54 protein-coding genes and 1 pseudogene (1 of these 55 running past the window's edge) are annotated in these 56,783 nt (G+C 60.7%); 40 read left to right on the forward strand and 15 right to left on the reverse strand.

The features are described from left to right. Positions 1-406: biotin/lipoyl-containing protein (locus tag HMPREF2781_RS00985; RefSeq protein WP_305764402.1), on the reverse strand; the 406-nt coding region annotated here is incomplete at its 3' end. 148 nt (positions 407-554) lie between these two features. Between HMPREF2781_RS00985 and HMPREF2781_RS00990 the strand changes: the two genes are divergently transcribed. Beyond that, a complete protein-coding gene (locus tag HMPREF2781_RS00990) occupies positions 555-962 on the forward strand; it encodes a hypothetical protein (protein WP_010190593.1) in 408 nt (135 codons plus the stop codon). Positions 963-982: 20 nt separating this feature from the next. Here HMPREF2781_RS00990 and HMPREF2781_RS00995 read toward each other — a convergent pair whose 3' ends face one another. Further along, on the reverse strand, positions 983-1,525 hold the full coding sequence (locus HMPREF2781_RS00995) for an isochorismatase family protein (RefSeq protein WP_070643641.1): 543 nt from the start codon (positions 1,523-1,525) through the stop codon (positions 983-985). A 28-nt stretch (positions 1,526-1,553) separates the two neighbouring features. On the opposite strand from HMPREF2781_RS00995, the gene HMPREF2781_RS01000 reads away from it, so the two are divergent. Continuing rightward, positions 1,554-2,828, forward strand: a complete 1,275-nt coding sequence (locus HMPREF2781_RS01000) for a glutaminase (protein WP_070643643.1) — start codon at positions 1,554-1,556, stop codon at positions 2,826-2,828. Positions 2,829-2,875: 47 nt separating this feature from the next. Here HMPREF2781_RS01000 and HMPREF2781_RS01005 read toward each other — a convergent pair whose 3' ends face one another. Then, positions 2,876-4,375: a leucyl aminopeptidase gene (locus tag HMPREF2781_RS01005; RefSeq protein ID WP_070643646.1), complete on the reverse strand. Its 1,500-nt coding sequence runs from the start codon at positions 4,373-4,375 to the stop codon at positions 2,876-2,878. Between the two features lie 165 nt (positions 4,376-4,540). Here HMPREF2781_RS01005 and HMPREF2781_RS01010 point away from each other — a divergent pair, with 165 nt between their 5' ends. After that, positions 4,541-5,644 (forward strand): branched-chain amino acid aminotransferase, encoded by a 1,104-nt coding sequence (locus HMPREF2781_RS01010; protein ID WP_070643649.1) that lies wholly within the window; start codon positions 4,541-4,543, stop codon positions 5,642-5,644. A 9-nt stretch (positions 5,645-5,653) separates the two neighbouring features. Here the strand turns inward: HMPREF2781_RS01010 and HMPREF2781_RS01015 are convergent, their stop codons facing one another. Beyond that, complete coding sequence (locus tag HMPREF2781_RS01015; protein WP_070643652.1) at positions 5,654-6,571, reverse strand: nicotinate-nucleotide--dimethylbenzimidazole phosphoribosyltransferase; 918 nt, start codon at positions 6,569-6,571, stop codon at positions 5,654-5,656. 12 nt (positions 6,572-6,583) lie between these two features. Next, the gene (locus HMPREF2781_RS01020) at positions 6,584-7,276 is read right to left on the reverse strand and encodes a DUF3043 domain-containing protein (protein ID WP_070643655.1); all 693 of its coding nucleotides are present in this window, start codon (positions 7,274-7,276) and stop codon (positions 6,584-6,586) included. Positions 7,277-7,456: 180 nt separating this feature from the next. Between HMPREF2781_RS01020 and HMPREF2781_RS01025 the strand changes: the two genes are divergently transcribed. Next, positions 7,457-7,801 (forward strand): HesB/IscA family protein, encoded by a 345-nt coding sequence (locus HMPREF2781_RS01025; RefSeq protein ID WP_010190580.1) that lies wholly within the window; start codon positions 7,457-7,459, stop codon positions 7,799-7,801. Between the two features lie 67 nt (positions 7,802-7,868). On the opposite strand, the gene asnB is transcribed toward HMPREF2781_RS01025, so the two are convergent. Continuing rightward, positions 7,869-9,791: an asparagine synthase (glutamine-hydrolyzing) gene (gene asnB, locus HMPREF2781_RS01030; protein ID WP_070643658.1), complete on the reverse strand. Its 1,923-nt coding sequence runs from the start codon at positions 9,789-9,791 to the stop codon at positions 7,869-7,871. 354 nt (positions 9,792-10,145) lie between these two features. Between asnB and HMPREF2781_RS01035 the strand changes: the two genes are divergently transcribed. The 12 genes and pseudogenes from HMPREF2781_RS01035 to HMPREF2781_RS12600 all read left to right on the forward strand — a co-directional run. Beyond that, the gene (locus tag HMPREF2781_RS01035) at positions 10,146-11,225 is read left to right on the forward strand and encodes an aa3-type cytochrome oxidase subunit II (protein WP_070445204.1); all 1,080 of its coding nucleotides are present in this window, start codon (positions 10,146-10,148) and stop codon (positions 11,223-11,225) included. Positions 11,226-11,244: 19 nt separating this feature from the next. Continuing rightward, positions 11,245-11,676 (forward strand): aa3-type cytochrome oxidase subunit IV, encoded by a 432-nt coding sequence (locus HMPREF2781_RS01040; RefSeq protein WP_070445207.1) that lies wholly within the window; start codon positions 11,245-11,247, stop codon positions 11,674-11,676. A gap of 585 nt (positions 11,677-12,261) precedes the next feature. Beyond that, positions 12,262-12,846 (forward strand): aa3-type cytochrome oxidase subunit III, encoded by a 585-nt coding sequence (locus HMPREF2781_RS01045; protein WP_010190575.1) that lies wholly within the window; start codon positions 12,262-12,264, stop codon positions 12,844-12,846. 67 nt (positions 12,847-12,913) lie between these two features. After that, a complete protein-coding gene (locus HMPREF2781_RS01050) occupies positions 12,914-13,801 on the forward strand; it encodes a cytochrome bc1 complex diheme cytochrome c subunit (RefSeq protein WP_070643661.1) in 888 nt (295 codons plus the stop codon). Further along, a complete protein-coding gene (locus HMPREF2781_RS01055; RefSeq protein ID WP_070445210.1) occupies positions 13,798-15,018 on the forward strand; it encodes a cytochrome bc1 complex Rieske iron-sulfur subunit in 1,221 nt (406 codons plus the stop codon). The genes HMPREF2781_RS01050 and HMPREF2781_RS01055 overlap by 4 nt, the downstream gene beginning before the upstream one ends. Continuing rightward, a complete protein-coding gene (locus HMPREF2781_RS01060; protein ID WP_070445213.1) occupies positions 15,018-16,640 on the forward strand; it encodes a cytochrome bc1 complex cytochrome b subunit in 1,623 nt (540 codons plus the stop codon). Before HMPREF2781_RS01055 ends, HMPREF2781_RS01060 begins: the two co-directional genes overlap by 1 nt. Positions 16,641-17,892: 1,252 nt before the next feature. Beyond that, a complete protein-coding gene (locus HMPREF2781_RS01065; protein WP_070445698.1) occupies positions 17,893-18,528 on the forward strand; it encodes a C40 family peptidase in 636 nt (211 codons plus the stop codon). Between the two features lie 158 nt (positions 18,529-18,686). Beyond that, positions 18,687-19,760, forward strand: a complete 1,074-nt coding sequence (locus HMPREF2781_RS01070; protein ID WP_070643663.1) for a C40 family peptidase — start codon at positions 18,687-18,689, stop codon at positions 19,758-19,760. Positions 19,761-19,763: 3 nt separating this feature from the next. Beyond that, positions 19,764-20,927, forward strand: coding sequence for a glycosyltransferase family 4 protein (locus tag HMPREF2781_RS01075; RefSeq protein WP_070643666.1), 1,164 nt, complete (start codon positions 19,764-19,766; stop codon positions 20,925-20,927). Continuing rightward, complete coding sequence (locus tag HMPREF2781_RS01080) at positions 20,920-21,876, forward strand: ROK family protein (protein WP_070643669.1); 957 nt, start codon at positions 20,920-20,922, stop codon at positions 21,874-21,876. The genes HMPREF2781_RS01075 and HMPREF2781_RS01080 overlap by 8 nt, the downstream gene beginning before the upstream one ends. A gap of 66 nt (positions 21,877-21,942) precedes the next feature. Then, positions 21,943-22,689 carry a lysophospholipid acyltransferase family protein gene (locus tag HMPREF2781_RS01085; RefSeq protein ID WP_070643671.1) on the forward strand — a complete coding sequence of 249 codons (747 nt, stop codon included), beginning with the start codon at positions 21,943-21,945 and terminating at the stop codon, positions 22,687-22,689. A 54-nt stretch (positions 22,690-22,743) separates the two neighbouring features. Continuing rightward, positions 22,744-22,932, forward strand: a pseudogene (locus tag HMPREF2781_RS12600) (hypothetical protein); the annotation flags it as partial. Between the two features lie 256 nt (positions 22,933-23,188). Here the strand turns inward: HMPREF2781_RS12600 and HMPREF2781_RS12100 are convergent. Beyond that, the gene (locus HMPREF2781_RS12100) at positions 23,189-24,451 is read right to left on the reverse strand and encodes a glycosyltransferase family 87 protein (RefSeq protein ID WP_246821745.1); all 1,263 of its coding nucleotides are present in this window, start codon (positions 24,449-24,451) and stop codon (positions 23,189-23,191) included. Positions 24,452-24,512: 61 nt separating this feature from the next. Between HMPREF2781_RS12100 and HMPREF2781_RS01105 the strand changes: the two genes are divergently transcribed. Then, entirely contained in the window at positions 24,513-25,019 is a 507-nt protein-coding gene (locus HMPREF2781_RS01105) for a polyadenylate-specific 3'-exoribonuclease AS (protein WP_070445233.1), read from the forward strand. Positions 25,020-25,092: 73 nt separating this feature from the next. Next, on the forward strand, positions 25,093-26,481 hold the full coding sequence (locus HMPREF2781_RS01110; RefSeq protein WP_070445234.1) for a class II 3-deoxy-7-phosphoheptulonate synthase: 1,389 nt from the start codon (positions 25,093-25,095) through the stop codon (positions 26,479-26,481). A 12-nt stretch (positions 26,482-26,493) separates the two neighbouring features. Here the strand turns inward: HMPREF2781_RS01110 and HMPREF2781_RS01115 are convergent, their stop codons facing one another. Next, positions 26,494-27,744, reverse strand: coding sequence for a protein kinase domain-containing protein (locus HMPREF2781_RS01115; RefSeq protein WP_070445237.1), 1,251 nt, complete (start codon positions 27,742-27,744; stop codon positions 26,494-26,496). 50 nt (positions 27,745-27,794) lie between these two features. On the opposite strand from HMPREF2781_RS01115, the gene HMPREF2781_RS01120 reads away from it, so the two are divergent. Next, on the forward strand, positions 27,795-28,193 hold the full coding sequence (locus HMPREF2781_RS01120) for an Rv2175c family DNA-binding protein (RefSeq protein WP_070445241.1): 399 nt from the start codon (positions 27,795-27,797) through the stop codon (positions 28,191-28,193). Here the strand turns inward: HMPREF2781_RS01120 and HMPREF2781_RS01125 are convergent. Genes HMPREF2781_RS01125 through HMPREF2781_RS01135 form a run of 3 tightly spaced genes read right to left on the reverse strand, consistent with a single transcriptional unit; the run spans position 28,162 to position 31,409 of the window. After that, the gene (locus HMPREF2781_RS01125; protein WP_070643677.1) at positions 28,162-29,700 is read right to left on the reverse strand and encodes an alpha-(1->6)-mannopyranosyltransferase A; all 1,539 of its coding nucleotides are present in this window, start codon (positions 29,698-29,700) and stop codon (positions 28,162-28,164) included. The genes HMPREF2781_RS01120 and HMPREF2781_RS01125 overlap by 32 nt on opposite strands. Position 29,701: 1 nt before the next feature. Continuing rightward, positions 29,702-30,793 (reverse strand): polyprenyl synthetase family protein, encoded by a 1,092-nt coding sequence (locus HMPREF2781_RS01130; RefSeq protein WP_070445246.1) that lies wholly within the window; start codon positions 30,791-30,793, stop codon positions 29,702-29,704. A gap of 43 nt (positions 30,794-30,836) precedes the next feature. After that, positions 30,837-31,409: a GNAT family N-acetyltransferase gene (locus tag HMPREF2781_RS01135; protein ID WP_070643680.1), complete on the reverse strand. Its 573-nt coding sequence runs from the start codon at positions 31,407-31,409 to the stop codon at positions 30,837-30,839. A gap of 263 nt (positions 31,410-31,672) precedes the next feature. Between HMPREF2781_RS01135 and HMPREF2781_RS01140 the strand changes: the two genes are divergently transcribed. Both HMPREF2781_RS01140 and HMPREF2781_RS01145 read left to right on the forward strand, forming a co-directional pair. Beyond that, complete coding sequence (locus tag HMPREF2781_RS01140) at positions 31,673-32,116, forward strand: SAV_6107 family HEPN domain-containing protein (RefSeq protein WP_070643682.1); 444 nt, start codon at positions 31,673-31,675, stop codon at positions 32,114-32,116. Positions 32,117-32,268: 152 nt separating this feature from the next. Continuing rightward, complete coding sequence (locus tag HMPREF2781_RS01145; protein WP_070643685.1) at positions 32,269-32,676, forward strand: DUF3040 domain-containing protein; 408 nt, start codon at positions 32,269-32,271, stop codon at positions 32,674-32,676. 111 nt (positions 32,677-32,787) lie between these two features. Here HMPREF2781_RS01145 and HMPREF2781_RS01150 read toward each other — a convergent pair whose 3' ends face one another. Genes HMPREF2781_RS01150 through HMPREF2781_RS01160 form a run of 3 tightly spaced genes read right to left on the reverse strand, consistent with a single transcriptional unit; the run spans position 32,788 to position 35,260 of the window. Continuing rightward, positions 32,788-33,390 carry a TetR/AcrR family transcriptional regulator gene (locus HMPREF2781_RS01150; RefSeq protein ID WP_070445258.1) on the reverse strand — a complete coding sequence of 201 codons (603 nt, stop codon included), beginning with the start codon at positions 33,388-33,390 and terminating at the stop codon, positions 32,788-32,790. Positions 33,391-33,425: 35 nt separating this feature from the next. Continuing rightward, positions 33,426-34,115, reverse strand: coding sequence for an ABC transporter ATP-binding protein (locus HMPREF2781_RS01155; protein WP_070643688.1), 690 nt, complete (start codon positions 34,113-34,115; stop codon positions 33,426-33,428). Next, on the reverse strand, positions 34,112-35,260 hold the full coding sequence (locus tag HMPREF2781_RS01160; protein ID WP_070643691.1) for an ABC transporter permease: 1,149 nt from the start codon (positions 35,258-35,260) through the stop codon (positions 34,112-34,114). The genes HMPREF2781_RS01155 and HMPREF2781_RS01160 overlap by 4 nt, the downstream gene beginning before the upstream one ends. A gap of 523 nt (positions 35,261-35,783) precedes the next feature. Between HMPREF2781_RS01160 and mraZ the strand changes: the two genes are divergently transcribed. From mraZ to HMPREF2781_RS12480, 19 genes are all read left to right on the forward strand, one after another. Further along, positions 35,784-36,218 (forward strand): division/cell wall cluster transcriptional repressor MraZ, encoded by a 435-nt coding sequence (mraZ, locus tag HMPREF2781_RS01165; RefSeq protein WP_010190539.1) that lies wholly within the window; start codon positions 35,784-35,786, stop codon positions 36,216-36,218. Between the two features lie 173 nt (positions 36,219-36,391). Then, positions 36,392-37,435 carry a 16S rRNA (cytosine(1402)-N(4))-methyltransferase RsmH gene (rsmH, locus tag HMPREF2781_RS01170; RefSeq protein WP_070445266.1) on the forward strand — a complete coding sequence of 348 codons (1,044 nt, stop codon included), beginning with the start codon at positions 36,392-36,394 and terminating at the stop codon, positions 37,433-37,435. Beyond that, positions 37,432-38,268: a cell division protein FtsL gene (locus HMPREF2781_RS01175; RefSeq protein WP_070445269.1), complete on the forward strand. Its 837-nt coding sequence runs from the start codon at positions 37,432-37,434 to the stop codon at positions 38,266-38,268. Before rsmH ends, HMPREF2781_RS01175 begins: the two co-directional genes overlap by 4 nt. Positions 38,269-38,596: 328 nt before the next feature. Further along, complete coding sequence (locus HMPREF2781_RS01180; protein ID WP_070445273.1) at positions 38,597-40,465, forward strand: peptidoglycan D,D-transpeptidase FtsI family protein; 1,869 nt, start codon at positions 38,597-38,599, stop codon at positions 40,463-40,465. A 67-nt stretch (positions 40,466-40,532) separates the two neighbouring features. Then, positions 40,533-42,086, forward strand: a complete 1,554-nt coding sequence (locus tag HMPREF2781_RS01185) for a UDP-N-acetylmuramoyl-L-alanyl-D-glutamate--2,6-diaminopimelate ligase (protein ID WP_070445276.1) — start codon at positions 40,533-40,535, stop codon at positions 42,084-42,086. After that, positions 42,083-43,618: a UDP-N-acetylmuramoyl-tripeptide--D-alanyl-D-alanine ligase gene (gene murF / locus HMPREF2781_RS01190; protein ID WP_070643693.1), complete on the forward strand. Its 1,536-nt coding sequence runs from the start codon at positions 42,083-42,085 to the stop codon at positions 43,616-43,618. Before HMPREF2781_RS01185 ends, murF begins: the two co-directional genes overlap by 4 nt. A gap of 23 nt (positions 43,619-43,641) precedes the next feature. Further along, positions 43,642-44,754 carry a phospho-N-acetylmuramoyl-pentapeptide-transferase gene (gene mraY / locus HMPREF2781_RS01195; RefSeq protein ID WP_070445282.1) on the forward strand — a complete coding sequence of 371 codons (1,113 nt, stop codon included), beginning with the start codon at positions 43,642-43,644 and terminating at the stop codon, positions 44,752-44,754. Beyond that, positions 44,751-46,142, forward strand: coding sequence for a UDP-N-acetylmuramoyl-L-alanine--D-glutamate ligase (gene murD / locus HMPREF2781_RS01200; protein ID WP_070643696.1), 1,392 nt, complete (start codon positions 44,751-44,753; stop codon positions 46,140-46,142). The genes mraY and murD overlap by 4 nt, the downstream gene beginning before the upstream one ends. A 14-nt stretch (positions 46,143-46,156) precedes the next feature. Then, positions 46,157-47,638 carry an FtsW/RodA/SpoVE family cell cycle protein gene (locus HMPREF2781_RS01205; RefSeq protein WP_070445288.1) on the forward strand — a complete coding sequence of 494 codons (1,482 nt, stop codon included), beginning with the start codon at positions 46,157-46,159 and terminating at the stop codon, positions 47,636-47,638. Positions 47,639-47,667: 29 nt separating this feature from the next. Next, complete coding sequence (gene murG / locus HMPREF2781_RS01210) at positions 47,668-48,753, forward strand: undecaprenyldiphospho-muramoylpentapeptide beta-N-acetylglucosaminyltransferase (protein WP_070445291.1); 1,086 nt, start codon at positions 47,668-47,670, stop codon at positions 48,751-48,753. Positions 48,754-48,791: 38 nt separating this feature from the next. Further along, a complete protein-coding gene (gene murC / locus HMPREF2781_RS01215) occupies positions 48,792-50,282 on the forward strand; it encodes a UDP-N-acetylmuramate--L-alanine ligase (protein WP_070445293.1) in 1,491 nt (496 codons plus the stop codon). Then, positions 50,275-50,934 (forward strand): cell division protein FtsQ/DivIB, encoded by a 660-nt coding sequence (locus tag HMPREF2781_RS01220; RefSeq protein ID WP_083276441.1) that lies wholly within the window; start codon positions 50,275-50,277, stop codon positions 50,932-50,934. Before murC ends, HMPREF2781_RS01220 begins: the two co-directional genes overlap by 8 nt. A 206-nt stretch (positions 50,935-51,140) precedes the next feature. Next, entirely contained in the window at positions 51,141-52,481 is a 1,341-nt protein-coding gene (gene ftsZ, locus HMPREF2781_RS01225) for a cell division protein FtsZ (RefSeq protein WP_070643699.1), read from the forward strand. Positions 52,482-52,505: 24 nt separating this feature from the next. Then, positions 52,506-53,246 carry a peptidoglycan editing factor PgeF gene (gene pgeF, locus HMPREF2781_RS01230; protein WP_070643702.1) on the forward strand — a complete coding sequence of 247 codons (741 nt, stop codon included), beginning with the start codon at positions 52,506-52,508 and terminating at the stop codon, positions 53,244-53,246. Continuing rightward, on the forward strand, positions 53,246-53,956 hold the full coding sequence (locus HMPREF2781_RS01235) for a YggS family pyridoxal phosphate-dependent enzyme (RefSeq protein WP_070643704.1): 711 nt from the start codon (positions 53,246-53,248) through the stop codon (positions 53,954-53,956). The genes pgeF and HMPREF2781_RS01235 overlap by 1 nt, the downstream gene beginning before the upstream one ends. A 67-nt stretch (positions 53,957-54,023) precedes the next feature. After that, a complete protein-coding gene (locus HMPREF2781_RS01240) occupies positions 54,024-54,446 on the forward strand; it encodes a cell division protein SepF (protein WP_012715146.1) in 423 nt (140 codons plus the stop codon). Between the two features lie 228 nt (positions 54,447-54,674). Further along, positions 54,675-54,986 carry a YggT family protein gene (locus HMPREF2781_RS01245; protein ID WP_070643706.1) on the forward strand — a complete coding sequence of 104 codons (312 nt, stop codon included), beginning with the start codon at positions 54,675-54,677 and terminating at the stop codon, positions 54,984-54,986. A 168-nt stretch (positions 54,987-55,154) separates the two neighbouring features. Beyond that, a complete protein-coding gene (locus tag HMPREF2781_RS01250) occupies positions 55,155-56,285 on the forward strand; it encodes a DivIVA domain-containing protein (protein WP_070643709.1) in 1,131 nt (376 codons plus the stop codon). Between the two features lie 123 nt (positions 56,286-56,408). After that, the gene (locus HMPREF2781_RS12480) at positions 56,409-56,579 is read left to right on the forward strand and encodes a hypothetical protein (RefSeq protein WP_167595650.1); all 171 of its coding nucleotides are present in this window, start codon (positions 56,409-56,411) and stop codon (positions 56,577-56,579) included. Positions 56,580-56,695: 116 nt separating this feature from the next. Here the strand turns inward: HMPREF2781_RS12480 and HMPREF2781_RS01255 are convergent, their stop codons facing one another. Then, a protein-coding gene (locus HMPREF2781_RS01255; RefSeq protein WP_070643711.1) for an HNH endonuclease signature motif containing protein crosses the window boundary here: on the reverse strand, positions 56,696-56,783 show its final stretch. Its footprint extends 986 nt past the window's final position; only the last 88 of its 1,074 coding nucleotides appear in the window; its start codon lies off the right edge, out of view — the gene reads right to left on this strand; it ends in the stop codon at positions 56,696-56,698.

A 56,783-nucleotide genomic window follows, 5' to 3' on the forward strand; every position in this document is an offset into this window, starting at 1 on the left:
TGATGGTGCCTTCGGTGACGGACTCACCAAGCTCCGGCATCTCCACGTCGGTAGCGTCACCAGAAGCGGCCGGGGCCTCAGACTCAGCGTCCTCAGCAGGCTTGTCCGGGGTCTCAGCAGCCTTCTCGGAGGAATCCTCGGACTCCTCAGCAGCCGGTGCGGACTCGCCCTCATCACCGATGATGGCGATGACCTCGCCCACGTCTACGGTGTCATCTTCCTCAGCCTTGATTTCGAGGATGGTGCCGGCGACCGGGGAGGGGATTTCCGTGTCGACCTTGTCGGTGGAGACCTCGAGCAATGGCTCGTCGACCTCGACGGTGTCACCGACGGACTTCAGCCACTGGGTAATCGTGCCTTCGGTTACAGATTCGCCCAGTTCGGGCATCACAACAGAGTGTGCCATAAGTGTTAAGACTCCTCGAAAGTTGGAATTAGTGAAACGCTAGTGATTGATTCTACAGCGTGTTTATAAAAGCTGCGCATGGGTGGGGTGAATTGGGGCATCCTCCGCACGAAGAAGCTGAAGGTGGCCTCCGGTAGGCTAAAGAGCCATGTTCAACCCCTTCCGCCGCAATAGCTCTAAGTCCCAACTGCGCCCGCCCCGCGCACCGGGGGAGACCATTCGCGCAGAAGACGCTCAGGAGCTCCAAGCTTGGGCGCAGGGACGCGCTTATATTGAGGCATTTGTGGAGCCGGAGACCGTGGTCAACGAGATGTCGGTCGTCGTGGTTGATGAAAGCGGCGCCTTCATCCGCCGCCGCATTGGTGGGCCCAAAGGGATTGACGCGGTGGCCAAGCTTCTGCGCTGCGATGTTTATGACGTCGAAGAGACTGGCTATCCCCAGCGCATGCGCGAGCGCATCGAGCGAGAGCGTATTCTGCGCAAGCGGGAGGAGCAGCGCGAGCGCCGCGAACGCTTTGAGCAGCGCCAGCAGCAGAACCAACAGGGCGATAGCTAAACAGCCACAACGCCTGTTGCCTATTCGCTAACGATGGTGGCGCCTGCCTTGGCCAGTTCCTCCAGGGCGGCAGCGCCGCGGGTCTCGTCGACGGGCGCGCAGTAGTCCGCCAGAACTCGCACGGTGAAGCCTTCCTTAAGGGCGTCGGCAGCCGTCGCGCGCACGCAGTGGTCGGTGGCAATGCCAACGATGTCCACGGCGGTGACATTGTGCTCGCGCAGCCACTCTGCCAGGGGAACACCGTCGGCCGCGCCCTCGAAGCCCGAGTAGGCGGCGGTGTACTCACCCTTCTTGAAGTAGGCCTGGGCGGGTGCGATGGCCTCGTGCATGGCGGCGCCGAAAGAATCAGCTACGCAGTGCGTGGGCCAGGTATCGACGAAGTCGGGATTCTCAGAGAAGTGGGTGCCTGGATCGATATGCCAATCCTGTGTGGCTACGACAGTTTCATAAGAGGCTTGGAGAGCGCCAATGCGCTCAGCAACTTCGTTGCCGCGTTCGGTGCCGAGGGCTCCGCCGGGGCAAAAATCATGTTGGACATCGACAATGATGAGTGCAGGTGTCATACGGGGCAATTCTATACCCTGGGAAGCGATGAAGACACCGATTCCTTTTTATCTACAGAAAATCCTCGATGGCGTTCACGATCACGATTCCGGGGAAGTCGCGGACTATATCCCGGAACTGGCCAGCGCAAACCCAGACCAGTTGGGCGTTGCGCTGTGCTCTGTTACAGGCCACCTGTATAGCGCTGGTGACGCAGAAAACCGCTTCACCATCCAATCCATCTCCAAACCCTTCGTCTACGCCCTCGCTTTGAGTGAGCTGGGCTTAGACGCGGTGCGTGACGTCGTCGGCCTCGAGCCTTCTGGGCAGGCTTTCAACGAGCTTTCCCTCGCCAAAGATCACCGCCCAGTAAACCCGATGATTAACGCCGGTGCCATTGTGGTCAACCAGCTCATCAACGGAGTGGACTCCAGCGTGGAGGACCGCGTGGAAAAGATTCGTTCCTTCATTTCACAGCTGGCGGGGCGCGAGGTGGATGTCGACAAGCGCCTGTGTGACTCCGAACTTGAGCATGCCGAGCGTAACCTCTCCCTCGCACACATGCTGCGCTCCTATGGCATCATTCAGGACGATGCCCACGATGCCGTGCTGTCCTATACCTCGCAGTGCGCGCTGTCGGTCGATGCGCGCGACCTTGCCGTCATGACCGCGACCTTGGCCAATGGTGGGCGCCAGCCGGTAACAGGAGAGAAGATTCTAGACGCCGATGTCTGCCGCATGACCCTGGCGGTGATGAGCTCTTGCGGCATGTACGACGGCGCTGGGCGCTGGATGGCGGAGGTGGGAATCCCCGCGAAGTCCGGCGTATCCGGCGGGCTCATTGGTACGCTGCCGGGGCAGAGCGGCGTGGCGACGTTCTCGCCGCGCCTTGATGAACAGGGCAATAGCGTGCGCGGCACCGCAATCTTCCGCGAGCTCTCCTCGGACATGGGCCTGCACCTGATGTCCACAGAGAACCGCTTCGGTGTGCACCCAGTACGCAGCGTTGATGAAGATGATGAGACGGCGATCATTCGACTGCAGGGTCATATCAACTTCACCGCCACGGAAGCCATCCTCCACGAGCTGGAGGAGCGCCAGTTCTCCGGCAAGCGCTTGGCCTTGGACTTCTCCCAGGTCTCTGGGCTGCACAAGGTGGGCCGGCGCATGCTCAAGGAAGGCCTGCGCCGCCTGCGTGAGGAAGGCAACGAGGTCGCGCTTGTCGACGATGACGGGCTCGTCACCGACCGCGCCATGTCAGATGGCACCGTCCTCCCGTTGGCGGACAAGGAGGACTACGTCATCGCCGGCGAAGAAGTGTGAGCGGCCTCAAGCCGCTCACACGGGAGCCGAGTTGAAGACGCTCTGATCTAGGCTTCTGCGATCTCGCGTAGCGCTGCCACCACGGTGCGCACCGGCACACCGGTAGCGCGCTTCGGGGTGTAGCCGCGCGGGGCGGAACCATTCCAGGACGGGCCGGCGATATCGATGTGGGCCCACTCGATGCCCTCGCCCACGAATTGCTTGAGGTAGGTGCCGGCGAATTCCATGCCGCCCTCACGCTTAGCGTTGATGTTGCGGATGTCTGCGGCCTGGGACTTGATCTCCTCGTCGTGCTCTTCCAGCAGCGGCATGGCCCAGGCGCTCTCGCCCACCTCGCGGCCGATTTCGGCCAGGCGATCGCGGAAAACCTCGGAGCCCATGATGCCGGAGGTGCGCGAACCCAGCGCCACGATCTGTGCGCCAGTCAGCGTCGCGGTCTCAATGAGGTAGTCCGGCTTATCCTCGCTGGCGCGGGCGATGGCGTCCGACAGCACGAGGCGGCCCTCAGCGTCGGTGTTGAGGACCTCGGAGGTCAGGCCGCCGTAGTGGGTAATGACATCGCCCGGGCGGGTGGCACCAGAGCCCGGCATGTTCTCCGCCAGCGGCAGGGTAGCGGTGATCTGAACCGGCAGCTTCAACTTGGCCGCAGCGATGATGGTGGCCGCCATGGCAGCGGAGCCGCCCATATCCGAAATCATGTCCCACATGCCATTGCCCGGCTTCAAGGAAATACCGCCGGTATCGAAGGTGATGCCCTTACCCACGAGGGCCACGTGCTTCTTGGCCTTCTTGGGCTTCCAGCTCAGGCGTACCAAGCGCGGTGGGCGGGCCGAGCCCTTGCCCACGGCCAAGATTCCGCCGAAGCCCTGCTTCTCCAGCTGCTTTTCATCGAGAACCTCGACGTCAAGACCAGCCTCCTTGGCCTGGCCGGAAAGGAAGTTGGCGTAAGACTCCGGGTAAAGCTCGTTGGCGGGGGCATTCACTAGGTCGCGGGCAAGCAAGACAGACTCGGCCACGGTGCGGGCGGCCTCGAATTCCTCGGAGACAGACTTATCGGCCACGACCACGAAGGTGGCGGGCTGTTCCTTGTCCTTGAGATCGGTGGAGCGGATTCCGCGGTAGGCATAGCCGCCGAGGATGAGTCCCTCAACGGCGGCCGTAACGCCGAAGTCCGCCAAGGTGGTCACGATGGTGCCCACGCCCGCAGTGGCGCGAGCGGCGCTGCCGGCGGCGCGGCGCAGAGCTTCATCGTCGAGCGCCTCAACGGCACCCAAACCCAGTGCTATGACCTGGGCGGCACCTGCCTTCTGTGGGGCAGGAACCTTCACGATCTCCCCGGCCTTACCCGTCGCGCCCACGGCCGCGAGAGCCTCGTACGTCGAGCGCAGCGCGGAGGAACCGAGCAGAGAGGTACCCGGCACCTCGAGCCCCTCCTCACCAGCAAAGGTAGCGATGAGCAGGGCGTCTGCCTGCTTGGGGGCCTTCTTGGCCAACTCAACGGTGGGGAATAAGCCGCGTGCGGGCAGTTCGAACGTGGAAGAAGCCACGATGTCCTCCTTGAGAAAATGACAATGGGATACTCCTCACACCCTACCCGTGTCCATGACGTGGAACGCGGAGGGGCAATGTACGCGAAGGTTGACTATTTCAGGCAATACTTCGCTTGGGCATTTCTGCACTTCTATAGGTGTCTGGGGAGTACGCTGTGAGGCATGTTGAATTACACCGTGACGCGAACTGATAAACCCACCTCCCCGGAACGCCTGCAGGAGATTCTGGCGAACCCGGGCTTTGGTAAGCACTTCACCGACCACATGGTGACGATTGACTGGACTGAGGACAAGGGGTGGCACGACGCGCAGGTGCGCCCTTACGCGCCGTTCAGCATGGACCCGGCCTCTACCGTCTTCCACTATGGCCAGGCCATCTTCGAGGGCATCAAGGCTTACCGCCAGCCTGACGGCAGCATCGCTACCTTCCGCCCAGAGCAGAACGCACAGCGTCTGCAAGCCTCTGCTGAGCGCATGGCAATGCCGCAGCTGCCGGAAGAGGAGTTCATTGAATCCCTGCGCCAGCTTGTCGACGTCGACCAGGCCTGGGTCCCCGAGGCTGGCGGCGAGGCAGCCCTGTACTTCCGCCCCTTCATGATCGCTACTGATGTCTCCCTGGGCGTGCACCCGGCGCATTCTTACCGCTATGTCGTCATCGCCTCCCCGGCGGGCGCGTATTTCTCCGGTGGTATCAAGCCGGTGTCCGTCTGGCTGTCCACCGACTATGTACGCGCCGCTCCCGGCGGCACCGGTGCAGCGAAATTCGCCGGCAACTACGCGGCTTCGCTGCTCGCGCAGGCGCAGGCAGCGGAGAAGGGCTGCGACCAGGTGGTGTGGCTGGACGCTATCGAGCGCACCTATATCGAGGAAATGGGTGGCATGAACCTCGCCTTCGTCTACGGCGAAGAGGGAAACCAGACCCTGGTCACCCCAGAGCTGTCGGGCTCGCTGCTGCCGGGTATTACCCGTAAGTCTCTGCTGCAGGTGGCCGAAGACATGGGGCTGAAGGTGGAAGAACGCCGCATCACCTACAAGGAGTGGGAGCAGGATGTTGCCTCCGGCGCCATGGTGGAGGCCTTTGCCTGCGGAACCGCAGCCGTTATTACCCCGGTGGGCCACGTTATGGGCACCGATACCGACTTCCACATCAACAACGATGAGGCCGGTGCCACGACGATGGCTCTGCGCGAGCGCCTCACCGGCATCCAGCGCGGGTCCGTGGAGGATACCCACGGCTGGCTGCACACGCTGGTTGAAGCGAAATAAGTGGGCTGCCTAGGCGAGCTCGGCGGCCAGCTGCACCAGCGGCAAGGCCGCGAGCGCGCCGAGGGGGAAACCTTCACTCAGGTTTAAATCAAGCAGTGGGTTAAGCCCCAGCTCCTTGAGAGCGAGGGCGTGCGCCGGTTCGGGGGTGGTGGTTCCCGCGCGAAGCCAGCCCTTCACACCGGGCGCAGTGCGCTCGGCTAGGACGGCGGCGGTGGCTGCCAGGGGGCCGTCGATAAGCATCGGCGTTCGCCGCGCCGTGGCCTGCGCGATGAAGCCCACCAACGCCGCGAGAGCCGGGGAACCGATGGTCTGCACGACCTCCCAGCCCTCTAGGTTGCGGGCACGGAACATGGAGTCGCGCACAACGCTCACGCGGGCCTTCCACATCGCATCCGTGATGCCGCTGGCCAGAGTATTCGTCCCCACAATCGCTACCGGTTCGGTGTGGGTGATCCGGCCCATAACACTGGTGGCAACGGTCTCCGTGTCGATTCCACAAGCGGACGTGATGAGCAGGTCGGCGCCGGAATCGATCTCCCGATCTGCCGTGGTCATGCCTAGGCTGACGAAGGACTCGCACTCCGCAGGGGACATGGCGGTAGCGCTGTCGCACGGTTCAGAGTTTTCGGAGTCGCCGCTGGTGCACTCGACGAAGTCGATGCCCGCCCCTGCCCGCTGCGCAGCGCTGAGGAGATTATCGCGCCATCGTTCTTCATCAGCGGGGGAATGCTGCGTGATACCCACACCGTCGACAGTGCGTTCAGCAGTGGGCCGGGCGTCTTCAAAGACGATGGCCCGGGGCCGCTCAAGAGGTGTGGCCTGCGGAGACTCCTGCGCTGCCGCCAGCCATGCAGCAATCTCTGCCATGCGGTTTGGTTGAGCTGCGGTTGAAGGGCGCAGCTGGGGAACCGCGGTGAATTCAGGCATGTGTCCTCCGGCTTAGACGGTAGCTCCGCGCTCCACCTGCGGACGCGGCGTGCGCCACTTGCGCGGTTGGGAGGCGCGGGAGTACGCGTAGAACCCTAGACCAAAACCGGCCTCGGTGGTGCCGGGGAACTTCAGGCGCACTGCGTTGTTGCACTTACGCGCGAGCCAGAATCCCTCGACAGCGAAGACTACGATGACCGCCATGGCGCCAATCGAGATGATTTGCGACAGGCGCGGGTCCCGGGTGCTGACGAACATGAGCACCAGCAGCACGATGGCAAAGGGCATGACCCACTCGTTAATGAAGCGGTGGGAATCTACCCAATCGCGCACGTAGCGGCGGACCTCGCCCTTATCGCGGGCGAGGAGGTAGCGCTCGTCACCAGCGGCCATGCGCTCCTGTGCCACCTTGTTGCGCTCGCGGGACTCTTGGCGCTCCTTGCGCTTATATTCCTTCCACTCTGCCTTAGACATGGAAGCCTTGAGTTCCTTGCGGTGCTGGTAGCGCTGCGCGTCCGACATTCCCCGGGGATCACGCTTGACGCCGCGGGCGATTTCCTGCGCATCACGCTTGGGCGTGGGGCGGCCTTTCGGCGGCGTGTAGCCCTTGCGGTGCGGTTTCTCGGCGGCGGGTTGCTCTTCCGGCGCCGGGGTGTGCTCGGCGGGGGAAGAAGTCTTGTCATCTTTTTGCCACGGAAGTTTCACGCTGTTTAGCGTACAAGGTCGCGCGGACATAACGGGAATAGGCCCGCGGGAGATAGCGTTGTGGTCAGGGAACAGGGCACCAGTGAACCACTAGTGAACTGTGAGGCATCCTTTCTTCCTCTTGTATGAGGGGGTAGGGTGGGCTCCAGAAAAAATTCCGTAAACATAAGAGGAGAAATCATGACCGCTCCCGCGTCTGCAACCGGAGTAATCCTGACCGAGGCCGCTGCGGCCAAGGCAAAGTCCCTGCTTGATCAGGAAGGCCGCGATGATCTGTCACTGCGCATTGCTGTCCAGCCGGGCGGCTGCGCGGGCTTGCGCTACCAGCTTTACTTCGATGACCGCACCCTGGATGGTGACAAGGTGGACTCCATTGGCGGCGTCAACCTCGTCGTAGACAAGATGTCCATCCCGTACCTCACTGGCGCCAAGATCGATTTTTCCGACACCATTGAGGCCCAGGGCTTTACCATCGATAACCCCAACGCTGGCGGTTCATGCGCTTGCGGTGACTCCTTCAATTAAAGTCACATAGACGATATGTCGAAGCCCTCGCCATATGGCGAGGGCTTCATTTTTATTCTCTATTTTATTAGAGCTTCACGGGGTAATCGCGCTGCTCAATCTTCGGGTCGATGCGCTCTTCCACGAAGATGCCATGCCAAATCATGAAGGACAGCACCGTCCACAGGCGGCGAGAGTGATCGGTGATTCCGTCACGGTGCTCCTTGAGCATCTCCAGAACTTCCTTCTTGTTGAAGATGTCCTCGGTCTGGGACTCCGTGATCTGATCCTGGGCCCATCCATAAAGCTCATCGCCGGCCAACCAGTGGCGCATAGGAACCGGGAAGCCCAGCTTCTTGCGGTGCAGTACGTGCGACGGGACAATCTGCTCCATGGCTTTGCGCAGCGCGTACTTGGTGGTGCCGTGCGAAATCTTGAGGTCGTAGGGGATAGTTTCCGCGACCTTGAATACTTCCTTGTCCAGGAAAGGAACGCGCAGCTCCAGGGAGTTGGCCATGTTCATCTTGTCGGCCTTGACCAAAATATCGCCGCGCATCCACGTAAACAGGTCGAGGTGCTGCATGCGGGCTACCGGGTCAAAGTCTTGGGACTGCGCATAAATCGGAGCGGTAACCTCGCGGTGGTCCCACTCCGGCTTGGCCCACGGGAGCACCCGCTGGAGTTGCTCGAAGTTGAAGGAGCGCGCGTTGCCGTAGTAACGCTCTTCCATGGTCATGGAACCGCGGTTGAGCAGGGACTTGCCCTTAATTCCCTCGGGGAGGACCTGTGAGAGCTTGCCTAAGCCGCGGCGCAACGGGGAGGGGATCTTCTCGAACGGAGCTAGCGAGAGCGGCTCCTTATAGATGGTGTAGCCGCCAAAAAGTTCGTCGGCACCTTCACCAGACAGCACCACCTTGACGTGCTTACGGGCTTCCTGGGCCACGAAGTACAAGGGGACAAGAGAGGGATCTGCCACGGGGTTGTCCAGGTACCACATGATCTTCGGAACAGCCTCAGCGTATTCCTCGGGGGAGACAATCTTAACGATGTGCTCTACACCAATGGCGGCGGCAGACTCGGCCGCGACGTCGACCTCGGAGTAGCCTTCGCGCTCGAATCCGGTGGTGAAGGTGAGGAGGTCCGGGTTGTGGCGCTTGGCCAAGGCTGCGATGGCGGTGGAGTCAATGCCGCCGGAGAGGAAGGAACCGACGGTCACATCGGCACGCATGTGCTTCTCGACGCTATCCTCCAATGCCCGCGCAATCCTATCGAAGAGCTTCTGCTCCTCGCCCTGCTTCACAGGTTGAATGGGGAAGCGGGGCTTGAAGTAGCGATCCGATACAACTTTTTCGCCAGGGCGAAGCGTTACGGTGCAGCCAGACTCGACGCGGCGAATATTGGCGTGGAGGGACTCCGGCTCAGGCACGTATTGCAAGTCCACATAGTGCTCGATGGCGCGCTTATCAAGGCTGAGGTCTAGACCCAGCGAATCGGCCATCGACAGGATGCACTTCATTTCAGAGGCGAAAACGGTGCCGGCGTCGGTGGTGGCGTAGTAGAGGGGCTTGATGCCAAACTGGTCGCGCGCGGCGAACATGGTCCGAGTTTCGGTATCCCAGATGACGAAACCGAACATGCCGCGCAGGTGCTCGACAACGTCTTTGCCCCAATGGTGGTAGCCGACGACGATGGGTTCGCCATCGCCCTCAGTATTGAAGGTATAGCCGGCGGCACTAAGCTCTTCGCGCAGCTCCACGTAGTTATAAATCTCGCCGTTGAAGGTGAGGGCATAGCGCTCGGGGTTGTCTTCAGGGCCCCAGCGAAGCGGCTGGTTTGAGTGTTCTAGATCGATAATGGATAGACGGTTAAAGCCGAAGGCTGCATCCTCGTCATGCCAGGTGCCAGCAGCGTCGGGGCCGCGGTGGCGCATGCACTGGAGGGATTGCTCGAGGGCCTCCAGGTGCTGGGCGGCATTGCGATCGGCGCTCAGTAGCGCGCAGAGTCCGCACATATACTTGCTTCTCCTTATATATCAAGCTTCATCTTTGACACACTTTACGGCCGGATCTGGAGGATCTGCGAACCCCGCGCCGCGCTCCCCGTTAGGGTGCGAACTTTCGGATGATGTACAGCTATGTGCTCTGTGAATTGGGTCATAGCGGGTAGGGGGAGGGTGGGGTAGTCGGTGTGACCTTGTGCAGGTGGGCCGGTAACATCCCGTACGTTCACGATTTATAGAGCGGAGCCAGCGTCTAATCAGTCCAGTGAAAAGGTCTGAAATTCAGGCAGGATCCTCTATCCTGATTGGGTAGGAATGCTCTGTGAGTATTCGAGAAGTTTGTGTGCACAGAAAGGCAGAACACACGTGGGACAGCGTAAGCAACGCAACCTCGGCCGTAAGGCGGGCCTAGCGGGCGTCATCGCTCTGGGCGGTCTAGCTCTGGCAGGTTGTGACGTCGCAGCACCGACGGCCGTTGAGAACCTCCTTGGTATGGGTTGGCCGAAGGGCGTGACCCCTGAGGCGACCTCGATGTACAACTTCTGGATCTGGGTCTGGGTTGCTGCATGGATCATCGGTTTCATTATGTGGGGTCTGTTCCTCACCGCTATCTTCCGCTGGAATGCGAAGAAGGCTGAGAAGGCTGGTAAGGGCGAGTTCCCCAAGCAGCTGCAGTACAACGTGCCGCTGGAGATGGCTCTGACCATCATTCCGATTCTCATCATTATGGGCCTGTTCTTCTTCACGGTTCAGGCACAGCAGAAGGTGACGGCATTGGATAAGAACCCTGAGGTTACCGTCGATGTCACGGCTTTCCAGTGGAACTGGAAGTTCGGTTACGCCGAGAACAAGGTTGATGGCGAGAACTACGATGGTGCCGATGCTGAGCGCCAGAAGCTCGCTGAGGAATCTTCCATGGATCCGGAGGGTACTGAGAACCCGAACCCGATCCACGGTAAGTCCATGGGCGATATCTCTTACCTCAACTTCAACAAGATTGAGACCGTTGGTACCACCGAAGAGGTTCCGGTGCTGGTTCTGCCGGTAGACACCCCGATTGAGTTCCGCCTCGCCTCCGGCGATGTTTCCCACTCCTTCTGGGTTCCGGAGTTCCTGTTTAAGCGCGATGCTTACGCACACCCGGAGAACAACTCTCAGGAGCGTCGCTTCCAGGTAGAGAAGATTGAGGAAAAGGGCGCCTTCGTTGGTCGCTGTGCTGAGATGTGCGGTACCTACCACGCCATGATGAACTTTGAGATTCGCGTCGTTGACCGCGCAGACTTCAACGAGTACCTCAAGTTCCGTGAGGAGAACCCGCAGGCAACCAACGCCGAGGCTCTCGAGCACATCGGTGAAGAGCCCTACGCAGTTACCACCGCTCCGTTCAACTCTCTGCGCGACACCCGCGATGCCGACAACTTTGTCGACACCGCTGAGGCGGCATAAGAAAAGGAACTGATAGAAAATGCGTGCAACATCTAAGGTCTTTTATTCCATCGCGACCTACCTCTTCGTGTCGCTCATCGTCTACATCATTGGCGTTAACTACGTCAAGGATGATGGCTACATGTACGGCACCGAGTGGGTCGGCATCGTGGGCATGGTCCTCGCTATGCTGCTCTGCCTCATGCTGGGTGGCTACCTGCACTTCACCGATAACCGTTCCGACATCGCGCCGGAAGATTGGGAAGAAGCGGAGACTGAAGACGCAGCTGGTATTCTCGGCTTCTTCTCTCCCAGCTCCATCTGGCCGCTGTGCATGACCGGTTCAATCGCAGTTCTTGGTCTAGGCATTATCTTCCTCTACTTCTGGATGATCATTTTGGGCGCAGTCCTGCTGGTCACCTCCGTGACCGGCCTGTCTCTGCAGTATGGCCTTCCGAAGGAAAAGCACTAAGGCTTAACCTTTTCTGCCGCGCTTTCTAGCGTCACGACTTCTCAAGCCTCCGCCACACCTCGTGGCGGAGGTTTTGTCGTTGATAAGACTGCGTCGTACTGCGTTGCGGAAAGTTCCCAACAAGTCGAAAAAATATCGCTATGGGTGGGGCGCTGGGGGAAGCAGGCTGCCGCCGAAAGCGTGTACCTGGAGGTCTGGGCTTAGAATTCCAGCACGTTAACGGCCATTTTTACGGGGGTCAACCGAAAGTTGCAGTCCTGCACTTTCGCCTATGGGGGTGGGTGTGATTTATCTCATTAGGGAAGGTCCGCCCCGTGCCGGATTGCGGGCGAACCGTACCTCTTCTTGTCCTGTTGCTGGCTTCACAACATGCGTTGCCAAGTCTCACTACCTGCAGGGATGGGGCGTCGTAAAGCGCGCTAAAAAGTTCCCGACTACTTCCTGGAAGATTTATAGTTCCTGTCCGGGGTGAAAACTGTGAAGGTCTAGGTCGTGGCCTCAAAAAAATCGGGGGGAAATGAGATGACTTATGCGGTCAGACCAGCCATACTGTTAGGCGTGACGAGCGTAGTTTCTAACCAAGGTATGGCAGCACCACGTGTTGCCGCGCTGAACCGACCCAACATGGTCAGCGTCGGCACCATCGTGTTCCTGTCTCAGGAATTGATGTTCTTTGCTGGACTGTTCGCGATGTGGTTTACCTCGCGTGCGAACGGCCAGGAGGGTGACTGGGCAGAGCACACGGCGCACATCAACGTGCCCATGGGCTTCCTCATTACGAGTGTCCTGGTTCTTTCCTCCGTGACCTCTCAGTTCGGCGTGTTTGCAGCAGAAAGGGGTGACGTTTACAAGCTCCGACTCTGGTACTCGGTAACCATCGCGTTGGGTGTTGTCTTCTTGGGCATCATGGCGTTCGAGTGGACAGAGTTGATCATGGCAGGTCTCACTGTTCAGTCCAGTGTCTTCGGATCGGTCTTCTACATCCTGACCGGTTTCCACGCGGCACACGTGACTGCGGGTCTGATCGCCTTCGGAATTATCTTGGCGCGCATTGCTCGCTCCAAGTTCACGCCTGCACAGGCCACCGCGGCAATGGCAGTGTCTTACTACTGGCACTTCGTTGACGTTGTGTGGATTGGCGTGTTCGTAGTCATCTACCTAGTTCAGTAGGCCGTAGTCGCCGGAGAATAGCCGGCCTACAGTCATTCATCTCCATGTACGAGTTATCTAAAGGAAAATGATGGATAACATCCAGCAGCCCGCCGCAGTGGAAGACACCGCTGCCGCGGCTAAGAAGACCCGCCGTCGCCGCAAGGCGAAGCGCACGCTTGCTGGCGTCTTTGCATTGAGCATCGGGCTCACTGGCGCAGGTGTCTTGGCTTCCGCCCTGACCCCTGACGCACAGGTGGCCACCGCCGCAAAGGATGACCAGGCACTCGTTCAAGAGGGCAAGGACATCTACGAAGTCGCTTGTATCACCTGCCACGGTGCGAACCTGCAGGGTATCCAGGACCGTGGTCCTTCCCTCGTTGGTATTGGCGCCGGCTCCGTGTACTTCCAGGTTCACTCCGGCCGTATGCCGATGATGTCCAACGACGCTCAGGCTGAGCGCAAGACTCCGCGCTACACCGAGCAGCAGACCCTGGCGCTTGCCGCCTACGTCGCTGCCAACGGTGGCGGTGCCGACATCGTCTACGACGAGGATGGCTCCGTTGCGCAGGAGTCCCTGCGTGGCGCTAACTACAACGGCCAGATCCAGGCCGAGGACGTAGCAAAGGGCTCCGAGCTCTTCCGTATGAACTGCGCGTCCTGCCACAACTTCACCGGTAGGGGAGGCGCTCTTTCCTCCGGTAAGTTCGCGCCGCCGCTCGACCCGGCCAACGAGCAGGAGATCTACCAGGCAATGCTGACCGGTCCGCAGAACATGCCTAAGTTCTCTGACCGTCAGCTGACCGCAGATGAGAAGAAGGACATCATCGCCTACCTCAAGTCTGCGAAGGAAACCCCGTCTCCGGCTGGTTGGTCGCTCGGCGGCCTCGGTCCGGTGGCTGAGGGCCTGGCAATGTGGATCATCGGCATCAGCCTTCTGTGCGTTGCCGCTATGTGGATTGGATCTCGCTCATGAGTAACGTAAAGAAGAATTACTCTCGTAAAGAGCTCGATGCTATGAGCAACGACGAGCTTGCAGCGCTCGGTACCGAGCTGGATGATGTCACCGTCGCATTCCGCAAGGAGCGCTTCCCAGTCGAGGGCGATCCCGCTGAGAAGCGCGCTGCTGGCAATGTCACCTTCTGGCTGATCATCTCCGTCCTGATGGGTATCGCTTTCCTCGGCGTGTACCTCTTCTGGCCGTGGGAGTACAAGATGTTGGGTGAGGATGGCCTGTGGTGGCACACCCTGTACACCCCGCTGCTTGGCCTGACCTCTGGTCTGTGCATCCTGGGCCTGGGCTTTGCCATTGTTCAGTACGTCAAGAAGATTCTCCCCGAGGAGATTTCCGTTCAGCGTCGTCACGATGGCCCCTCTGATGAGGTTGACCGTCGCACGCTGACCGCGCTGCTGAATGATTCCTGGACCACCTCGACTCTGGGTCGTCGTAAGACCATCAAGGGTCTGCTCGGTGGTGCCGGCGTTCTCTTCGGCCTGACCGTTATCGCTCCGCTCGGCGGCGCTATCAACAACCCGTGGAAGAAGCGCCACGACTTGGACTACACCGGTGATGGCACCCTGTGGACCTCCGGCTGGACCATGCACGAGAAGGGCGTCAAGCTCTATCTCGCTCGCGACACCGGTACCATCGCAGAGATGCACGAGGGTGAGTCCGGCTCTCACTACACCACGCGTGGCGTCACCCGCCTGGTGCGTGTTCGCCCGGAGGATCTGGCTGCCGGTGGTATGGAGACTGTCTTCCCGCTGGCTGCTGAGGATGTCAATGATGGTGCGGAGTACTCCGAGGACAAGGACGTCTACACCAACCACATGCACTCCATCCATGGCAACCGTAACGCCGTGATGCTCATCCGCCTGCGCAACGATGACGCCAAGAAGGCCATCGAGCGCAAGGGGCAGGAAGACTTCCACTACGGCGATTACTACGCCTACTCCAAGATTTGTACCCACATTGGTTGCCCGACCTCGTTGTACGAGGCTCAGACCAACCGCATTCTTTGCCCGTGCCACCAGTCGCAGTTCGATGCTCTGCACTACGGCAAGCCGGTCTTCGGCCCAGCCGCCCGTGCGCTGCCGCAGCTGCCGATTGACGTGGACGAAGAGGGCTACCTCATTGCTAAGGGCAACTTCATCGAGCCCGTCGGACCTGCATTCTGGGAGCGTAAGTCATAATGAGTAACAAACTTGCACAGATGGGTAACAACATGGACGAGCGGTACTCCGCCGCCGGCGTCCTGCGTACCCAGCTCAACAAAGTCTTTCCCACTCACTGGTCCTTCATGCTCGGTGAGATGGCACTGTACAGCTTCATCATCTTGGTGCTGACCGGCATCTACTTGGCGCTGTTCTTCGATCCTTCCATCACGAAGGTCATCTACGACGGCGGCTACACTCCGCTGAACGGCGTCGAGATGTCCCGTGCTTATGCAACGGCTCTGGATATTTCCTTTGAGGTGCGCGGCGGCCTGTTCGTTCGCCAGATGCACCACTGGGCAGCACTCATGTTCATGATGTCCATGATTGCCCACATGCTGCGTATTTTCTTCACCGGTGCGTTCCGCCGCCCGCGTGAGGCCAACTGGATTATCGGTTGCGCTCTGATCCTGCTGGGCATGGTCGAGGGCTTCCTCGGTTACTCCCTCCCGGATGACCTGCTCTCCGGTGTTGGTCTGCGAATCATGTCCGCCATCATCCTGGGTCTGCCGATCATCGGTACCTGGCTGCACTGGGCCATCTTCGGTGGCGACTTCCCGTCCGACCTGATGCTGGACCGCTTCTACATCCTGCACGTGCTGGTTATCCCGGGCATCATCCTGGGTCTCATCGCAGCGCACCTCATCATGGTCTGGTTCCAGAAGCACACCCAGTTCCCTGGACCGGGTCGCGCTGAGAACAACGTTGTCGGTGTCCGCATTATGCCGGTCTTTGCCACGAAGGCCATCGGCATGGGCATGATGGTTGCCGGCGTGCTGGCTCTTATCTCCGGTCTGATGACGATTAACGCCATCTGGAACCTTGGCCCGTACAACCCGTCCCAGGTCTCCGCTGGTTCCCAGCCGGATATCTACATGCTGTGGACTGACGGTGTTGCTCGTGTCATGCCGGCATGGGAGCTCTACATCGGCAACTACACCATTCCGTCTGCATTCTGGGTCGCACTGCTCTGTGGCCTGATGGTTGTCCTGCTCTTCGCCTACCCCTTCATTGAGAAGAAGCTGACGGGCGACGACGCTCACCACAACCTTCTGCAGCGCCCGCGTGACGTTCCGGTTCGCTCCGCTATCGGTGCGGCTGCCATCGTCTTCTTCCTGCTGGTAACGCTGTCTGGTGGTAACGACCACGTGGCACACTTCTTCCAGATCTCGCTGAATGCGATGACCTGGGTTGGCCGTATCGGTCTGATTGTCCTGCCGCCGATTGCATACTTCATGACCTACCGCATCTGCGTTGGTCTGCAGCGCTCCGACCGCGAGGTGCTGGAGCACGGTATTGAGACCGGCGTTATTAAGCAGCTGCCGAACGGTGCCTTCATCGAGGTTCACCAGCCGCTCGGCCCGGTCGATGACCACGGCCACCCGATTCCGCTCGAGTACGCTGGCGCCCAGGTTCCGAAGCAGCTTAACCAGCTTGGTCTGGCTGACTCCGAAACGCAGGGTATCTTCTCCACCGATGACCCGGCTATCGTGTCCCGCGTCAACGAGATTCGCCACGAGAACCACGCTGAGGAGACGGAGATGTTCCGTCAGCTCAACGAGGCTAACCGTCGCGATGACGAGGAGAATGGCCGCATCTAGCGCCTTCACTCACTGAAACACGCTCACAGAGCCCGCACCGCCTTCCGAATAATAGGGAGAGGTGCGGGCTCTCAGCGTTTTATTGCATGAGTTGAGTTAGGTGAAGTCCCGTGAGCCTTTGGCTGACCTTCCGCGACGGGCATTTGCGGTCTTCCGCTTGCCTGACTTCCCTCACGCTGTGATCTCCACGAAGTAGGTGGGGTAGGGGGCCTTCTATCTGTGCGTGTGCAGCGCGGGTAGAGCGTGACCTATATTGAGCAGTGAGTCTCGTCCATGCGATGGACGGGACGCTTTCTCATTCTTGCCGCTTATGCGGGCCATTGAGCCCTTTTGCATTCCCTAATCTGTTCTTTCGGCGATACCGTCGCTCGAGATTGAGCGCTCGGCGTCGGCCGGAAGTACTTCAAGGGAAGAGGTAGGGGCAATTGCTGAGTCAAGCGGCAAGTCCCAGCGTTCATGATTCTCTTCGGCTTCGCGCGTCCTTAGTAGTTGATTTCAAACAGTGCGCTAGTTCTCCCCTGGCCGGAATCGCTGCGTTGAGCGTCGTGCGTGACTAGTCAGTCCGCTTCCCGTGCTTCTCTCTATATATGGCTACTGTTGCATCAGCGTTGTTCGCTAGTGATGGTAGGCGGAATGCGTGCGGGCCTGGGAGGGCGGATTTCCTTCTGCGATTAGTGTCGTTTGAAGCTCGGATGAGAGTTGGTGGTGGGGCAAATGGGGCTTTTGTTAAAGCGCATTACGGCGGTGTGACGAAGGTTACACAGCCAGTTTTGTGGAGCTTTTCTGTTGGCGTAGTGTGGCAATGGTCTAGGGGGCGGCGCGTGTTCCTGAGGCTCTGATATCGCTGCTCAGGGCAAGCTTCCGGCGATAGTTATTGTGCATTGGAGTGGAAGAATTGTGCACTATGTCGTTTAGGTTGCCATTTGATAACAGGACGGTAACGGAGTCGGTTTTGCGTTTCTGACTCGACATTGCTTGTGATGGTTTCGTAACCTATTCGAGACATTGAGTTACCGACACGGTGTACACATCACCGGTGCTCAATACGAACTGAAGATTTAAGCGCCGCGTCTGGCCCCTCCTAAAAATTCGGGGGCCGAGTGGAGATGGCTCTACAGGAATGGGTCATCGTCGAACACTAGGCCCGTCCCTTGGGTCAGAGCTTTCATCCGCGTTGCAGAGAAGATAGACACAAGATTTGTCCTCTTGGCGGAGAAAAGTAGGCGCGCAGGAAGATTTGGAGTTTAAATTCGTGGCTAAGCACCGTCGTCAGGGCAACCTGAACACCCGTCGCATTGCATCCACCGCTGCTATCGCAGCAACCGCAGCGGTTGTCACCCCGGCAGCCGCCAACGCCGCCGAGGTTGTCGTCCCGAACACCGACATCCGCTTCGACGTTGCCGGCCTGGAGAGCGTCCCGAACATTCAGCAGCTGCCGAACGTTGACCGCTACATCCCGGCTTTCAAGGCTAACCAGGGTGGCGGCTACGCCGCTGCTGTTGAGACCCCGGCCGCCGCAGCCCCGGCCCCGGCACCGTCCCAGTCTGTTGGTGAGAAGGTGCTCGCAGCCGCTCGTTCCGCAATCGGTTCCCCGTACGTCTACGGTGCTAATGGTCCGAGCGCCTTCGATTGCTCTGGTCTGACATCCTGGGCCTACCAGCAGGCTGGCGTGTCCATCCCGCGCACCTCCCAGGCGCAGGCTTCCGCCGGTACCCCGGTGTCCCTCGATGCGCTGCAGCCGGGCGACATCATCGTGTACTACTCCGGTGCATCCCACGTCGGCATCTACGCTGGCAATGGCACCATCATTGACGCTCTGAACTCCGGCACCCCGGTGGGCGAGCGCTCCCTGCACTACATGCCGATTCACTCCGCAGTTCGCTTCTAAGCGCGCCGGGTAGTCTTTTCAACCCCTTCCGCTGTTCTTGCCATGTTGATGGTGAGGGTAGGGAAGGGGCTCGGCTATTCTTGTAGCCGTTATGTTTTTGCTCGACTGAGGGTATGATCCAGTCAGCTATTAACCTTCTCTAAGTTTCGGGGGTACCCATGTCGCGTCGTGGCCTTGCGTGTGCGGTCGCTGCACTTGCCTTGAGCACCGTTCCAGTAGCCGTCCTTTCACCATCGGCTATGTCCCAGGAGGTTTCTCCGGAGCAGCAAGAAAGCACCCCGCAAGCGCAGGAGCCTGAAGATCTCCCTGGCCTCATTGAGCGTATGGCGGACGTCGCCCAGCGCGTGTCTGCCAAGGGTGAAGAGGTCAAGGGGCTTGAGGATGAGCTCGCCGAGTCGGAGAAGGCCATTGAAGAGTTGGACCGCAAGGCCGAGGAAGCGCACCGCAGTTCCGAGGACGCCTCCGCGGCGGTAGCTGCGCAACAGGAACGCATCGATGCGCTCGCGCAAAAGCGTTATCGCAGGAATGCTGCATCGACCTCAGTTTCGGCTGCTCTTAACGCCAATGACGTCGCCAGCGCGGTCGAGCGCATGGGCTACCTGGGCGCGTTGTCCAAGGCTGCGAAACGTGAAGAAGTTGCGATGGTAGCTGCCTCTGCCGCCGCAGATGATGCGCACCAGGAAGCTGTCGATGCTGCCGCGGAAGCCCGCCGCAAGCGTGATGAATTGCAGGAACAGCGGGATACTGTTCTCAAGGAAAAGGCCGAGCTGGAGGAACAACAGAAGGAACTAGAAGTCACCGTTGATGGCCTCAGCCCCGAAGCGCGGGAGGCGTGGATCCAGCACTTCGGCGGGTCTTCCGGTCTTGACTTAGCCGCGTTGGCTGATGGCTCTGGCTCCGCCGCCGTCGAGGCCGCTCTTACCCGCATCGGCGCTCCCTATGGGTGGGGTGCTACCGGTCCCGATGCCTTTGACTGTTCGGGTCTCATGGTGTGGAGCTACCAACAGATGGGCAAGAGCATTCCACGTACCTCCCAGGCGCAGCTTGCCGGTGGCACTCCAGTGCCGATGGATCAGCTGCAGCCAGGGGACATCGTGGGCTACTATCCCGGCGTGACCCACGTGGGAATGTATATCGGGGATGGCCAAGTGGTTCACGCCTCCACCTATGGTGTGCCCGTGGCCGTGGTGCCGCTTAATTCCATGCCCGTTCAAGGCGCCGTTCGTTACTAGGTTATGGCGCGCACCCTCCTCGTCACCAATGACTTCCCGCCTACTATTGGCGGGATTCAGTCCTATCTTCGAGATTTTCTAGCCACCCTCAACCCGCAGGATGTCGTGGTCTTCGCCTCGACTCAAGATAGTGACGCTGCCGCGGAGTATGACGCGACGCTGCCCTATACCGTGGTCCGCTGGCCACGCAGCATCATGTTGCCGACGCCCGCCACAGCTCGTCGTATGCAGCAGCTCATTCGTGAAAACAACATTGGGACAGTCTGGTTTGGTGCTGCAGCTCCGCTGGCGCTTATGGCGCCGTCCGCGCGTGCGGCTGGGGCAAGCCGCATTGTGGCAACGACGCACGGGCATGAGGTGGGGTGGTCCATGCTTCCCTTGGCGCGGCAAGCCTTGCGCAGAATCGGTCAGAATGCCGATGTTATCACGTATATCTCTGAGTACACGCGCAACAGGCTCGAGCCCGCGTTCGGCACGCGTGCCCAGTGGGTGCACCTGCCCTCGGCGGTCAACCTAGAGGATTTCACCCCGGCTACTACGGAAGAGAAACAAGCAGCACGGGAGCACTTCGGGCTAGGCCCAGGCCCGGTCATCGTCTGTATCTCCCGCCTGGTCCCGCGGAAAGGCCAAGACCAGCTGCTGCGCGCAATGCCGGAAGTGCGCGCGCGAATTCCAGATGCCCAGTTGCTCATCATCGGGCGCGGTCGTTATGAGTCGACTGTGCGTGAGCTTGCGCGCCTGTACTGCCCGGACGCCTTGGTGCAGGAAGCACGGGATACGGCGGAATTGAGGATGGCGCTACACGCCGCCGACGTGTTTGCCATGCCGGCGCGCACCCGGGGTGGCGGCCTCGACGTCGAAGGCCTGGGAATTGTCTACCTAGAGGCGCAGGCGGCGGGCCTACCAGTCGTTGCAGGGGATTCCGGCGGTGCGCCGGAGACAGTAACGCCGGAGACGGGCATAGTTGTGCGCGGTTCCTCGGTGCCGGAGCTTGAGCTAGCGTTGTGCACGCTGCTTGGCGACGTCCCCGGAGCCCACCGTATGGGGGAAGCTGGACGGCGCCACGTGGAAGAGCATTGGACGTGGGAGATTATGGGCGCACGATTGCGTGAGGTTCTTGAATGTGATCGTGGGCAGGACGCGGTATATCCTACTAGTCATGCTTGAACACTTTCCCTCCGCTGAAGGCGGCCACGCTGGCCTCACCATCGGGTTCGATATCGGTGGAACCAACCTGCGTGCTGCGGTGATTGATCCCTCCGGAGAGATTGTGGATTCGCTGAGTGTGCCCACCGCCACGGATGCGCAAACACTCGAAGATGACATCGTGCGCTGCGTAGACAATCTGGCCGCATCCCATGACATCGAGGCCGTGGGGCTTGCTCTCGCAGGCTTTTTGGATCCCGAGTGTGAAGTCGTTCGTTTCGCACCGCATTTGCCGTGGCGTGATGCCCCAGTACGCGAGATCCTCAGCAACCGTATGGACATCCCGGTTCGCCTAGAACACGATGCTAACTCGGCTGCTTGGGGGGAATGGCGCTTCGGTGCTGGACGGGGTGCGAAGGACTGGGTCTTTTTTGCCGTGGGAACCGGCATTGGTGCCACGCTTTTTACTAACGGCACAATCTACCGAGGAGCTTTCGGTACCGCACCAGAGTTTGGGCACCTTGTCGTGTCACCGGGTGGGCGCCTGTGCTCCTGCGGCAAGCGTGGTTGCCTCGAGCGTTACGCCTCCGGCACCGCATTGCCGGATACCTGCGAGGAATTGCGCGGCGACTATGATACCGCCCTTCCGCTAAACCCCTCCGGCGAGGAGATCACCGCTGCGGCTCGACAAGGTGATCCACTGGGATTGGCCGTCATGGAGAACTTCGGCCAGTGGCTCGGGCAGGGGTTGTCCATGGTGGCAGATGTGCTCGATCCAGAGCTGATTGTAATCGGCGGCGGGGTGTCCCAGGACGCGGATCTTTACCTAGATCAAGCGCGGGAGTCCATGGCTAGCCAGATTGTCGGGGCCGGTCACAGGCCCCTGGCCCGAGTCGCAACCGCGAAGTTGGGTTCGGCGGCAGGTATGATCGGAGTCGCTGATCTCGCCCGCCAGGAGCACCGAGGTTAACACCGCACATTTTTCTTTCACCGGGCAGCACTGCCTGTTCGGCACATACAGATAGGACTATAAGCGATGCGAAACAAGTGGTACTGGGCCTTCAAGCACATCTTTTTCGGCCCGGCCCTTCGAGTGTGGAACCGCCCATGGTCCGAAGGAATGGATCGCATCCCGGAGTCCGGACCGGCTATCTTGGCCTCCTCCCACCAAGCGGTGATGGATTCCTTCTACTTCCCGCTTCTGTGCCCGCGGCAGATTACCTTCTTGGCAAAGAGCGAGTATTTCACTACCCCCGGCTTCGTCGGCCGCATGCAAAAGTGGTTCTTTAGCTCGGTCGGGCAGGTGCCGATTGACCGCGTCAACAAGGACGCTAGTGACGCGATGCTGGCGAGCGCGGAACGCATTATTGGCCGCGGAGATCTTTTTGGCATCTACCCGGAGGGAACTCGCTCACCTGATGGGCGTATCTACAAGGGGCGCACCGGCATGGCGCGCATCGCGCTGACCACGGGTGAAAAGGTCATTCCGATCGCCATGATCAATACCCGGAAGGCCAACCCGATCGGTTCGTGGATTCCGCGCCCAGTTCGCGTCGGCATGCGCGTGGGAGAGCCCATCGACCCCCGAGCATGGGCCGCTGGGCGTAACCTCGACCCGCAAGATCACGCCACCGCTCGTGCCTTTACGGATTACGTGATGAAGCAACTCTCGGAATTGACGGGCGAACCTTATGTCGACGTGTACGCTTCCGATGTCAAGGCTTCCTTGCAAGCCGGACACGGCTACCCGGAAGGGGCCGAGCCCGGTTCGGAGGCGCGGTAATCAGTGACTTCCTCCCCCAAACAGCGATTAGCCTGACCCGATGTAGCAAAGGGGATCTCCATCTTGGGCGTCGTGCTGTTGCACATCACGCTCACGGTTCCAGAATCCAAGGACACGTGGCTGGCTGCCTTCAACGTGTGGCTGGACCCCTTGCGTTTGCCTTTGTTCTTTTTGGTGAGCGGCTTCTTCGCACAAAAGGTGTTTCGCTTCAGCTTCGCAGAGCTTTTCACGCTCCGCCTATTTCCGGGATGCCATTGCTGCATTCACCTCCGCCATCGAGGCACCGTTTAAGGGAACGTGGGATCATCGTAGCTTCTGGGCATATTCCGGGATGATCGTGGCCTATGCCATCGGATTTTTCACCCGCCGCGCGTGGGATAACTACTCAGCGCCTGACCGTTCTTTATGGCTACCCCATGGCGCTCCACCCGCGGGAGGTCACCCTGGCGGGTCAATGGCCACTGGAAAATACTTGGTTCTGGCTCAGCATGTGCGTGCTCTATTGCGCTGTTGCGTCCTTGGCCCTATGGGCCCTAGGCAAGGTACCCGTCTTGGGCTGGGCGCTGACCCCACCGCCGATTGGAGCCAGTCGGCGGAAGAAGGAACCTTCCTCCAAAGGTGTGAGCTTGAGCCAGCAGCTCAACGCAACGAGGAATACGACAAGCAAGAAGTAGTCATTGCCCGGAATCTGCTGCCACCACGACCACGTCAGTTCGAGTTGCTCACCGTGGGGGACAAGCCAGTGACCGCGGGCTAGAAGAACTAGCCATGTGAGGCTGGCAATGAACCAGCGGCGGCGGGCAGTCAGATACACCGCCGCCAAGCACAGCCACGTGAAGTGGTGCGACCACGAGACAGGTGAACACAGCAGCGCTGCCGACGAGGCTAGCAGCAGAAGCTCAATCTGTGAGGATGTGCGCTCCATGACCCACCACAACGTCGCCACGATGAGGAGGCACCCGACTATCCAGAGGGCTGTTGCTTGCTCAGGGATGACGCGGCTGAGCAGGCCCCGGAGGGATTGGTTGCTGGAGTAGGTCAGTGTGCCGATACGGGAGGAATCCCGGATGGTATCGCTCCAATACACCGTGGAGCTTGCCGGTGAAGCGAAGTGGCCCACCACGCCGCAGACCGTAAAGGAACCTAGGGCCGTAGTGAAAGCACGCCACTCGCGGCGGATGACAAAGACCGCAAGGAAGACCGCCGGGGTCAGTTTGATAGCCATAGCCACGCCGCTAAGGGCCCCACGCCACGGGCTCCGCGAGTTCAGCAGCAGGCAATCGACAACGACCATCGCTGTCAACAGGAGATTGACTTGGCCGAAGCTGAGAGTATCGATAACGGGCTCGCACAGCAGACACACACAGAGCGCCCACGAAGACCACCAGCCGGGCCTGTGAGTGGTGCAACTCCGAGAAAGGACGGCGTAGAGGCAGCCCCAGAGCGCTGCCACCGATGCCGCAGTGAGGAGAAGTGAGAGTAGCCACAGCGGTATCCACGACACCGTGGCAAAGAGCACTGCGGCAAAAGGCGGGTACGTAAAGGGCAGTGAGACGCCGTTGTCGAGTACATAGCTTTGCGTGTAGAGATTCTCTCCGCGCAGCAGCGCGCGCCCTCCTTCGCGATATACATCGAGGTCAACGTGGTAATAGGGAAGCGCGGAGCCGCCGCTGAATAACGCTGCAGGCTGGATAATCCACGGTAGGGCTGCCAGCCCAGCGATTATCAGGGGGAGAAAGGGAGAGGAAAGGGCTTTCTTCACGCAGCTGAGTATAGGCCCCCAGTGGCAAGGCAGCTCTAGGCGGCAGACTAGGATACGGGACGTGCGCTACTTCTACGACACCGAATTCATTGAGGACGGATCGACCATCGAGCTGGTCTCCATCGGTATTGTCGGGGAAGACGGAAGCGAGTACTACGCGGTGTCCACAGATTTCGACCCCGCGAAGGCTAATGCGTGGGTGCGGGAGAACGTCTTGGATAAATTGCCAAGCCCCGCAGACCCAGTTTGGAAATCACGTGAGACCATCCGCGAAGAGCTCTTGAAATTCTTGGGCCGGCATTCCACGCCCATTGAGCTGTGGGCTTGGGTAGGAGCCTATGACCATGTGGTCCTCGCACAACTGTGGGGAGACATGGCTAGCCTGCCCAAGGGGATGCCGCGCTATACCCGCGAACTGAAGCAGTATTGGGAGTTTGCTGGCCGCCCTAAGCTGCCTCCAGTACCCAATGGCAACCATGATGCGTTGGTCGACGCCCGCCATAATCTGGCTAAGTTTCGAGTCTGCGAGCAGCAATTGCCGCTGACTAGGGGCAACCGCGTGCATTAATCGTGAATTAATACCGCGGCCGAAAAGTCCATTAACTAACGCGTGACAGGCCCAAGATGGTTAAATACTGGGTGTGAGTTGGACAGTAGATATTCCCAAAGAAGTGCTTCCTGATCTGCCGCCGCTGCCGGAGGGGATCAATGAGAAGTTCCAAGACGCCATTTCCCGCGAGGCAAAACAGCAGCCGAGCTGGGATCAGCTGCAGGCTGATAACGTGCGCAAGATTCTTGAATCCGTACCGCCTATCGTCGTGGCCCCGGAAGTTGAGGATCTCAAGCGCAAGCTTGCCGACGTCGCCTTGGGCAAAGCCTTCCTCCTCCAGGGTGGCGATTGCGCCGAGACCTTCGAATCCAACACTGAGCCGCACATCCGCGGCAACATCAAGACGCTGCTACAGATGGCCGTGGTGTTGACCTACGGCGCGTCCACTCCGGTAGTAAAGCTGGGACGTATCGCCGGCCAGTACGCGAAGCCGCGCTCCTCTGATCTGGACGCGAACGGCTTGTACAACTACCGCGGTGACATCGTTAACGGCGTGGAAGCTAACGAAGAGTCCCGCCGCCACGATCCTGCCCGCATGATTCGCGCCTACGCGAACTCCTCGGCGGCAATGAACCTGGTCCGGGCGCTGACCCACTCCGGAACCGCAGACCTGTACCGCCTCCACGAGTGGAACCGCGAATTCGTGGCTAACTCCCCGGCGGGTGCGCGCTACCAGGCGCTGGCGGATGAGATTGAGAACGGCCTGGCCTTCATGAACGCCTGTGGGGTTTCGGACGAGACCCTGCGCTCGGCGGAGATTTACTGCTCCCACGAGGCGTTGTTGAAGGACTACGAGCGTTCCATGCTCCGACTGGGCACGGATCTCAACGGCGAAACCAAGCTTTATGACTTGTCTGCACACCAGCTGTGGATTGGTGAGCGTACCCGTGGTCTTGAGGACTTCCACGTGGCCTTTGCTTCTATCATCGGCAACCCCGTGGGCATCAAGCTTGGCCCTGGCGTGACGCCGGAGCAGGCAGTGGAATACGCGGAGAAGCTTGACCCGAACCGTGAGCCGGGCCGCCTCACCATGATTGCCCGTATGGGCCACGATAAGGTGCGCTCCGTGCTGCCCCCGATCATCAAGGCAGTGGAGGACTCCGGCCACAAGGTTGTGTGGCAGTCCGATCCTATGCACGGAAATACCTTCACGGCATCGAACGGTTACAAGACCCGCCACTTCGACAAGATCGTCGACGAGGTCCAAGGCTTCTTCGAGGTCCACCGTGAACTGGGCACCCACCCGGGCGGCGTGCACCTGGAGTTCACCGGTGAGGACGTCACCGAGTGCCTTGGCGGCGCTGAGGACATCACGGATGTGGATCTGCCGGGCCGCTACGAGTCCGCCGTGGACCCGCGCCTAAACACCCAGCAATCGCTGGAGCTGTCTTTCCTTATCGCTGAGATGCTGCGCAACTAGGAGCTGCGCAGGCTAATACGGCCTCCAGAGAATCGGCCACGTGCCGTATTCTCCGGAGCCGAACCACCAAGCCGCCACGGCGACGGCCAAGGTGGCGAGGCCGACGAGGACGAGGAAGCCAATGAGGGCTATCGCGCTGCGGTTGCTCAAGGGCCGTTCTTCCGGCTCTTCCTCGGCCCCGGCTGGAGGAACGGGGGCAGAAGGCTCCGGTACCGCAGGGGAGGGTGCCGGGGGCTCGACAGGCTCGGCTGGCGGGAAGAAGGCGTCGTTGCGCGGCTCTACCCGGGTTTCCCGCGTTGGGGGCTGGGGTGCAGGGATAGCTGAGGTCGCTTCAAAGACCCGGGTATTATCCGTGCCCGAAAAATCCGTTGGCACGGCAGCAGTACGTGCGGCAGCTGAGTTCCGCGGAATCGGCACAGTGAACTTCGGGAGCTGTAGCTCGCGGGAGACATCATCCAAAGCATCGAGGAATTCGCCGGCATCCGCAAACCTTTCGGCTGGCTGGCGTGCAGTGGCGGTGGCCACGAGGGCGTCGAAAAGCATGGGTACCCCCTCGATGCGGGAGGAGGGCGCCACCACATCCTCGTGCACGCGCGCGGTGGCGTGCGCCAGCGGGGTATCGCCGTGGAAGGGGACTGTGCCGGTCAAGAGTTCAAAGAGCACGATTCCCGCGGAGTACACGTCGGAGGCCGGCGTGATGTCCGCGCCAGTGACCTGCTCGGGGGAGAGGTAGCTGACGGTACCGACGATCTGGCCGGAGCTATCGTGCTCCGCCTTGGCGGAGCGAACCAGACCGAAATCACCGACCTTGACGCGGTGGCTATCCGTGATCAGAACATTGTCCGGCTTGATATCTCGGTGCACGAGGCCGGCATGGTGGACTTCGGTGAGCCCGGCCAGCACGGAGTGCATGACGCCGGCTGCGGCATGCGGCGGCATGGGTCCGCGTTCCGCAAGGAGCTCGCGCAAGGTACCTCCGGTGATGAGCTCCATGATGAGATAAATGGGTAATCCATCCGCGGAAAAGTCATGTACGGCGACGAGATTGGGGTGGCTCAGCTGCGCCATCGCGCGTGCTTCGCGTTCGAAGCGGGTGACGAAGACGGGGTCATCGTGATAGCGCTCATCCATCACCTTGGCCGCCACTGCGCGACCCAAACGCATGTCAACGCAGCGATACACGGTGGACATGCCGCCGCGAGCGATCGGCTGATCGATGCGGTAGCGTCCCTCAAGAATGTCGCCCACGTTCAGCCTTGTCATGGATTCCAGTATGGCTGATCGGCGCCCCAAAGTGTGATCCGGCTACAGTTGTGTCCGTGACTAAGTCTGAGAAAAACACCGAGAATCCGCACCCAGAACTGCCGCAGCTCCTCGCCGGGGAAAAGCTGCTGACGCTGAAGGAGGTCGCTGAAAGGCTCGATCTCCCGATCACGCGTGTCTTCGATCTTCTCAATGCGCGCAAGTTCATTGTGTGGCGCAATGCCGAGGGAGAGCGCCTCGTTCCGGAAGCATTCTTCAACGCCAAAGGCGTCATTTCCAAGCATGTGTCTGGAGTGATTACGGTCCTCTCCGACAACGGGTGGGGCGATAACGAGATTCTGGCGCACCTATTTACCGAAGATGATTCTTTGCCAGGCCGCCCCATTGACGCGCTGCACGGGCACCTGGCGCGCGAGGTTATTCGGCGCGCACAGGCTTCGGCTTTTTAGAACCCTCATCGGGCTTCGGGGCCGCGGTGGTGCGTGGAACACCATCGAAAATCCATTGCGTTGCTGACCAAGCTACGACCACCATGGCGATATCCCAGAACCAGTTATAAAGCTGGTGGTTCCCGTCGCCGGCAAAGGCGACGCCGATGAAAATAGCCACGCCGGTGGTGAGCTTGATCAAGGGCAATGGCGGGCGGAACGTTCCCATGAGCGTGAGCACGGAGGCGTAGTACCAGGGCAGCGTCACAGAGTTGAAGACGAATGCCACCTGGTAGGCGGCGGCCGTGGCGGCGATAGCCCGGCGCACGCCCATGCGACCCCACCACCATACGAGGACGAGGCCGAGGATCATGAGGATCATCGCAGCCGAGCGCAGCGCGGTGAGCACACCGTTATAGGTGGTATCGGGGGAGAAGACCTGGATGAGCGGCACGAGGATGTCAGCCAGCAGGGTAGGGCCAGCTAGAGGGTTGATGACCTTGGAATTGCCGCTGATCTGTGACAGCCAGCCCCACGAGCTTCCCGACACCCACGTAATCGCCGCCACCGCCAGTGCGACCTCCACCACGGCAAGGAAGCCGGACAGGAGGAAGACTCCGAAGCGCTTGATGGGCTTCGTCCCCTTTGGGGCCCAGTGGTGCAGCATGAGCCACACGATAAAAGGTGCGGCGAAGACAGCGGTGGCCTTGAGGGAGACTGCCACACCGACGAGAAGGAGGCTGACATGGAACTTGTGGTGCACTGCAGCAAGCAAGCCCAGCGATACTAAACCCACCATGACTGATTCGTTGTGCATTCCACCGATGAGGTGCAAGAGCATCACTGGATTCGCCACGCCCAACCAGAGCGCGAGGGCAGGATCGCCTCCGATGCTTCGGGCTAGCCGTGGAATTGACCAGGCGATAGCTGCAAAACCCAGGACCGAAATTGCCTTGTAAACGATGATGCCCGCGGCGACGTTTTCTCCTACCAGGTGGGTTACACCATTGCCCATCCACAGATGCAAGGGGCCATAAGGGGTGGTGGTGTTGCGCCAGTCGTGGGAGACCTCCAAGAGGAAGGGACCAGGGTTCACCGCCGCGCCTTCGACATAAGGGTCGAAGCCATCACGCACCATCGCACCTTGCATGAGATAGGAATACACATCGCGAGAAGCCAGCGGTGCCGCACACAACAAAGGGGCAACCCAGCACAGCAGCATCCGACGAATATCGGACAGCGCGCCGTCTGGTTGTGGGTTCTTCAACTGCGGGGCAATGAAGTAGCGGCCGGCTAAAACCCATGCGGCAACCAAACCGAAAAGGCCAACCCAATAGAGGACCATGCCGATGTTGCGGCCATGGCCATAAGCCAGAAAGCCGATATTGAGCGCCTCAAGGAATCCACCGCGATTGCGGGTAGCGCCACCGGAGAAAGAGGCAAGCGCCAGCACGACAGCGGCGATGATGCCCAAAGGCAGGGGATGGGGAATGCGCAGGGGCACGCGCGTGGTTGTGGGACGAGCCATGCTACATCCGGCGGGCCGTGGACTTGTGAGCCAGCTCTTCCAGAGTCTTCGTAACCTCGGGGGAAACCTGAGCATTGTGAAGGTGGTCAAGGCCCGAGCGCGTGAGATCGTTGATGCGCTGCTCGACGACATCCGGTGCACCCGAATCCGCAATGATCTGCGCCATGCGGGCAATCTCTGCGGGATCCTCTGTCTGACCGATGAGGCGACGCAATTCCGCAGCCGCGGCGGGATCGGAGGCATCCGCGCGCTGCAGTGCCAAGGACAAGAGGACTGTGCGCTTGCCCTCGCGCAAATCATCACCGGCCGGCTTGCCGGTCACGGCGGGGTCACCGAAGACCCCCAACAAATCATCGCGCAGCTGGAAGGCGACCCCGATGTCTTGGCCGTAGCCGCGGAAAGCAGCGACGAGCTTTTCGGGGGCGCCGGCTATGGCTGCGCCCAAGTGCAGGGGGCGCTCAATGGTGTAGGCGGCGGTCTTGAAACGGTTGACGGAATCAGCCAACGTGGCGTCCTCAGAACCTTCCGCTTCGAGGCAGATATCCAGCATCTGCCCGCCGATTACCTCGCGGCGCATAGCGCGCCAAGGGGCGCGGGCACGCGCGAGTGCCTCAGGGCTCAGGCCGGAGTCTTGGAGCATGTCTTCCGCCCAGACCAGAGCCATGTCACCCACGAGGATGGCAAGGGACTGGCCGAAGAAATCAGCATCGCCGTGGAAGCCGAGTTCGCGATGGCGGGCTGCTACGCCACGGTGAACGGTTGGGTTACCGCGCCGAGTATCGGAGGCATCCACGATGTCATCGTGGATCAGGGCGCAGGCTTGGATGAACTCCAAGGATGTGGCTGCGCGGAGCATGGCCTGCGGGGACTCCGACCCTTCCAGCCCGCGTGCGCCGATAAAACCTGCCCATGCGTAGAGGGGACGGATGCGCTTGCCGCCATCCAGCACGAAGGATTCCAAATAGGAAATCGCGTTGGTTACCGGAGCGCCGATGGATGCGATGGCATCACGCTGGCGGTCTAGAAAAAGCGCGAGCTCCTCGCGTACGGCTGCGGGAATTTCGTCCAAGGAAGGTATCTGCGGTGTAGTCACGCTTGCCACTTTACCTGGGCAGGTTCAGGGCTAAGGCGCCAGGTTAAGTGGTGTCGGTTGGCGCGAGCGGCACAGTAGATTGCAGGATTGCGAAGGGGCGGGAATCAGCGGGGTAATGGAGGTCGCGCAGGAAATCGCCAAAGCCCATCTTGCGGTAGAGCCCAAAGGCGGAGTTGGCTTCATGAGGAACTTCTGGTGTGGAGAGCAAAATATAGCGAGCGGGAAGATTCCAGGCTAAGGCTTCTAGTAGTGCGCGGCCCAGGCCGTGGCCTTGTTTCGCGGGGAGCACGTGGATTTCTGCCAGCTCGAAGTAATTGTGGAGAATCTCTTCTTGCTCTGGGGTAGGGCCGCCGCAGGCGGCGAGTGCACGGCGGAGCTGTTTATCCCACCAGGTATCGGGGGTGCCTAGGAAGCCGTAGGCAAAGCCGGCGATGCCATATTCATCGGTGGCCACAACGCAGGAAAACCCTGGGCGTATGAGATCTGCGCGCCATCGTGAGATGGACCCCTCGCGCACCGAGGGGTTGTAGTCCATCGCTGCAATGTAGATATCTACCAAGTGCGGGAGGGCAATGGCGAACTCTTGGGGGCTTAAGCGGCGCAGCGTGTAACTCACATGTCTAATAACAACAGATTCTCGCGGTATGTGAAAGCACTCGGGGAAACTTCCATCAAGCGTCGTGGTGTGCGTGTTCGAAAACATTCGAAATGATGCTTTAAAACCATTGTTTAATTCGAACACGTGCTCTAAAATTGGAGGTGGATGTAGGAAGGTGGTTTTAAGGTGAATCGCAACAACGAACAACAGCAGACAATCAACAGCATCAACGGCACAGTCTTTATCGACAAACTGAGGAAGAAGCCCAAGGGGGAGAGGACATGGCACAGGTAATCTCAGCAACAGCGGCGGCCCGCAGCCGGAACCGTGAGGCTATGCAGCGGGTGCAGCGAGACCGTTTTGTGAACCAAGCACTAGACCTCTTAGCGGATGCGCGGAGAAGCGCAGCGGAGGGAAGCTTTACGGATGCATTGGAAATGGCTTACCGCGCCTCGCTACGTGCAGCCGGGGCACGCGTGGCGGCGTCCACGGTGTCGCGCCGCCGGCGCTTGCCTACTTCCGCCTGGGAGCAGGTGGCTCTCATTGGCCTGGCTGATGCGCAGTGGGCAGAGGAGTTTAAGGAGTACTCCCGTGTGCGCTCACGTGTGGCCTCTGGGCTAGATCCGGTCCCTGAGCCGGATTCGGTTTATCAGTACTTAGCGCTTGCCGCACGTTATGTGGATGCGACTGAGTCCGAGCTGGGCTTCGGGGTAATGGCGGCCTAAGACTGGGGCCGGGGTCATAGGCCGTGAGGGGTAGTGTGGCCAAATTATGGACTGTCTTTGTGGGAACTATCTCGCTATCCTTGACGTTATAGAGGTAGTAATCCACATTCCCAGTATTACTACCTAAACCCCAACCCATTACGGAGGACGCTGTGGCCCTTTCTGAGCACGAACAGCAAGCGCTGCGTGAAATTGAACAGTCGTTGCTGGCCAATGATCCTGATTTTGGCGCGTCTGTGTCCGGTGAAACTTCTTTCGGCGGAAACTCGGGTGCCCTCACCCTCCGCGGCGTGGCCTTGATTGTTGTTGGCCTCTGCATGATGGTGGGCGGTATCGCGTTGGCTCAGCAATCTCTGTGGTTTGTCAGCCTCTCCGTCCTTGGCTTCCTCGTTATGTTCGGCTCCGGTGTCTGGATGCTGCGCGGAAAGTCTGAAGATTCTCTGGTTGCAGTCGGCACGCATGCCCCTGCGCGCGGGCACAACAAGCAATCCAAGAAGGGCGGCAGCGGCGTTGGAAACCGCCTGGAAGACAATTTCCGCCGTCGCTTTGAAGAACGCTAGGCCCCAAATAAGGCGCTCATGGGCGTTGTATAGATAGCTGTACTCTCGCCCCGCAGCCCTCCGCGTTAATTCGCGGAGGGCTGCTTTGCTCTTAGCTGTTCTTAGTCGGTTTTATCTGTCCTGGTCTGCTCTCATCCGCGGAGGAGGGTGGGGCACAATGGCATCGGCCATTGCATAGAGAGTCTGTGTCGCGCTATCGAGCTGCTCCGGAGAGCGCTCCGCTAGCTCCGAAGCCCGAAGGATGGCTGCGTTGAGCAGCGAAATGTCTACCGCGGAAATACCGGGACAGAACGCATCAACGATGGAGGCGAAGCCGTCATGAGAGCGTTGCACTTCCTCGTCAGCAAAAGCTCGGGGGAAGTGTTGAGCGGCAGTCATCAAATGACCGTGAGCCCCATGAACAAAGAGCTCGAGTGTGGCGTCCACATAGGCGCGGAGGCGTTTCGTGGGTTCAGGGGGAGCCACCTTCATGGCGGCCTCGAGCTGTTCATTCCACAACTGTGTGGCCTGGATGAGAAGCTGCACCAGTAAATCGTGTTGAGAAGACACATATCGATAGACACTGGGGCGAGCAAGCCCAACCTCCGCAGCTACCTCGGCCAAGGTCGGTACCGCACCACGGTTGTTGATGATCAACCTTTCGGCAGCCTCCAACACCGCGCGGTGCTGGACGGCGCGGTGCTCGGCTACTGTCGTTTCAGTGATCTTCGGCATGCGCGTAATTCTACGTTAAGCTGCGCATTCTTTTCCTACTCTGACGCTGGGGCTGAGGCAGGCGTCAAGCGGCCGTCGACCATCTCATAGACCTTGTCGCAGTGCTCAAGGACTTCATAGTCGTGAGTGACCATAATGCCAGCGACGTTAAAGTCGTGGCATTCTTTTGCCAACAGCGCCACGATCTCTTGGGAGCGTGCGCGATCAAGGGCGGCAGTGGGTTCGTCGACAAGCAGCACTTGGGGATCGCCCACGAGCGCGCGGGCGATGCCGACACGCTGGCGCTCACCGCCGGACAAGCTTCCTGGACGGTGCTTCGACCGATGCTTCATACCGACCTTGTCGAGCAGCTCAGCACTGGAGTAGCGCCCAGTCTTGCCGATGACCTTGGCGGCCAGCTCGATTTGTCCCTCCGCGGTCAGCGCGGAGGGAAGGTTACCTGTGGACTGGAAGACGAAGCCGATGTGGTTGCGACGAATCTCGGCCAGTTGGGCGCCGCTCAGCGGCACGATATCTTCACCTGCGACTAGGACCTTGCCGGAATCGGGTGTTGTCAGCGCGCCCGCAACGGCGAGCAGTGTGGACTTTCCAGAGCCGGATGGGCCAACCACGGCTACGAATTCACCGGGATCGATGCTGAGATTGACGGAATCGAGTGCCTTAACTTGCGAGTCGCCATCGGTGTAGCTGACGGTGACGTCGTGTAGTTCTAAAGCTGGGCTCATCGGTTTTCTCCTAGGGCAGCGAGGGGGTTGGTTCGGGTAACGCGGACGACGGCGATGAAGGCACCGAGCAATCCAGCGACGAAGAGGATGAGGCCGCCACTGATGACAGAGCTGAATTCGGTGGCATAAGGCATCGCGGTCTGCTCCAAGAGGCTGCCTAAGCCGACGGCCACCAGCGCGCCCGCCAGGATGGACAAGACAAGGATGACTACAGCTTGGCCGAGGCTATCGCGCAACAGGAAGCCCTTGGTGGCGCCCATCGCGCGAAGAGTGGCGATATTGCCTGCCCGCTGGATGGTCCAGACGAGGAAGAAAGCACCAGTGACGAGCGCGGCGATGACGTAGAGGAACCACGTAATCATGGACAGGGTCATCATCTCAGCGGTGTAGCCGGGGGAGGAGTCGAAGCTTTCCTTGAGGGTGCGCACATCGAGTCCGGACTGCTCTGTGAGGGCTTCGGTGTCGGGTTTGTCTGTAGTGCGGGCGGCGATAACGGAAGCCTCTTCATAGGCGTCCGGGTTGACGGCTTCACCGTGGCGCCCGCCGGCATGGATCTCCTGCCAGATATCCAAAGGCAGGTAGGCCACGTCCACGTGACCGAAGGTGCGCTGGTTATCGCTAAAGCCGATGACATTGAGAGGGATATCCAGGCGGTCAAGGGTGATCGTGTCACCGACTTCGATGCCCTCATCCTGCAGGGTGGAGGAGACGATGATGTCGTGCTTGGTGTTGCTGGGTTGGCCGTCGACCCGCGTGGTGTCGATGGCGGGGAGCCCAGCTGGAGCGAGGAAGGAATCGGGTTTTACTCCCAAGAGGGTCAAATCCACTGCCGTGCCCTCTTGGTTATGGGCATTGGCAATGGTCAGGCCCAAAGGGGCGGCCTGGTCTACGCCATCGAGGTGGGCGAAGGATTCGGCTGCGGAGGCATCAATTACGGAGCGGGTGAAGGCGGAGTCCTTTTGGGTGCCGTCGGCGAAGGCGACGACGTCGCTGTCCATGGCCTTCAGTCCGGAGACTCCGTCGTTGACCAAACCTGCGGTGAGGCCGGAGATGATGACGACGAGCATGGACATCAGGGCGAGGACAACGCCCATGAGGAGGAAGCGGGTACGCGCGAAGAGCATCTCGCGCCAAGCTAGATACATGGTGGATCTTCCTAGTGGGTGGGAATCTGTTGGAATGCCATCCCCGTCAAATGTGAGATAGCAACAATGTGTTTCTAACATAGGAACGTGGCGTTTCTAAAAATGCTGTCGCGAGAAACGGCTTCCTGGGCAGTTTCCCTAAATTCCCCACTTTCCCCCACTGGCCCCGTGTAGGCCGGTGAGGCGGTGGAGTGTGAGGTGCTTGGCCGCGGGGTAATGCGCGTATAAACCGCAGGATCGTGTGAATGTGGGGGAGAAATCTCCCTAAAGGGGTGAAAGATGCAGGTGTGAATAAGGGTGTGAAGTGCGCACTTAGGGGGTGTGTCAAGAGTGTGCTGGGAAAACTTCCCACCGAAAAAACTCCCGTCTAGCTGCATGTTTTCCGTGACACGCGGGGAAGAGGGGAGTTAAAGGTGTGGGCGGTGGGGGAAAGTGGGGTAGAGTGGGGCGCAGCGGAGGAGAGTTGTTCTCTTGTCGCGAGAGGAATCCGGAGTTTTCGAGTGGCAGGAAGGTGGACCCGGGGATGTTTCTCGGTACCTACACTCCCAAGCTCGATGACAAAGGTCGGCTCACGCTTCCAGCGAAGTTTCGTGAAGAACTGGCCGGTGGCCTCATGGTCACCAAGGGTCAGGACCATTCGCTTGCGGTATACCCGCGGGAGGAATTCGCGGCACGAGCTAGGAAGGCGGCGGCTGTGTCACGCACCAACCCGGACGCGCGTGCGTTCATCCGTAACTTGGCAGCGAGTGCGGACGAGCAGCGCCCCGATGGGCACGGGCGTATCACGCTGTCAGCAGGCCACCGTGAGTACGCAAACCTGACAAAGGAATGCGTGGTCGTGGGGTCGGTCGACTTCCTCGAAATCTGGGATGCAGCCGCGTGGGCTGAATACCAGGCGCAAACTGAAGACGCTTACTCGGCGGCAGACGCCGATGACGTACTTGCTGGGCTGCTCTAAAGCTTCCCCGGCACACCAAGAGTGCGTGTACGGACTCTGCCCGAGGAGGATGAGCTGGTGTACTTCCCCGACATCAGAACCCTTCCTCGGACAGGGCCCTATACGCACTCGCTTTTTATCGAGAACATCAGACCGCAGCATTAAGCGCCTGAACGGAAAGGGGGACAGCAACTGTGGAGCACGACGGCACCATAAACTACGACGTGAGCGAGAACCACGGCCATGTCCCCGTCATGCGTGCTCGCATGGCCCAGTTGCTTGCCCCAGCTGTCGAGGCGGCAGGGGAGAATGCCGTCATCGTTGACGGTACCTTGGGCGCGGGTGGTCACAGCGAATATTTTCTCACCGCCTTTCCCTCCGTGCGCATCATTGGCGTGGACCGTGACTCTGCTTCGTTGAGCAGTGCTTCTCGACGTCTCCGCCCCTTCGCCGACCGTTTCGTGGGCGTCAACGCGCGTTTCGATGAGGTGGGCAGTGCTATCGCGGATGGGGAAGACGAGATCTTTTCCATCGCGCGGGAGCACGGCATAGCCGGGGCGCTATTTGATCTGGGTGTGTCCTCCATGCAGCTGGATCAGGTCGATCGCGGTTTTGCGTACAAGACTGACGCCCCGCTGGATATGCGCATGGACCCTCGCCAGGGAACGACCGCCGCCGACATTCTCAATACTTATAGTCACGGCGACTTGGCTCGCATCTTAAAGACCTATGGCGATGAGCGTTTCGCCGGCAAAATCGCATCCGCGGTTCTGCGGGAAAGGGAAAAGGAGCCTTTTAGCAACTCCGCGCGCTTAGTCGACTTGTTGTACGCCACCATCCCCGCAGCAACGCGCCGCACTGGTGGCCACCCGGCGAAGCGAACCTTTCAGGCACTGCGCGTTGAGGTTAACCGTGAGCTTGAGGCTATTGAGCAGGTTATCCCTGTGATTACGGATGCCTTGTCCATTGGCGGACGTGCGGTGTTTATGAGCTACCAGTCGCTCGAAGATCGCATTGTCAAGCATGCTTTCACCAAGCTCAGCACCTCGACCACTCCAGCGGGCCTGCCCATGGATTTGCCCGGGACCGCGGCGCATTATTCCGTGGTGACGCGTGGTGCGGAGAAGGCGAGCCAGGAAGAGATTGCGGAGAACCCGCGTGCGGCATCCGTCCGTGTACGCGCGCTCGAACGCCTTGAGGGGACACCGTCTTTTCATGAACCGGGAGGTAGGCCATGACGCTGAGAGACCGTACCGCACAGGCAACGCACCGCCGCGACCACGAGAGGACCCACACCATGGGCGCAAGCCGCGATTTCACCACTGGAGCCGATGCCACGGGCCAGGGAACCGCGCTGCTTGAACGGGGGCGTCGTACCACCCCGCTGCCGAGCCGCACCCCGCACCGCGGCACCGTTCCTACTCGCCGCGTTGGCTCCGGCCTGCGGGGAAGCCGCCTTGGCTCGAAGCAGGTCGTAAGCAATCGTGGGCGTCGTGTCGCACAGCCCACGCGGGTTAACGGCCTCTTCGCGCGCCTGTCCTTCACCGCCATTGCTCTGCTGATTACGGGTGTGGCCGCAGCCATGTGGCTGTCGGGCTTGTCTACGTCCCAGACCTTCAAGATTCAGGAGCTCACCGCCCAAGAATCCACGCTGGATAACCAGCTGGAAACCCTGAACCGAGACTTGGAAAACGTTCGTTCGGCCTCGGATGTCGCTCGCCGCGCCCACGAAGCCAAGATGGGCATTCCGGTCCAGCCGGGCGTTGTGGAGGTTGGCGCAGACGGCAACATCGAGCACAAGCGCGAGGCAACCCCGGATATGGAATCAGTCATCGATGTCAACGGTGAGCCGGTCCGCCCGGGGCAGGCTTCCAGTGACCCGAATGCGACGGCCAACATGTCCGACAACCTCAACGCCCGCCCGACGCTCAGCGAGCGCAACCGCGAAGGCGGAGGTGCCGCTACCACGGACGCGCATTCGGAGGATAGCCCCGAAGGCGGCCAGCCAGGGGAGGCGAGCGTTGAGCTGCCGGATATTCCGGCCCAGGCTCCCTATGCGGCGCGGGGATAGAATCCCCCTCCCGCTTCGCGCGTGCCTGCGTGGGCAGGCGGCGATAATAGGGCACAATTCGGGATGAGACTGTCTTTACCCCGCGCCAAGCGTGGGGCAAGACATTCAGCTGTTTACTTACCTACCCTCGCTGCAGACAGAAAGGTGACGTGTGACCCCACCACACTCCGGTGGCCGGCGCCCGAGGCGGGCTCCCGCCGCCCGTGCCGCTCAGCCACGCGGCGCCTCTCACCAACCACGGCAGCGCTACGACGCCGACCGCGTCGTTCCCGCGACCCGCTCCCGGAATCCACGTACCGGCAAGCCTTTCCTGAGTCAGCAAAAGACGATGCGCCAGCGCGTTCACGTCATTGCGGCGGTGATGCTCGTCATCATGCTGGCCTGGATGGGGCGCCTCGCCTGGGTGCAGATTGTATGGGGTCCAGACCTGGCAGCGAAGGCAGCAGCGCAGCGAACCCGCGTGTACGTCGACACCGCCGGACGGGGTGAGATCCTTGCACGCGATGGCCAACGTTTGGCCTACACCATGCGTGCTCGGTCATTGACCGTCTCACCGACTCGCCTGCGCGATGAGCTTCGTGAGCAGGAAGAGCAGAAGGCCACCGGGGAGGCCGAGTTTGAGTCCTTGGCTCCCGACGCGAAGAATTCCTACCTAGACAACAAAGTGACCGAGCGGCTCACCGAAATGTCGGAGGGGATTCCGAGCAAGCTGAAGGAGGCCGGAATCGATGCCGGCGACGTGGAACCGGAGCAGATTATGGACAAGCTCCGTGCCGACACCCAGTATGAGGTCCTCGTGCGCAATGTCGACCCAGATGTCGCGGTAGCTATTTCCGAGGAATACCACGGCCTTGCCGCCGATGAGCAGCAAATCCGCCAGTACCCCAACGGTGCTATCGCGGAGAACGTTATCGGCAAGGTGTCCATGGACGGCCAAGGCCAGTTTGGTTTCGAAGCCTCCGGTGATACCACCCTCACGGGTATTGATGGCAGCTCCACCGAAGACGTTTCGGCTAATGGCCAGGTGATTCCCGGTAGCCTCCGTGATCAGGTGCCCACCACTGACGGCAAAAATGTCACATTGACGCTGGATCTTGATTTGCAGACCTACGTGCAGCAGAAGCTGGAAAAGGCAAAGGCTAACTCGAAGGCGAAAAGCGCTGAGGCGGTCGTGCTGGATGCCGCTACCGGACAGGTCTTAGCCATGGCGAATACTGGTACGGTTGATCCGAACAAGGACATCGAAAAGCAGCTCCAGAAGGACAAAACCTTCGACAACCTGGCGGTCTCGCACCCCTTCGAGCCCGGCTCGGTGGCGAAGATTATTACTGCCGCCGCGACCATCGAGGAGGGTCTGACTGACCCGGATGAAGTTCTGCAGGTGCCCGGCTCCATCGACATGGCCGGCGTGACTGTTAATGATGCTTGGCCGCACGGCGTTGAGCCTTATACCACGACAGGCGTCTTCGGTAAGTCCTCGAACGTCGGAACGCTGATGTTGGCGGATCGACTTGGCCAAGATAAATACGCCGACTACCTGAAGAAGTTCGGACTCGGGCAGACCTCCGGAATCGAGCTGCCCAACGAGTCCCCGGGACTGGTTCCCGATCGTTCGCAGTGGTCCGGCGGTACCTTCGCTAACCTGCCCATCGGCCAGGGCCAGTCATGGACTGCCCTGCAGCTGGCGTCTGTTTACCAGGCCCTCGCCAACGACGGCGAGCGCATCGAGCCGCGCATCATTGATTCGATCACCGCGCCGGACGGGACGAAGGAAGAGCTGGAGGAGCCCGAGACCACCCGCGTGGTCAGCGCCGAAACCGCACGCACCGTCGTCGACATGTTCCGAGCGGTCTTCCAGGATGATCCGCAGGGCCTGAACAACGGTACCGCCGGCAACGCCAACATCGAGGGCTATCAGCTCTCCGGCAAGACCGGTACCGCGCAGAAAGTCGATGAGGACACTGGGGCTTATTCCAATTCCAAATACTGGATCACGTTTGCGGGCATTGCGCCTGCCGATGATCCCCGCTTCGTCGTCGCCGTCATGCTCGATGAGCCGGAATCCGGTGTCAACGACGATGGATCCGGCGGCCAATCAGCGGCCCCTGTTTTCAGCGATATCGCATCCTGGCTCCTTGACCGCGACAATATCCCGCCCTCCCCGCCAGCACCGCAACTGACTTTGCGCGCCGAGTAGTCAGCTCTCACACCGAAAAGCACATATCGAAAACCTAGAGACAGAGAAACAGAGAAGAGGAATCACCGTGACCAGCAGCACCACCCTGAAGCGCCTAGCAGAGATTTCTGGGGGCACAGTGATCGGGGATGCCTCGACTACCGTTAGGTCCTGTGGGCTGAACTCGGCAGCACTGCCGCCCGGTGGCCTGTTCGCGGCGCTTCCGGGCACACGGGTTCACGGCGCGCGCTTTGCCGCCGATACTAAGGCCGCAGCCATTCTCACTGACGCCGAAGGCCAGCGTATCCTCGACGACGCCGGAGAGAAGCGGCCGCTTCTTGTGGTGGAGGATATCCGCGCCATCCTCGGAGCCGTGTCCGCTGAGATTTATGGTCACCCCACGCAGAAACTCACCATCCTTGGAGTGACGGGCACCTCGGGTAAAACCACCACGAGTTACCTCCTCGAAGCAGGCCTCTTGCACGCGGGCTATTCAGTGGGTCTCATTGGTACGACGGGTACCCGCATTAACCGGGAGCCGGTCCCGACTTCCTTGACCACTCCGGAGGCGCCGACCTTGCAGGAGCTTTTTGCGCGCATGGTGTCTGAGGGAGTTACGCACGTGGTGATGGAGGTCTCCTCCCACGCGCTATCGCTAGGACGAGTCCAGGGAACGCGCTTCGACGTGGGTGGCTTTACGAACCTGAGCCAGGATCACCTGGACTTCCACCCGACGATGGAAGACTACTTTGAGGCCAAGGCCCTGCTTTTCGACGGCCCCCACGCCGCCGACCGCTCCGTCATCTGCGTCGATGACGAATGGGGACAGCGTATGGCGCAGCGCGCCGCAGCACGCCCGGTGATCCGGGTATCAACGACCTCGCAAGGAAGCGATGCCGATATCACTGGCCGTCAGCTCAGCACTGAGGTCACCGGTGCACAGCAGGTGGAACTAACGCTTGCCTCCGGTGAGCATGCCGGAACGTTTGAATTCCGCCTGCCTATGCCGGGTACCTTCAACATCGCCAATGCGGCTCTCGCCACAGGGATGGCCGCCGCTATTGGAATCGAGCCGCACGTCTTCCTCGAGGGTGTAGAGAAGGTGGCAGTCCCTGGGCGCATGGAGCGTGTTGACCGCGGCCAAGACTTTGTGGCTGTGGTGGATTACGCGCACAAGCCGGCTGCAATCGCGGCCGTTCTGGAGACCCTGCGCACGCAGTTGGAAGGCAGCACGGGCCGCATCGGCATCGTCGTCGGCGCGGGAGGTGACCGCGATTCCTCCAAGCGTCCGCTCATGGGAGCGGCCGCCGCGAAGGGCGCGGACCTTGTCGTCGTCACCGATGACAACCCCCGCACCGAAGACCCAGCATCGATCCGTGCAGCCGTGCTTGCGGGCGCCCAGGAGGCAAACCCAGCGGCTGATATCCGCGAGGTAGGCTCACGCGCCAAGGCCATTGATGAAGTCGTGGCGTGGGCGCAGCCGGGTGATGCCGTCATCGTCGTTGGCAAGGGGCACGAGGTAGGCCAGCTCATTGGCGATACCGTCCATCACTTCGATGACCGCGAAGAGATGGCTCGAGCTCTTGAAGCCGTGACTACTGCGACTACCCTGAGTACCGAAGAATCCAAGGAGCAAGCATGATTGCGTTAAGCCTCGCTGAGACCGCTGAGATCACGGGCGGCCGCCTGGATAGCGTCGATGATCCAAACACCCAGGTGACTGGTTTTGTCGAATTCGATTCTCGCAAGGTCACCCCAGGCAGCCTCTTTGTAGCGCTGCCCGGAGCCCGCGTGGATGGCCATGACTACGCCACCACCGCAATTGATAAAGGCGCCGTTGCCGTTTTGGCGGCGCGGCCGGTGGGTGTTCCGGCGATAGTCGTCGAACCCCACGGGCGCGTCGAGGGTGACGGTGCCAACGCGGATATTTACGCCAACGATACAGATGGGTCTGCGGCCGCCGTTGTCGCAGCGTTGTCTGCGATTGCTCGTGCAGTAACGCAGCGCCTTGCCGCAGAGCAGGAACTCACTATTGTCGGTGTTACCGGTTCGGCCGGCAAGACGTCTACCAAGGACCTCATTGCCACCATCTTCCGCGAGGTGGGGGAGACTGTCGCTCCGCCCGGCTCCTTCAATAATGAAATCGGGTTGCCCTATACGGCTCTGCGGTGCGATGAGCACACGCGCTACCTGGTGGCGGAGATGTCGGCCCGCGGCATCGGGCACATCCGTCACCTCACCGAAATCACCGCGCCGCGCGTTGGCGTGGTCCTGAACGTTGGTAGCGCGCACCTCGGCGAATTTGGCTCGCGCGAGAATATCGCTCAGGCCAAGGGAGAGTTGGTGGAGGCGCTGCCGAACGCGGAGGCAGGCGGCGTAGCCGTCCTTAACGCCGATGATCCTTTCGTCGCTGCCATGGCTCCACGCACGGAGGCCAAAGTGGTGTACTACTCCACGGAAAATCGTCGCGGAGGTGCCCCGGCAGCACAGTACTATGCCACCGACATCGTGCTCGATGACGTTGCTCGTCCCTCCTTTACCCTGCACAGCTCGGATGCCGAACCCGTTGCTGTGAAGCTCCAAGTCTTTGGCTCCCATCAGGTGTCTAATGCACTGGCCGCGGCCGCCGCAGCCATCGAGCTGGGGGTGTCGGCAGACACGGTGGCGGCTGCCCTGTCCGGCCACCGCCTCGCTTCCGAACACCGCATGGACGTGCGCACCCGCCGCGATGGCGTCACCGTCATCGATGACTCCTATAATGCCAACCCCGATTCGATGCGAGCGGCCATTGCCGCTTTGGCTTATACCGCAGCAGCGCGCCCCGACGCCCGTTCCATCGCGGTGCTGGGGGAGATGGGAGAACTCGGCAGCGATGCAGAGCAATCGCACCGCCAGCTCGGTGAGTTTTTGGCCAAGTACCACGTCGAGCACCTCATCGCGGTAGGGGAGAATCCCAACTGCCGGGCGATGGCCGAGGCCGCTGCGCAGCAAGGTATAAATACAGTGGTGTGCGCCGATGCCGCGGCCGCCGCACAGGCGGTGGACGGCATACTGCGCGTGGCCCCAGCAGGGGTCGATGATTGGGCTAGCCGTAACGTTAAAGATGTGGTCTTGATTAAGGCCTCCAATGCCCAACGTCTCTGGTTGGTCGCGGAACAGCTGAACCACAGCTAGCCGCTAGAAAGGACTTCAAGCTCGTGACTCAGATCATCATCGCTGGTGCGGTTAGCTTCCTCGTGGCGATCTTTACCACCCCGGTTCTTATCCGCTACTTCTCCGATACCGGCCGCGGACAAGAGATCCGCGAGGATGGCCCCAAGTCTCACTTGCGCAAGCGCGGTACGCCGACGATGGGTGGCCTTGCCATCCTCGCGGGCATCTTGGTGGCCTATGTTGTGGCTGGCCTCTATGGCCTGCTAACAGGGCATGAGGCCTTTACCGCCTCCGGCTTGCTGGTCCTCGGACTGACCTTAGGCTTGGGCGCGGTGGGCTTCGCGGATGACTTCATCAAACTCTTCCGCCACCGCAACCTCGGGCTCAATAAGACCGCCAAGCTAGTCAGCCAGCTCGTGCTGGCGCTGCTCTTCGGCTTCTTGGTTCTGCGTTTCCCCAACGATGCGGGGCTGACCCCAGGCTCCACCAAGCTATCCTTCATCCGCGACTTGAATACTTTCGACCTAGCTGTCGGCGGCACGGTCATCGGAACCATCGTGTTCTTGATCTTCATGTACATCCTTATTGCGGCGTGGTCGAACGCGGTGAACCTCACCGACGGCCTCGACGGCCTCGCGGCGGGCGTTACCGCGATTGTCATGGGCTCTTATTCGCTGATGACCTTCTGGCAGTTCCGCTATTCCTGCGCCACTAACTTTGCTGCCGGGTGCTACCAGGTGCGCGATCCGCTCGACCTCGCCGTGCTTGCGGCCGCAGGACTGGGCGGCTGCCTGGGCTTCCTCTGGTGGAATGCCGCGCCCGCCAAAATCTTCATGGGTGACACCGGGTCCTTGGCACTTGGTGGTTTGGTCGCGGGTATTTCCGTTACCAGCCGTACCGAGCTACTCATGATCATCATCGGTGCCCTGTTCGTCATCGAAACGGTCTCCGTTGTTATCCAAATCGTGGTCTTCCATTCCACAGGAAAGCGCTTCTTCCGTATGGCGCCGATCCACCACCACTTTGAGAACGGTGGTTGGGCGGAAACGGCCGTCGTTGTCCGCTTCTGGCTTCTGGCTGCCATGGCGGCGATGGCCGGCGTGGCAATCTTCTACGGTGATTGGCTCACCGCCTCCGGCATAGGAGTAGGGGCATGACGCGCCCAGACTTCCTCTCCGGCCGCGTCCTCATCGCCGGCGCTGGCGTCTCTGGCCGCGGGTGCGCGGCAGTCCTTTCCCGCTTGGGCGTGGACTTAACGGTGGCCGATGGCAACGCGGACTCCCGCAGCCGTATCGCTGCAGAGTTGGGCGTTGCCACCGTGGACACTTCCGCGGTGGACCTGGCTGAGTACTCGCTCGTCGTCACCTCGCCGGGGTGGCGGCCAGATTCACCGCTGCTCGCCGCTGCAGCCTCCCGCGGCCTTGAGGTGATCGGCGATGTGGAGTTGGCCTACCGCCTCGACCAAGCAGAAGTTTTTGGTGCCCCGCGCCGTTGGCTCGCGATCACCGGCACCAACGGCAAAACCACGACCACCGGCATGCTCGCTGCCATCATGGCTGCTGACGAGCAACGCTCCGGACAGCGCGCCCAAGCCGTAGGCAATATCGGCGTGTCATCTTTTGATGCCTTGGCCGCTGAGCCCCGTGTGGACATCCTCGTAGCGGAGCTTTCATCCTTCCAATTGCACTGGTCCTCCCAGCTACGCCCAGAAGTCGGAGCTCTGCTTAACCTCGCGGACGACCACCTGGATTGGCATGGCTCCTTCGAGGCCTATGCCGCAGACAAGGCCAAGATTCTGCGCGGAGAGCATGCCGTCTACGGCAAGGAAGATGAGCACGTTCGAGCGCTCGCTGCTTCTCTTCCCGGCGCAACCGCTTTCAGCCATGCCGAGCCCGCTGCAGGTGAAGTAGGCGTGAGCACCGGCAGCCTCCTCGTCAACGAGGTGGCAGGGATGAAGTCCGTCGTGGTAGACGATGCCACCACCATCCAACCCGCCGGTCTGGCCGGAGTGCTGGATGCCGCTGCCGCGTCGGCGGTCGCGGCTGTCGCCGGTGCTCAGCCGGAATCCATTGCCGAAGGACTTGGCTCCTACGTGGTGGCTGGCCACCGCGGGGAGATTGTTCACCGCCATGCTGGCGTGAGCTACATCGACAATTCCAAGGCGACGAACCCACATGCCGCGGAGGTCGCTATGCGCGGCTTGGACTCCGTGGTGTGGGTGGCCGGCGGCCAGCTAAAAGGCGCTGATGTCTCGGAACTGTTGCGCACCCATGCCGCGCGGCTGAAGGCGGCGGTTCTGGTGGGCGTCGACAAGCATGAGCTTGCCCAAGCCCTCGTGAAGGCAGCGCCACATGTGCCCGTCGTCATCGTGGATAGTCACGATCCGGAAGCCGCAATGGAACAGGCAGTGTCCGCCGCCGTGCAACACGCCGACGCCGGCGATACCGTGCTTTTAGCACCCGCTGCGGCATCGTTGGACATGTACACCGGTATGGGCCAGCGCGGCGATATCTTTGCCGCCGCTGCCCGCCGCCTCGCCCGCTAGCGCTAGGAGCACCCGTGACCGCCACCAGCACCCAGAAGCCACAACGCACGCTGGGATACCACCTGCGTGACCTCCGCGAGCGCCTCCGCGCCTACCCCGGGCTTGACTATTTAATGCTGCGCATCGCCATATTTTCGCTCATCGGCATCGGCGTGCTCATGGCCTTCTCCTCATCGATGGCGACGTCGCTGTCGGAGACCGATAGCCCGTGGTCTGCTGCACTGCGCCAGTGCGTGCTCGTTATCGCCGGCCTCATCGTGTTTTGGATTGGCCTGCGCATGTCGCCCCGCACGCTCCGGGCACTCGTGCCGTGGTTTCTGGGGCTATCCATCCTGCTTCTTATCCTCGTCCTCGTGCCCGGCATTGGTACCGGTCGTGTGGAGGTCGGTTCACAGTCCTGGATCATGCTGCCTGGTGGCGTGGCTTTCCAGCCCTCCGAGTTCGCCCGTGTGGCCGTGGGCATGTACGGCGCTTCAGCGCTGGCGGATAAGACGCACCGTTCGATGCGCCTGACGGACCCTTTCATGATGTACTCCATCATCGCCGGCATCATGTTCGTGCTGATTGTGGCCCAAGGCGATCTCGGCATGGGTGTCTCTTTCGCCCTCATCGTGGTGTTCACTCTGGTCTTCGCCGGTGTGGACTGGCGTGTTCCGACCGTCGTCGGTGTCTTCGGCGCCATCGGCATGGTCACCGTCTTCTTGGCCGGCGGCTTCCGTTCGCACCGCTTCCACACTTATTTCGATGCGCTGCGCGGCAATATCGAGGACACACAAGGAACCGGTTTCCAGGCTTACCAGGGCTTCCTTTCGCTTGCCGACGGCGGCTTCTGGGGCGTTGGCCTCGGCCAGTCACGCGCCAAGTGGTTCTACCTCCCAGAGGCGAAGAATGACTTCGTCTTCGCCATCATTGGGGAGGAATTGGGCCTATGGGGCGGTGCCTTGGTCATCGGGCTGTTCGCCGTACTGGGCTACTTCGGGCTGCGGGCGGCAACACGCGCCCAGGACCAATTCCAGTCCCTGCTGGCCGCCACGTTGGCGGTGGGTGTTGTCGTGCAGGCATTCATTAACATTGGCTACGTGATCGGCGTGCTGCCGGTGACGGGTATTCAGCTGCCGATGATTTCTGCGGGTGGTACGGCCGCGGTGATCACGATTGGCTCGATGGGCCTGCTGTGCAATGTGGCGCGCCACGAGCCGCTGCAGGTTTCCGCCATGCAGAACTTTGGGCGCCCGCTATTCGACCGTATCTTCTTTATCCCCGAACCTACGCCGCCCAATGAGCGTCGCGGCGGGGCACACCGGGCCCCGCGTGAACGAGGGGAGGGCACGCGCTCCCAGCGCGCGCACCGCGACCGCTCCCAGCGCCATGTTGAGCGCAGCCGCGAGGAAAGATTTGGGCGTGCAGTAACGGGACGCTCGTCGCGCTCGCAGACGCCGCAGGGGGAACAGCGGCGGGAGTATCGCCGGGAGTATCGGCGCGGCGAGCGACGGTAAGAAAGCGCGGCGCTGGTAGCGTGTAGTGCATGAATGACACGCCGATTTCCGTCGTCATCGCAGGTGGCGGCACCGCCGGACACATCGAACCAGCGCTCGCGGTGGGGGAGGAGCTGCGCCAGCGCCATGGCGCGCGGGTGACCGCTCTAGGAACCCCACGAGGTTTGGAAAGTGATATCGTGCCGGCGCGTGGCGTCGATTTGCGCATGATTACGCCGGTCCCAGTCCCACGCAAGATCAACGCCGATGCCGCGAAGCTGCCGTGGCGGGTCCTCAAGTCTGTCCGGGAAACCCGCGCGGTTCTGAAGGACGTCGGGGCCAATGTGGTTTTTGGTACTGGAGGATACGTCGCTGCGCCGGCCTATCTGGCGGCGAAGTCTCTGGGTATCCCGTTCTTCGTGCTCGAGACGAATGCTCTGGCTGGCATGGCCAACAAGCTGGGGGTGCGCCTCGGGGGCACGGGCATCAACGCGCAGGAAGGCTCAGGTATGCCCGGCGAGGTCCTGGGAATTCCCGTGCGGCCGGGAATGGGTGAGGATCCCGACGGCGCAAAGGCGGCGGATGCGCGCCAGAACTGGAACCTCGACGCGTATCGCCCGACAATCGTGGTGACCGGCGGTTCACAGGGAGCAGTGAGCATCAACACTGCCGTGGCCGGCGCGCTCGATGACCTGTGCCGAGACTTCCAAGTGCTGCACGCCTATGGCAAAAAGAACGAGGCACCGGCTGAGCACGAGCACTACACCGCGGTGCCCTATATCGATGACATGGCTGGCGCTTTGGCCGTTGCTGACCTCATGATCTGCCGTTCCGGAGCGATGACGGTGGCAGAGGTCTCCGCGGCCGGTCTGCCCGCACTCTATGTGCCGCTGCCGCACGGCAATGGCGAGCAGGCTCTGAACTCGCGCGCGCTGGTGGAATCCGGCGCCGCGGTCCAAGTTCCGGACGCCGAATTGACCTCGGAGCGCCTCGTTGCCGAAGTTCGCGCTATCCTTGACCACCCCGAAACTTTGACGGCCATGCGTACTGCCGCTGACGCCAGCACAGCCGGCGAGGTTGCAGCTATCATCGCTGACCGCATCGCGCAGCGTGTCGCCGCCGAGAACCGCGGCTAGACGCACAGTACAGGTTAATGAAAGAAGGATTTTTCACCATGACTGATACCCCTGCCACCACGGACCTGTCCCGCGTCCACTTCGTCGGTATCGGCGGCTCCGGCATGTCCGGTCTCGCACGTATTCTGGTTAGTCGGGGCGCGGTCGTCGCCGGCTCGGACGTTAAGAAATCGACGGCTGTCGACGTCCTCCGCACGATGGGTGCGCACATCGCCATCGGCCATGGCGCTGAAAACCTTGACCTGACTGGTGATAAGCCAACCGTGGTCGTGACCTCCTTCGCCGCCATCCCACACGACAATCCCGAGCTCATTGCTGCGCGCGAGGCCGGAATCCCGGTCATCCGTCGATCAGATCTGCTGGCTGAGCTGATGGACGGCCACCGCCAGGTCCTGCTGGCTGGTACTCATGGAAAAACTTCGACTACCTCCATGGCGGTGTCCGCGCTGCAGCAGGCGGGCCTCGACCCCTCCTTCGCCATCGGTGGCCAGCTCAACCGTGCCGGAACCAACGCGCACGGCGGCACGGGTGATGCTTTCATTGCAGAAGCCGATGAATCCGATGCTTCACTACTGCGCTACAGCCCCTACGTGGCGGTGATTACCAATATCGAGCCGGATCACCTGGATTATTTCGGCACCGCGGAAAGCTACTTTCAGGTCTTCGATGATTTTGCAGACCGCGTTGTTGAGGGCGGCTACTTGGTAGTTTGCCTTGAAGACGCTCAGGCGGCCGCTACCGGCGAACGCGCAGCACAGCGTGGTATTCAGGTGCTGGGTTACGGCGCACGCAGTGCGGTAGGCGAAGATTCTTCCGTGCCCCTCGCAGCGGAGATTCTGGAGGAAACCGTCTCCGCCGCCGGCGCGCACGTCCGCGTTCGCTTGGCCCTGCCGGGGCAGGCGCCGCAGGAGTTGTCTTATGACTTGCACGTCCCCGGGCATCACATGGTGCTCAACTCGGCGGCCGCGCTGTTGGCCGGCACGCTGGCCGGCGGAGACCCAGCGGAACTGGCCGCGGGCCTGACCGACTTTACGGGCGTGCGCCGCCGCTTCGAGTACCGCGGCAGCGAGCGCGGAATCCGCGTCTTCGACGATTATGCGCACCACCCTACGGAGGTATCCGCGGTACTTAACGCGGCCCGTGCGAAGGCGGATGCGGAGGATGAGGGGGCGCGTGTTATCGCCTGCTTCCAGCCGCATCTGTACTCCCGGACAATGAAGTTCGACGCAGAGTTTGCTCAGGCCTTGGCGCTTGCCGACGCCGCCGTCGTCCTCGACATCTACGGAGCCCGCGAGCAACCGGTTGAAGGAATTACCTCCCGCATCATCACCGATAAGATGCCGGAGGACATGCCGGTCATCTTCGAACCCGATTTCTCCGAAGCCGCTGGCGATGTCATTTCCCTGGCACAGCCCGGTGATATCGTCCTCACGATTGGTGCGGGCACGGTTACCTACGTAGCCGGTGAGATTTTGTCCGAGCTGGGACGCAACGATGAGGCGGAAGAGCCGAAGGAACCGAATGTCTAAAAAGACTGGGGCGCTCGCGGTGGGCGTGGTGCTACTTGTAGCGGTCATCGCTGCAGCCGCAGTGTGGCTTTTTCCTATCCTCACGGTGAAATCCTTCGAGGTGGTGGGAAACGATCACGTTGCTGCTGAGGATGTGGAGCAAGCTAGTGGTGTCGCCAAGGGCTCGAACCTTGCGCGCTTGGATGCTCGCGAGGCCGCGCAGGGCGTGGCGTCGCTCCCGTGGGTAGAAAGCGCGACGGTATCGCGGGCATTCCCGTCGACGGTGCACATTGAGATCACCGAACATGAGGCAGTGGCCTTTGTTCGCAATGGTGGCACGACGGTGTTGGTAGATAATCACGGTAAGGAATTTGTGGAAGATGAAGCACCACCCGAGGCCGTGGAGCTGACCGGTAGCACAGACTCCGGCTCCCCAGAGATGCAGGCGGCCGTCGAGGCCGTTGCAGCCCTCCCCGCGCCGATTCGGGAGAAGGTGACGACCCTCGAGATCGCAGACAGGTATTCGCTGACTTTCCACACAAAGGATGAGAAAACCATCTTTTGGGGGGCATCCGAAGACAATAAAAACAAGGCGATTGCTTTCGAAGATGTGCTCAAGCTTGAGGGCGAATCCTGGAACATTTCTAACCCGTCGCTGGTGACTCGCCGCTAGGGGCGTCGCGAGTGGGACGGGTGGGGCGCTTGTTAAGAAAACCGCATGTCAGCAACCCTAAAGTAGAGGTTGAGGGTACCGACACGCGGCAAAATGTGCGCCGAAATTACCCCGTTGTCGTTAAAGATGGATGTAACCGCCTCTCACGAAAAGAGGCGCCTCCTCGTTTACATTAAAACCTTATTCGAAAGGCAAGAGACCCTCGTATGATCTCATCTAGCAACAATCTCGCGGACATCAAGGTCGTCGGCGTCGGCGGCGGCGGTGTCAACGCTGTCAACCGCATGATCGAAGAAGGGCTCAAGGGAGTCCAGTTCGTGGCGATCAACACCGATTCCCAGGCGCTGATTTTCTCGGATGCGGATACCAAGCTCGACATCGGACGCGAGGCCACCCGCGGCCTCGGCGCCGGCGCTAACCCGGAGGTAGGAAAGACCTCCGCGGAGGATCACAAGACCGAAATCGAAGACGCCCTCCAGGGCTCCGACATGGTCTTCGTCACCGCTGGCGAGGGCGGCGGAACCGGTACCGGCGCAGCCCCTGTCGTTGCCTCCATCGCAAAGAAGATGGGCGCTCTGACCGTCGGTGTCGTTACCCGCCCGTTCAAGTTCGAGGGCGCGCGCCGCACCCGTCAGGCCATGGCCGGCATCGAAGAGCTGCGCGAGGTCTGCGATACCCTCATCGTTATTCCGAATGATCGTCTCATGCAGCTGGGCGGCGAGGAGCTGTCTATCGTCGAAGCCTTCCGCGCCGCCGACGAAGTCCTGCACAATGGTGTGCAGGGTATTACCAACCTCATCACCATCCCGGGCATGATCAACGTCGACTTTGCGGACGTTCGCTCCGTCATGTCCGACGCCGGTTCCGCCCTCATGGGCATCGGTTTTGCTCGCGGGGATAACCGCGCGCTCAACGCTGCTGAGCAGGCCATTAACTCCCCGCTGCTGGAGTCCACCATGGAGGGCGCCAAGGGCGTTCTGCTGTCTATCGCTGGTGGCTCCGACCTGGGCCTCCACGAAGTCAACGCGGCTGCCTCCATGGTGGAGGAGCGCGCCGACGAGGACGCCAACATCATCTTCGGCACCATCATCGATGACAACCTTGGAGACGAAGTTCGCGTTACCATTATCGCCACCGGCTTCGACGCGCAGGCCAATATGACCTCCCAGCCGGCGCAGTCTGGCCAGGCACAGCAGCAAGGTTCGGAGGCTACCCCGGCCGCACGCCCGGGTTCCCTCTTCGAGAACCGTGCTGAAGCACAGCCTGAGAGCCCCGCCGCGCCGCGCACCGAGGCCCCGCGCGAAGAGTACACCCGTGCCGAGCCGCAGCGAGCTGAGTCCCAGCGCATCGGCCGCGAGGAGTACACCCCGCGCCACTCCTACGAGCGCGAGCAGCCGGCTGAGCCAGCCCCGTCGAGCGGACTGTTTACCACCTCGGATCGCTTCCGTGGCGAAGAGTACCGCCTCTCGCGCCCCGCTGAGCGCAACAGCCGTGACTTCGATGACGATGGCGACGACGATCTCGACGTGCCGTCCTTCATGCGCTAGTCCCAGCCAGCTACTCTGGAGTGCATGCCAGTAAACGAGGAAGCACACGCAGCACGACGCCCCGTCCGCATGGTGTTTACAACCCGTGCCGGCGGGGCGTCGTCGTCCCCCTATGACTCTTTCAACTTAGGCGATCACGTCGGCGATGACCCCGCCGCTGTGGCCGCCAATCGCGAGAGACTTCTCCGAGCAACGGGATTAGAGGACATCGTGTGGATGGAGCAGCTGCACACCAATACCGTGACGGTCGTGGGCGCCGAACACCGCGGCGCGAAGGAGCCCGTGCCGGCCACCGATGCGGTGGTGACCACCGAAAAACGCCTGGGGTTGGGCGTGCTCGTGGCTGATTGCACGCCGGTGCTGCTTGTCGACGTCTCCGCGGGCGTCATCGGTGCCGCCCACGCCGGGCGTCTGGGCGCGCGCAATGGAATCGTTCGGAACACGGTCAACGCGATGATTGAGCTGGGGGCTACCCCTTCGTCGATCCAGGTGCTTATGGGGCCGGCCGCTTCTGGGCGTAACTATGCGGTTCCGGAGCAGATGGCGGAGGACGTCGAGAAGCACCTGCCCGGCTCCAAGACCCGCACGGCGTCGGGTACCTGGGGCGTCGACGTGCGCGCCGGTGTGATTCGCCAGCTGATGGGCATGGGAGTCACGGCCATTGAGTCGGACCCACGCTGCACGATTGAGGACACAGATTTCTTTTCATATCGCCGCGAGGGCGTTACTGGACGCCAAGCCGGCGTGATTTGGTTGGAGGATTAATGACTAATAACAACACCGCGCGCCGCGAAGAATTGCGGGCCGGCCTGGCGCGCACCCGTTCGGATATTCACCGCTTTGCTGAGGCCGCTGGCCGCCCCGCCCCGCAGCTGCTGCCTGTGACGAAGTTTCACCCGGCCGAAGACATCGCGCTGCTAGCGGAGCTAGGGGTAACGGATGTGGCAGAAAATCGCGAGCAGGAGGCCCGCGCCAAGGCGGAGGTCTTGCCCGAGATGCGGTTCCACATGATCGGCCAAGTACAGACCAAGAAAGCGAACCACGTGGCCCGGTGGGCGCATAGTGTTCACTCGCTTGACTCAGAAAAACTCGCCAGAGCACTCGACCGCGGCGTGGCTCTTGCCCAGGAGCGCGGCCAGCGTGAGGACACGCTTCCGGTCTATATTCAGGTCTCCGCCGACGGTGATACCGCGCGTGGTGGCTGCCCGCTAGAGGGGGTATCCGCTCTGGTGGATCTGGTCGAAGATCTGGAGAACCTGCAGCTGTGTGGCTTCATGGTGGTTCCACCGCTGGAGAGCGATCCGGCGGAGGTTTTCACCCAGGTGAGGGCGCTGACGGATGAGGTGGCGGCCAAGCTTGGGCGAGACCTGAAAATGTCCGCCGGAATGAGCGCTGACATGGAGCCGGCGATTGCATCTGGAACAGATGTCGTGCGTGTCGGAACCGGAATTATGGGAGAGCGCCCGCTAGGTTAATTGTCATTGTAAAAGTGCATTACAAGACAGCAAATGAACAGCACACTAGGTCAGAGGGAGACCCAGAATGTCACTGATTGATAGGACTAAAGAGTTCTTCGGGCTAGGCCCGATGGACATGGACGCCGACGATGCTTACTACGCAGACGAGCGCGCTTATAGCGCTCCGGCGTATGCACCTTCCTACGAAAAGCAGGAAGAGGAATTTGTCCCGACTATCGTGGCGCTGTCGCTCGTTTCCTTCGACGATGCAGCGAAGGTTGGCGGCCCCTTCCGTGACGGTGACGCAGTGGTCTTCGAGCTCACTGACGCTGATCGCGGCTCCGCAAAGCGCTTCGTTGACTTCGCTGCTGGCCTCTGCTTTGCACTGGAAGGCCGCATGAAGAACCTGACGAAGGGCGTGGACACCAGCCGTAAGGTTTTCGCTATCGTGCCGAAGGGCGCCGATATCTCTACTGTTGAGCTCGAGCGTGCAGCGCACCTGCGCTAAAGACTTCGCGCTTTAACCGCTTCAGCGCCTTTTCTCCCCTGTGTTGGCTAAGGGGGAGGGGGGCGATGGGGCGGTTTGTTGGTTTTCTCGCTATTTCCCTAGCGGTCTAAGCGGAGCGGTATTCTCGGCGGCGGTGCGGCTGCCGCGGTGCCATCTCTGTTCGCCGAGGGCGAACCCTCGGGCAGGGGAGTACCGTCCGCGGGGGTGGTTCGGATAGGCTCGGGCACTGTGAATGCTTTAGGTTCAATTCTGCTCGTCGCCGTGAGTCTTTACTCGTGGATTTTGTTGGCGCGCATCGTCATCGAGATGATTCAGTCTTTCTCGCGCCAATTCAATCCGCCCCGCTGGTTCATGATGGTTGCCGAGGTGCTCTTCGTCGTCACTGACCCGCCAGTTAAGGCGCTGCGTAAGGTTATTCCGCCGCTGCAGCTAGGAGGCATTGCGCTCGACGTTTCCATCATCGTTTTGTTCCTGCTTTTGTCCATCCTTTCGCAACTTATTGGCTGGCTATTTTTCAGCCCCAATGGGCTTGCAATGTAATAAACGGGTGTATTAAACCCTCCTGTTAACGTTGAGACTCGTGCCAGCGTTAGATAATGTGTTGATTCGGATACAATGAGTTACCACAATCCGTATTATTAACCGCATATGTACCCGGCCTCTGGACCCTCTAGAGGTTTGACCGATTCGTAAGGGGAAGAGAAGTCAATGCCACTGTCACCAGCTGATGTACACAACGTCGCTTTCAGCAAGCCGCCAATTGGCAAGCGTGGCTACAACGAGGATGAGGTCGATCAGTTCCTCGACCTCGTTGAGGATGCTCTTGCTCAGCTGCAGGATGAGAACGATGATCTCCACGCCCAGATTGAGGAACTGAAGTCTCAGGCTCCGGCTCCCGCTGCTGGCGGCGCTTCTGCCGCAAAGGTCGATGAGGCCGCCGTACGTAAGGAAGTCGAGTCCAAGCTGCGCGCCGAGTACGAAGCAAAGCTGGCTGACTCCAAGAACGAGATTGCCAAGGCCAAGGAAGAGACCAAGCGTGCGCAGGAGCAGGCGAAGGCCGCTCAGGCACAGTCCGCCCAGGCACCGGCTGCTCAGGCACAGGACAACTCCGCGGAGCTTAAGACTGCTCGCGAAGAAGCTGCTGCCGCCAAGCGCAAGCTCGAGGCCTCCAAGAAGGAGCTGGAGCGTACCAAGAAGGAGCTGGAGTCCGCAAAGAAGAACTCGGCTGCTTCCACCACTGCCTCCTCCGCCGCTGCTGTGGCTGGTGCAGGTGCTGCTCAGTCCACCGAACAGGGCCTCGCCACGCCGGATACCCACATGCAGGCCGCCCGCGTGCTGGGTCTGGCTCAGGAGATGGCGGACCGTCTTACCAGCGAGGCTAAGGCTGATTCCGAGTCCATGCTCGCTGAGGCTCGTACGGCTGCAGAGAAGCAGCTTGCCGACGCTGACTCGCACTCCAAGGCCCAGCTTGCTGACGCCCAGAAGCGCTACGATGCACAGCTGCAGGAAGCCGATACCCGCTCCAAGAAGCTGGTGGCGGATGCCGAGAACAAGGCAAAGCAGACTGAGTCTGACGCAACGTCCCGCGCCGAGGCACAGATTCGCCAGGCTGAGGAGAAGGCAGCTGCCCTGCAGGCGGATGCCGAGAAGAAGCACACCGAGGTCATGAACACGGTCAAGCAGCAGCAGACCGCTCTGGAGGCTCGCATTTCCGAGCTGCGTACCTTCGAGCGCGAGTACCGTACCCGCCTCAAGACCCTGCTGCAGTCTCAGCTTGAGGAGCTGGAGTCCCGCGGCACCGCTGCTCCCAACGGTGAAACCGGCAAGTCCAACAATTAATCAGTGAATGAACGGCGTCCCTGCGGGGGCGCCGTTATTCTTTTATGTAGGTATACGTTCGTAGGTATACATTCTTTGTAAAGCACAGAGCCCTTAGTCATTGGTGAGGGAAGGAGAGCACGCATGCTTATCGGCGCATTGCTGTTGGCCTTTGTCGCTTTCTTGGCCTTCGTGAACTACATCCTCACTGCCGCTGAGTGGTCTTTGTACCTACTCTTCGCTTCCGCCGGGGTGGGCATTGTTCTTTTCATCGCAGACACCGTGATTAAACTCCGCCGCAAGCACGACGAGTAGCCCGGTCCCGCAGAAAACCTGTAGCGCGCGTATCTCGGACACGACGAGTAGCCCTCGGTCCAGTGATAATTCTGGGTGGAGGGCTGCTTGTGCGAAGACTCCTAGTTGTGTAGCTCCTAGTCGTTTCTTTCCGGGGTGCCGAATAGCCCGGGAGGCGCTTGCAACGGCGTGGGCGGTGGGGGAGGGCCGTGTGTCCTTTTCGCT

This window comes from Corynebacterium sp. HMSC062A03 (genome assembly GCF_001811145.1).
In the GTDB taxonomy this organism is placed as follows: Bacteria; Actinomycetota; Actinomycetes; order Mycobacteriales; family Mycobacteriaceae; genus Corynebacterium; species Corynebacterium aurimucosum.

Bases quoted from the DNA above. Each gene is read 5' to 3' on its own strand.
- HMPREF2781_RS01085 (WP_070643671.1), top strand. From the start codon at position 21,943: ATGCGAAACAAGTGGTACTGGGCCTTCAAGCACATCTTTTTCGGCCCG.
- HMPREF2781_RS01055 (WP_070445210.1), top strand. From the start codon at position 13,798: ATGAGTAACGTAAAGAAGAATTACTCTCGTAAAGAGCTCGATGCTATG.
- murC (WP_070445293.1), top strand. From the start codon at position 48,792: ATGACTGATACCCCTGCCACCACGGACCTGTCCCGCGTCCACTTCGTC.
- HMPREF2781_RS01010 (WP_070643649.1), top strand. From the start codon at position 4,541: ATGTTGAATTACACCGTGACGCGAACTGATAAACCCACCTCCCCGGAA.
- murF (WP_070643693.1), top strand. From the start codon at position 42,083: ATGATTGCGTTAAGCCTCGCTGAGACCGCTGAGATCACGGGCGGCCGC.
- HMPREF2781_RS01115 (WP_070445237.1), bottom strand. From the start codon at position 27,744: ATGACAAGGCTGAACGTGGGCGACATTCTTGAGGGACGCTACCGCATC.
- HMPREF2781_RS01155 (WP_070643688.1), bottom strand. From the start codon at position 34,115: ATGAGCCCAGCTTTAGAACTACACGACGTCACCGTCAGCTACACCGAT.
- asnB (WP_070643658.1), bottom strand. From the start codon at position 9,791: ATGTGCGGACTCTGCGCGCTACTGAGCGCCGATCGCAATGCCGCCCAG.
- HMPREF2781_RS12480 (WP_167595650.1), top strand. From the start codon at position 56,409: ATGCTTATCGGCGCATTGCTGTTGGCCTTTGTCGCTTTCTTGGCCTTC.
- HMPREF2781_RS01125 (WP_070643677.1), bottom strand. From the start codon at position 29,700: ATGGCTCGTCCCACAACCACGCGCGTGCCCCTGCGCATTCCCCATCCC.
- HMPREF2781_RS01040 (WP_070445207.1), top strand. From the start codon at position 11,245: ATGCGTGCAACATCTAAGGTCTTTTATTCCATCGCGACCTACCTCTTC.
- HMPREF2781_RS01015 (WP_070643652.1), bottom strand. From the start codon at position 6,571: ATGCCTGAATTCACCGCGGTTCCCCAGCTGCGCCCTTCAACCGCAGCT.
- HMPREF2781_RS01250 (WP_070643709.1), top strand. From the start codon at position 55,155: ATGCCACTGTCACCAGCTGATGTACACAACGTCGCTTTCAGCAAGCCG.
- mraZ (WP_010190539.1), top strand. From the start codon at position 35,784: ATGTTTCTCGGTACCTACACTCCCAAGCTCGATGACAAAGGTCGGCTC.
- ftsZ (WP_070643699.1), top strand. From the start codon at position 51,141: ATGATCTCATCTAGCAACAATCTCGCGGACATCAAGGTCGTCGGCGTC.
- pgeF (WP_070643702.1), top strand. From the start codon at position 52,506: ATGCCAGTAAACGAGGAAGCACACGCAGCACGACGCCCCGTCCGCATG.
- HMPREF2781_RS01025 (WP_010190580.1), top strand. From the start codon at position 7,457: ATGACCGCTCCCGCGTCTGCAACCGGAGTAATCCTGACCGAGGCCGCT.
- HMPREF2781_RS01000 (WP_070643643.1), top strand. From the start codon at position 1,554: ATGAAGACACCGATTCCTTTTTATCTACAGAAAATCCTCGATGGCGTT.
- HMPREF2781_RS01175 (WP_070445269.1), top strand. From the start codon at position 37,432: ATGACGCTGAGAGACCGTACCGCACAGGCAACGCACCGCCGCGACCAC.
- HMPREF2781_RS01150 (WP_070445258.1), bottom strand. From the start codon at position 33,390: ATGCCGAAGATCACTGAAACGACAGTAGCCGAGCACCGCGCCGTCCAG.
- HMPREF2781_RS01080 (WP_070643669.1), top strand. From the start codon at position 20,920: ATGCTTGAACACTTTCCCTCCGCTGAAGGCGGCCACGCTGGCCTCACC.
- HMPREF2781_RS01045 (WP_010190575.1), top strand. From the start codon at position 12,262: ATGGCAGCACCACGTGTTGCCGCGCTGAACCGACCCAACATGGTCAGC.
- HMPREF2781_RS01075 (WP_070643666.1), top strand. From the start codon at position 19,764: ATGGCGCGCACCCTCCTCGTCACCAATGACTTCCCGCCTACTATTGGC.
- HMPREF2781_RS00990 (WP_010190593.1), top strand. From the start codon at position 555: ATGTTCAACCCCTTCCGCCGCAATAGCTCTAAGTCCCAACTGCGCCCG.
- murG (WP_070445291.1), top strand. From the start codon at position 47,668: ATGAATGACACGCCGATTTCCGTCGTCATCGCAGGTGGCGGCACCGCC.
- HMPREF2781_RS01235 (WP_070643704.1), top strand. From the start codon at position 53,246: ATGACTAATAACAACACCGCGCGCCGCGAAGAATTGCGGGCCGGCCTG.
- HMPREF2781_RS01240 (WP_012715146.1), top strand. From the start codon at position 54,024: ATGTCACTGATTGATAGGACTAAAGAGTTCTTCGGGCTAGGCCCGATG.
- murD (WP_070643696.1), top strand. From the start codon at position 44,751: ATGACGCGCCCAGACTTCCTCTCCGGCCGCGTCCTCATCGCCGGCGCT.
- HMPREF2781_RS01060 (WP_070445213.1), top strand. From the start codon at position 15,018: ATGAGTAACAAACTTGCACAGATGGGTAACAACATGGACGAGCGGTAC.
- HMPREF2781_RS01070 (WP_070643663.1), top strand. From the start codon at position 18,687: ATGTCGCGTCGTGGCCTTGCGTGTGCGGTCGCTGCACTTGCCTTGAGC.
- HMPREF2781_RS01050 (WP_070643661.1), top strand. From the start codon at position 12,914: ATGATGGATAACATCCAGCAGCCCGCCGCAGTGGAAGACACCGCTGCC.
- HMPREF2781_RS01180 (WP_070445273.1), top strand. From the start codon at position 38,597: ATGCGCCAGCGCGTTCACGTCATTGCGGCGGTGATGCTCGTCATCATG.
- HMPREF2781_RS01220 (WP_083276441.1), top strand. From the start codon at position 50,275: ATGTCTAAAAAGACTGGGGCGCTCGCGGTGGGCGTGGTGCTACTTGTA.
- HMPREF2781_RS00995 (WP_070643641.1), bottom strand. From the start codon at position 1,525: ATGACACCTGCACTCATCATTGTCGATGTCCAACATGATTTTTGCCCC.
- HMPREF2781_RS01160 (WP_070643691.1), bottom strand. From the start codon at position 35,260: ATGTATCTAGCTTGGCGCGAGATGCTCTTCGCGCGTACCCGCTTCCTC.
- HMPREF2781_RS01140 (WP_070643682.1), top strand. From the start codon at position 31,673: ATGGCACAGGTAATCTCAGCAACAGCGGCGGCCCGCAGCCGGAACCGT.